This window comes from Pseudomonas sp. ASL4, from assembly GCF_056680395.1.
Genome location: NZ_CM155280.1, coordinates 6,433,185 through 6,490,215, shown reverse-complemented (window position 1 = coordinate 6,490,215; position 57,031 = coordinate 6,433,185). Strand labels below are relative to the sequence as shown.

The 57,031-nt window shown below is 55.5% G+C and carries 47 protein-coding genes and 6 pseudogenes (1 of these 53 running past the window's edge); 32 read left to right on the top strand and 21 right to left on the bottom strand.

Translation table 11 applies throughout. The annotated features are described in order from the left end of the window. Positions 1-1,169: 1,169 nt before the first annotated feature. Positions 1,170-1,781 (bottom strand): annotated as a pseudogene (locus tag AC1MEW_RS29755) (transposase); the annotation flags it as partial. Between the two features lie 308 nt (positions 1,782-2,089). Between AC1MEW_RS29755 and AC1MEW_RS29750 the strand changes: the two are divergent. Then, positions 2,090-2,374 (top strand): annotated as a pseudogene (locus AC1MEW_RS29750) (DUF4113 domain-containing protein); the annotation flags it as partial. Positions 2,375-2,533: 159 nt separating this feature from the next. Here the strand turns inward: AC1MEW_RS29750 and AC1MEW_RS29745 are convergent. Further along, the gene (locus AC1MEW_RS29745) at positions 2,534-4,627 is read right to left on the bottom strand and encodes a hypothetical protein (RefSeq protein ID WP_480424587.1); all 2,094 of its coding nucleotides are present in this window, start codon (positions 4,625-4,627) and stop codon (positions 2,534-2,536) included. A 266-nt stretch (positions 4,628-4,893) separates the two neighbouring features. On the opposite strand from AC1MEW_RS29745, the gene AC1MEW_RS29740 reads away from it, so the two are divergent. From AC1MEW_RS29740 to AC1MEW_RS29700, 9 genes and pseudogenes are all read left to right on the top strand, one after another. Then, positions 4,894-5,262: a histone-like nucleoid-structuring protein, MvaT/MvaU family gene (locus AC1MEW_RS29740; protein ID WP_480424586.1), complete on the top strand. Its 369-nt coding sequence runs from the start codon at positions 4,894-4,896 to the stop codon at positions 5,260-5,262. A 475-nt stretch (positions 5,263-5,737) separates the two neighbouring features. Beyond that, positions 5,738-6,097 carry an XRE family transcriptional regulator gene (locus AC1MEW_RS29735; protein ID WP_480424584.1) on the top strand — a complete coding sequence of 120 codons (360 nt, stop codon included), beginning with the start codon at positions 5,738-5,740 and terminating at the stop codon, positions 6,095-6,097. Between the two features lie 333 nt (positions 6,098-6,430). Then, positions 6,431-7,756: a metallophosphoesterase gene (locus AC1MEW_RS29730; RefSeq protein ID WP_480424583.1), complete on the top strand. Its 1,326-nt coding sequence runs from the start codon at positions 6,431-6,433 to the stop codon at positions 7,754-7,756. Beyond that, positions 7,753-8,781 carry a GTPase-associated system all-helical protein GASH gene (locus AC1MEW_RS29725; RefSeq protein ID WP_480424581.1) on the top strand — a complete coding sequence of 343 codons (1,029 nt, stop codon included), beginning with the start codon at positions 7,753-7,755 and terminating at the stop codon, positions 8,779-8,781. The genes AC1MEW_RS29730 and AC1MEW_RS29725 overlap by 4 nt, the downstream gene beginning before the upstream one ends. Beyond that, on the top strand, positions 8,721-9,848 hold the full coding sequence (locus tag AC1MEW_RS29720; RefSeq protein ID WP_480424578.1) for a TRAFAC clade GTPase domain-containing protein: 1,128 nt from the start codon (positions 8,721-8,723) through the stop codon (positions 9,846-9,848). The genes AC1MEW_RS29725 and AC1MEW_RS29720 overlap by 61 nt, the downstream gene beginning before the upstream one ends. Beyond that, complete coding sequence (locus AC1MEW_RS29715; RefSeq protein WP_480424576.1) at positions 9,830-10,768, top strand: TRAFAC clade GTPase domain-containing protein; 939 nt, start codon at positions 9,830-9,832, stop codon at positions 10,766-10,768. The genes AC1MEW_RS29720 and AC1MEW_RS29715 overlap by 19 nt, the downstream gene beginning before the upstream one ends. 1 nt (position 10,769) lies before the next feature. Next, positions 10,770-11,018: pseudogene (locus tag AC1MEW_RS29710) on the top strand (GAP1-N1 domain-containing protein); the annotation flags it as partial. Between the two features lie 27 nt (positions 11,019-11,045). Continuing rightward, positions 11,046-13,391, top strand: coding sequence for a hypothetical protein (locus AC1MEW_RS29705; RefSeq protein WP_480427398.1), 2,346 nt, complete (start codon positions 11,046-11,048; stop codon positions 13,389-13,391). Positions 13,392-13,492: 101 nt separating this feature from the next. Then, positions 13,493-14,131, top strand: a complete 639-nt coding sequence (locus AC1MEW_RS29700; protein ID WP_480424575.1) for a hypothetical protein — start codon at positions 13,493-13,495, stop codon at positions 14,129-14,131. A 308-nt stretch (positions 14,132-14,439) separates the two neighbouring features. On the opposite strand, the gene AC1MEW_RS29695 is transcribed toward AC1MEW_RS29700, so the two are convergent. The 6 genes and pseudogenes from AC1MEW_RS29695 to AC1MEW_RS29670 all read right to left on the bottom strand — a co-directional run bounded on the left by AC1MEW_RS29695 (position 14,440) and on the right by AC1MEW_RS29670 (position 20,544). Next, positions 14,440-15,207, bottom strand: coding sequence for an HNH endonuclease family protein (locus AC1MEW_RS29695; RefSeq protein ID WP_480424573.1), 768 nt, complete (start codon positions 15,205-15,207; stop codon positions 14,440-14,442). Further along, positions 15,204-17,636, bottom strand: coding sequence for an AAA family ATPase (locus AC1MEW_RS29690; protein WP_480424572.1), 2,433 nt, complete (start codon positions 17,634-17,636; stop codon positions 15,204-15,206). Before AC1MEW_RS29690 ends, AC1MEW_RS29695 begins: the two co-directional genes overlap by 4 nt. A 471-nt stretch (positions 17,637-18,107) precedes the next feature. Then, positions 18,108-18,296, bottom strand: coding sequence for an AbrB/MazE/SpoVT family DNA-binding domain-containing protein (locus AC1MEW_RS29685; protein ID WP_480424570.1), 189 nt, complete (start codon positions 18,294-18,296; stop codon positions 18,108-18,110). 742 nt (positions 18,297-19,038) lie between these two features. Beyond that, entirely contained in the window at positions 19,039-19,410 is a 372-nt protein-coding gene (locus tag AC1MEW_RS29680) for a YajD family HNH nuclease (RefSeq protein ID WP_480424569.1), read from the bottom strand. Positions 19,411-19,571: 161 nt separating this feature from the next. Then, positions 19,572-19,808 (bottom strand): annotated as a pseudogene (locus AC1MEW_RS29675) (YajD family HNH nuclease); the annotation flags it as partial. A 49-nt stretch (positions 19,809-19,857) separates the two neighbouring features. Continuing rightward, the gene (locus tag AC1MEW_RS29670) at positions 19,858-20,544 is read right to left on the bottom strand and encodes a spermidine synthase (protein ID WP_027925870.1); all 687 of its coding nucleotides are present in this window, start codon (positions 20,542-20,544) and stop codon (positions 19,858-19,860) included. 88 nt (positions 20,545-20,632) lie between these two features. On the opposite strand from AC1MEW_RS29670, the gene AC1MEW_RS29665 reads away from it, so the two are divergent. Then, the gene (locus AC1MEW_RS29665; RefSeq protein WP_480424567.1) at positions 20,633-20,920 is read left to right on the top strand and encodes a hypothetical protein; all 288 of its coding nucleotides are present in this window, start codon (positions 20,633-20,635) and stop codon (positions 20,918-20,920) included. Positions 20,921-20,986: 66 nt separating this feature from the next. On the opposite strand, the gene AC1MEW_RS29660 is transcribed toward AC1MEW_RS29665, so the two are convergent. Then, positions 20,987-21,460 (bottom strand): cyclic nucleotide-binding domain-containing protein, encoded by a 474-nt coding sequence (locus AC1MEW_RS29660; RefSeq protein WP_201201537.1) that lies wholly within the window; start codon positions 21,458-21,460, stop codon positions 20,987-20,989. Between the two features lie 307 nt (positions 21,461-21,767). Further along, positions 21,768-23,822: a S9 family peptidase gene (locus AC1MEW_RS29655; protein WP_480424565.1), complete on the bottom strand. Its 2,055-nt coding sequence runs from the start codon at positions 23,820-23,822 to the stop codon at positions 21,768-21,770. 316 nt (positions 23,823-24,138) lie between these two features. On the opposite strand from AC1MEW_RS29655, the gene AC1MEW_RS29650 reads away from it, so the two are divergent. From AC1MEW_RS29650 to AC1MEW_RS29640, 3 genes are read left to right on the top strand one after another with little or no spacing between them, the layout of a single operon-like run. After that, on the top strand, positions 24,139-24,636 hold the full coding sequence (locus tag AC1MEW_RS29650; RefSeq protein WP_201195182.1) for an MFS transporter: 498 nt from the start codon (positions 24,139-24,141) through the stop codon (positions 24,634-24,636). A 32-nt stretch (positions 24,637-24,668) separates the two neighbouring features. Beyond that, positions 24,669-25,445, top strand: coding sequence for a class II glutamine amidotransferase (locus AC1MEW_RS29645; RefSeq protein WP_054049027.1), 777 nt, complete (start codon positions 24,669-24,671; stop codon positions 25,443-25,445). Positions 25,446-25,457: 12 nt separating this feature from the next. Then, positions 25,458-26,000 carry a DUF2937 family protein gene (locus AC1MEW_RS29640; RefSeq protein ID WP_201201541.1) on the top strand — a complete coding sequence of 181 codons (543 nt, stop codon included), beginning with the start codon at positions 25,458-25,460 and terminating at the stop codon, positions 25,998-26,000. 261 nt (positions 26,001-26,261) lie between these two features. Here AC1MEW_RS29640 and AC1MEW_RS29635 read toward each other — a convergent pair whose 3' ends face one another. Continuing rightward, on the bottom strand, positions 26,262-27,176 hold the full coding sequence (locus AC1MEW_RS29635; protein ID WP_201255741.1) for a LysR family transcriptional regulator: 915 nt from the start codon (positions 27,174-27,176) through the stop codon (positions 26,262-26,264). A gap of 147 nt (positions 27,177-27,323) precedes the next feature. Between AC1MEW_RS29635 and AC1MEW_RS29630 the strand changes: the two genes are divergently transcribed. The 4 genes from AC1MEW_RS29630 (at position 27,324) to AC1MEW_RS29615 (ending at position 31,065) form a co-directional block, all read left to right on the top strand. Then, a complete protein-coding gene (locus AC1MEW_RS29630; protein WP_201201545.1) occupies positions 27,324-28,610 on the top strand; it encodes an MFS transporter in 1,287 nt (428 codons plus the stop codon). A 78-nt stretch (positions 28,611-28,688) separates the two neighbouring features. Beyond that, positions 28,689-29,441 carry a 5-oxoprolinase subunit PxpA gene (locus AC1MEW_RS29625; RefSeq protein ID WP_201201547.1) on the top strand — a complete coding sequence of 251 codons (753 nt, stop codon included), beginning with the start codon at positions 28,689-28,691 and terminating at the stop codon, positions 29,439-29,441. Beyond that, complete coding sequence (locus tag AC1MEW_RS29620) at positions 29,438-30,142, top strand: 5-oxoprolinase subunit B family protein (protein WP_201201549.1); 705 nt, start codon at positions 29,438-29,440, stop codon at positions 30,140-30,142. The genes AC1MEW_RS29625 and AC1MEW_RS29620 overlap by 4 nt, the downstream gene beginning before the upstream one ends. Then, entirely contained in the window at positions 30,139-31,065 is a 927-nt protein-coding gene (locus AC1MEW_RS29615) for a 5-oxoprolinase subunit C family protein (protein ID WP_201255740.1), read from the top strand. The genes AC1MEW_RS29620 and AC1MEW_RS29615 overlap by 4 nt, the downstream gene beginning before the upstream one ends. 97 nt (positions 31,066-31,162) lie before the next feature. On the opposite strand, the gene AC1MEW_RS29610 is transcribed toward AC1MEW_RS29615, so the two are convergent. Next, positions 31,163-32,341 carry a vWA domain-containing protein gene (locus tag AC1MEW_RS29610; protein ID WP_201255739.1) on the bottom strand — a complete coding sequence of 393 codons (1,179 nt, stop codon included), beginning with the start codon at positions 32,339-32,341 and terminating at the stop codon, positions 31,163-31,165. Between the two features lie 36 nt (positions 32,342-32,377). Beyond that, on the bottom strand, positions 32,378-33,223 hold the full coding sequence (locus AC1MEW_RS29605) for an AAA family ATPase (RefSeq protein WP_201201554.1): 846 nt from the start codon (positions 33,221-33,223) through the stop codon (positions 32,378-32,380). A 203-nt stretch (positions 33,224-33,426) separates the two neighbouring features. On the opposite strand from AC1MEW_RS29605, the gene AC1MEW_RS29600 reads away from it, so the two are divergent. Beyond that, positions 33,427-33,657: a DUF4160 domain-containing protein gene (locus AC1MEW_RS29600; RefSeq protein ID WP_133839255.1), complete on the top strand. Its 231-nt coding sequence runs from the start codon at positions 33,427-33,429 to the stop codon at positions 33,655-33,657. Beyond that, a complete protein-coding gene (locus AC1MEW_RS29595; RefSeq protein ID WP_201201555.1) occupies positions 33,645-34,145 on the top strand; it encodes a DUF2442 domain-containing protein in 501 nt (166 codons plus the stop codon). The genes AC1MEW_RS29600 and AC1MEW_RS29595 overlap by 13 nt, the downstream gene beginning before the upstream one ends. Before the next feature lie 2 nt (positions 34,146-34,147). Here AC1MEW_RS29595 and AC1MEW_RS29590 read toward each other — a convergent pair whose 3' ends face one another. Continuing rightward, positions 34,148-35,224 carry a DUF748 domain-containing protein gene (locus AC1MEW_RS29590; protein ID WP_201201557.1) on the bottom strand — a complete coding sequence of 359 codons (1,077 nt, stop codon included), beginning with the start codon at positions 35,222-35,224 and terminating at the stop codon, positions 34,148-34,150. A 127-nt stretch (positions 35,225-35,351) separates the two neighbouring features. On the opposite strand from AC1MEW_RS29590, the gene cysK reads away from it, so the two are divergent. After that, entirely contained in the window at positions 35,352-36,326 is a 975-nt protein-coding gene (gene cysK, locus AC1MEW_RS29585) for a cysteine synthase A (RefSeq protein ID WP_201201558.1), read from the top strand. 318 nt (positions 36,327-36,644) lie between these two features. Continuing rightward, positions 36,645-37,583 (top strand): aspartyl/asparaginyl beta-hydroxylase domain-containing protein, encoded by a 939-nt coding sequence (locus tag AC1MEW_RS29580; RefSeq protein ID WP_201255738.1) that lies wholly within the window; start codon positions 36,645-36,647, stop codon positions 37,581-37,583. Positions 37,584-37,831: 248 nt separating this feature from the next. On the opposite strand, the gene AC1MEW_RS29575 is transcribed toward AC1MEW_RS29580, so the two are convergent. Next, positions 37,832-38,377: a hypothetical protein gene (locus AC1MEW_RS29575; protein WP_480424562.1), complete on the bottom strand. Its 546-nt coding sequence runs from the start codon at positions 38,375-38,377 to the stop codon at positions 37,832-37,834. A 181-nt stretch (positions 38,378-38,558) separates the two neighbouring features. Between AC1MEW_RS29575 and AC1MEW_RS29570 the strand changes: the two genes are divergently transcribed. The 3 genes and pseudogenes from AC1MEW_RS29570 to AC1MEW_RS29560 all read left to right on the top strand — a co-directional run bounded on the left by AC1MEW_RS29570 (position 38,559) and on the right by AC1MEW_RS29560 (position 40,504). Next, on the top strand, positions 38,559-38,723 hold the full coding sequence (locus tag AC1MEW_RS29570; RefSeq protein ID WP_201201562.1) for a hypothetical protein: 165 nt from the start codon (positions 38,559-38,561) through the stop codon (positions 38,721-38,723). A gap of 113 nt (positions 38,724-38,836) precedes the next feature. Continuing rightward, positions 38,837-39,700, top strand: a complete 864-nt coding sequence (locus AC1MEW_RS29565) for a DMT family transporter (protein WP_480424561.1) — start codon at positions 38,837-38,839, stop codon at positions 39,698-39,700. Positions 39,701-40,202: 502 nt separating this feature from the next. Beyond that, a pseudogene (locus AC1MEW_RS29560) lies at positions 40,203-40,504 on the top strand (hypothetical protein). Between the two features lie 178 nt (positions 40,505-40,682). On the opposite strand, the gene AC1MEW_RS29555 reads toward AC1MEW_RS29560, so the two are convergent. Continuing rightward, positions 40,683-41,591, bottom strand: coding sequence for a DMT family transporter (locus AC1MEW_RS29555; protein WP_201255735.1), 909 nt, complete (start codon positions 41,589-41,591; stop codon positions 40,683-40,685). Between the two features lie 286 nt (positions 41,592-41,877). On the opposite strand from AC1MEW_RS29555, the gene aceK reads away from it, so the two are divergent. The 4 genes from aceK (at position 41,878) to AC1MEW_RS29535 (ending at position 50,713) form a co-directional block, all read left to right on the top strand. Continuing rightward, a complete protein-coding gene (gene aceK / locus AC1MEW_RS29550) occupies positions 41,878-43,599 on the top strand; it encodes a bifunctional isocitrate dehydrogenase kinase/phosphatase (protein ID WP_201201567.1) in 1,722 nt (573 codons plus the stop codon). 234 nt (positions 43,600-43,833) lie between these two features. Further along, on the top strand, positions 43,834-47,745 hold the full coding sequence (gene hrpA / locus AC1MEW_RS29545; RefSeq protein ID WP_480424560.1) for an ATP-dependent RNA helicase HrpA: 3,912 nt from the start codon (positions 43,834-43,836) through the stop codon (positions 47,743-47,745). 379 nt (positions 47,746-48,124) lie between these two features. Continuing rightward, positions 48,125-49,246: a beta-ketoacyl-ACP synthase III gene (locus AC1MEW_RS29540; RefSeq protein ID WP_201201572.1), complete on the top strand. Its 1,122-nt coding sequence runs from the start codon at positions 48,125-48,127 to the stop codon at positions 49,244-49,246. A gap of 342 nt (positions 49,247-49,588) precedes the next feature. Further along, entirely contained in the window at positions 49,589-50,713 is a 1,125-nt protein-coding gene (locus AC1MEW_RS29535) for a GNAT family N-acetyltransferase (RefSeq protein WP_201201578.1), read from the top strand. 21 nt (positions 50,714-50,734) lie between these two features. Here the strand turns inward: AC1MEW_RS29535 and AC1MEW_RS29530 are convergent. From AC1MEW_RS29530 to AC1MEW_RS29510, 5 genes and pseudogenes are all read right to left on the bottom strand, one after another. After that, positions 50,735-50,866: pseudogene (locus AC1MEW_RS29530) on the bottom strand (aquaporin); the annotation flags it as partial. Positions 50,867-51,084: 218 nt separating this feature from the next. After that, complete coding sequence (locus tag AC1MEW_RS29525) at positions 51,085-52,917, bottom strand: ABC transporter ATP-binding protein (RefSeq protein WP_480424558.1); 1,833 nt, start codon at positions 52,915-52,917, stop codon at positions 51,085-51,087. Between the two features lie 85 nt (positions 52,918-53,002). After that, positions 53,003-53,560 (bottom strand): peptidylprolyl isomerase, encoded by a 558-nt coding sequence (locus tag AC1MEW_RS29520; RefSeq protein ID WP_201201583.1) that lies wholly within the window; start codon positions 53,558-53,560, stop codon positions 53,003-53,005. A 3-nt stretch (positions 53,561-53,563) separates the two neighbouring features. Then, positions 53,564-54,367, bottom strand: coding sequence for an alpha/beta fold hydrolase (locus AC1MEW_RS29515; protein ID WP_480424556.1), 804 nt, complete (start codon positions 54,365-54,367; stop codon positions 53,564-53,566). Between the two features lie 14 nt (positions 54,368-54,381). Then, the gene (locus AC1MEW_RS29510; protein WP_201195155.1) at positions 54,382-55,305 is read right to left on the bottom strand and encodes a PA3225 family LysR-type transcriptional regulator; all 924 of its coding nucleotides are present in this window, start codon (positions 55,303-55,305) and stop codon (positions 54,382-54,384) included. A 49-nt stretch (positions 55,306-55,354) separates the two neighbouring features. Between AC1MEW_RS29510 and AC1MEW_RS29505 the strand changes: the two genes are divergently transcribed. From AC1MEW_RS29505 to AC1MEW_RS29495, 3 genes are all read left to right on the top strand, one after another. Continuing rightward, positions 55,355-55,684 carry a 3-phosphoglycerate kinase gene (locus AC1MEW_RS29505; RefSeq protein WP_480424554.1) on the top strand — a complete coding sequence of 110 codons (330 nt, stop codon included), beginning with the start codon at positions 55,355-55,357 and terminating at the stop codon, positions 55,682-55,684. A gap of 150 nt (positions 55,685-55,834) precedes the next feature. Then, a complete protein-coding gene (locus AC1MEW_RS29500; protein ID WP_201201588.1) occupies positions 55,835-56,434 on the top strand; it encodes an FMN-dependent NADH-azoreductase in 600 nt (199 codons plus the stop codon). Between the two features lie 345 nt (positions 56,435-56,779). Further along, positions 56,780-57,031: the 5' end (the start) of a carboxylate/amino acid/amine transporter gene (locus AC1MEW_RS29495; protein WP_201255733.1), read on the top strand. The gene runs 627 nt beyond the window's last position; only the first 252 of its 879 coding nucleotides appear in the window; the start codon lies at positions 56,780-56,782; its stop codon lies beyond the right edge, outside the window.

The window sequence follows — 57,031 nt, the reverse complement described above, 5'->3', positions numbered from 1 at the left end:
ATTCAATAAAACACCGTAAGAGAGTGGGCAGAGTAATACTTTCGGGTTTTTAAAATGAGCTGGAGGTGATATCGGAAACTTAAAGTGTTGATTGAACTTGTCAGAGTCGAAAATATAATGAAAATAAGAAAAACTAATGCCCTGCGATTTCTTCGCGCTTTTTTAATTATTCATTCGGCTGCGTGGTATAGATTTTTTATGCGATTATGAAAACTTTTTGCAAGAGTGCTGGATATTATTCTGTGGTAGCCTAAGATGAGTGTTATACCTGCTGGACAAATAAAATTCGATAAATTAAAACTATGGTCGACGGGCGACAGGATAGATGCCCAAGAATGTTAAAGGGAGTTAATCATGCTGCTAGCGTACTTTAAATACTTTCTTCTTCCACTGTCACCTCTGTTGATTTTAAGCATTTTTTTAACTTCAAAAATCCCTAATCATTACAATTATTTAAATCCCTATCAATATGCGCCAATAAAATCAGAAAGTTCACTAAAAAACACAAAAATACAGGGAGAAATAAAAAAAGATCTTCCTCCAATTTAATGTGCATCAAAAAAAACGCCTGCAGTGCCAGTCTGATTACTAGTGGTCCAAAGGGGGCAGTAATTAACTGCTTCCGGGTGTGCGACTCAAGTTGAATGCAAATGTATGGTCAGCCAGGTTGTAATTGTAGGGGCCGTGGCAATGAAAATGCGCGGTCATTGCCATGCAATAACGCATTTACCAGTCGCTAACTCGTTTTGATGCAGTGGTCGCGGTGGAAAGCTCGTCTGGATTTGCACGCCGCCCCGATGCGCGCTGACGTTTTTTTCCTTCCATGCGAATGATCTGTAAAGGGCTCGGCAAAACTTCCTCCAGCAAAGAGCTCAAACGCTCAAGCTCATTGATTGAGCGAAGGGCAGTTATCAGGTTTGTGAGGGTAAAGTTCTCAAACCTGATCGCCGTTTAGCGGGAGCAACGGCCGATTCGCAGTACGCGAGGTGAAACGAGCGAGGATCTTTTACTCAAGGCCATCGCTCCTGAGCGTAGTCGGTGGGGCTTTTGATGTGTGTGCGGCGGGTCGCGGGTCGCAGAAGCGAATGGAACCTACTTTTTCTTTCCTGCAATGGCTAGAATCCTAGACGTAATAGCCATACATACTAGTTACTGCCTAGGAAAATAGGCTGCGTCTCGATGTCCTTGAGTTTCTGCATCTGCTTTTTCAGTGTTTCTATCTTTTCTTTCAGCCGTTCTGCTTTGGCCTCGGCGACTTCGGGCGTTGCCCGATCCGCCGAATCCATCGCCGCCAGATATCGATCAATGCTCTGTTCGATCTGCTGCATGCGTGCCTTCACTTTGCCCTGAGTGAAGTTGCGGTCGCGATTATTGACGGCTTTGAATTTGCTGCCGTCGATGGCGATGATCGACTGAGAGAAGAGATTGAGGTTGCGACAAAGAACTACGAACTGGCGGCATACGCTGCGAAAGGCTTTGCCGTTGTTCTTGCGAAAGTCGGCAATGGTTTTGAAGTCCGGAGCCAAACGCCCCGTTAGCCACATCAACTCGACGTTGCGCTCGGCCTCACGCTCAAGCCGGCGGCTGGACTGAATCCGATTGAGATAGCCGTAGATATAGATCTTCAGCAATATCGCTGGATGGTAAGCCGGACGCCCTGTTGCGGCAGGATCGACGCCCTCAAAACCAAGTGCGCCCAGGTCGAGTTCATCGACGAAAACATCGACCACGCGCACTGGATTTTCTTCGGCTACGTAATCGTCCAGACACTCCGGCAGCAAGGTGACTTGCGTCCGAGCTTCACCTTAAATAAATCGCTTCATGATCGCCCCCGCTACGATCTCGACGATCAGAAGATTAGACAATTGCGGGTGTTTTCACACAGCCTGGACCCATAGCGGTCATCACCTTACTCGCCACTGGTATGGATGAGTAAGCCTATGAAAACCACGAAAGGTGCGAACAGCACCAAGCCGCCGACGGCGACTGCCCAGCCCCAGGCAAAACCGCTTTCTCCCTTGAAACAGCCGCCACTCAGCAAGCCAAGCACGTAAACGCCAATCCTATGAGCCAACAGGTTGATTAAGATGTTGATCGAGTGTTCCTGCCAGGGTTCAAGTACAGCAAAGCAGAGGTGCTCCTGCTCAACCTTTGCCAGAAAGGGGAGTACACCGATGACCTTTTTTCGATTTCACAGCCGGTCGCTACAGAGAAAGTCATGGGCGTGCTGGATTCCATCAATGAACGGTGGGGTAGGGGAACACTACGCTTGGCGAGTGTGCCAACCAATCCCGATTGGGGGATGCGTCGGGAGATGATGAGTCAGAGTTTCACCACTCGGGTAGATCAGCTATGGACTGTTTTTTGTAAATAGTTTTCCTTTTACTTGGACTCCAAGAAACTCCATTAGGTAGTTTTCCTCAAAAAAACCTCACCCTTGTCTTAGGATCTTCACTAAAAAGGGCCTGTCAAAGATACGAGGGCCCTTTTTTCACGGAAACAACGATATAAGAATTCAGCTTTAAAATTAGACCTAAAGATTTTCAACGAATGTGTCACATTCGTCTATAACGTACTGAGGTACAAGCTGAAATTGAGAGGGGTTAAGCTGGTATATGTAGTTGTTCTCAATGTGGAACGCTTCATTGATAAATTTGCGAATTACGTCGGATTCAATATCCTTGGCTTTGCCATCGAAAAGCATTCTGTAAAGGTGAAGCTTTTCATAGTTGTTTTTTGAATCGAAATACAGTTTTTTCAGTTCGCTGTCATTTTGTACTAGCTGAATAAGTCTGTTGTATTCGAAGCTCTCGACGAATTTACAAATGTGCTGAGTGCCTTCTTCTAATTCGCTGTCTGTTAGCTCAACAAAGCCACCATCTGGATCTTTTTTAGATGGCTTGGATCTTTTATGGAAAAGGCTGGAAAGAATGTCAAAGCTGAATTGCTTGTTTTCCGTGATTTCGTAGTAACGGCGCAGATAAACAAGGCGGTTTATTTCATGGCAGTCTGTTCGCGAATTGGTCATGGCAATTTCGATGAATGTCTGAATGTCTGCCTTTTCAATTATGTTTTCGCTTAATTGGCCTAGGTTGTTTTCGAGGAAATAAACAGCTGGTTTTATGAAGCGGTCTGGGTGATGAAGCATCATGTCTACGACAGGTTCAAAATCGTGAGTGAGGAAAAGAACTGTCTTTCCTCTGAATGAATTTTCTTTGCGAAATAGAGCGTCAACTATGGCGTATTTCTTGTTTTTATCAAAAGATGAAATGGGGTCGTCGAGAATGATCAGTTCGGCTTCGCTTTTTAGGCAGTCATACATAAATAAAACTAACGAAAATGCATTACGCTCTCCATAGCTAAGGTGAGAGCGTACATTAGCAATCTCCCCAACTACTGAGTTGTGTATCAATTTTAGTTTGTAGCTTTCGCCATCCTCTACGAGCATAACTGAATAGCTGTACCCGGCATTTCGCAAAAATTCATTGATCCCAATGCCGTTGTTTTTTACGAGTTTTTCTATAAGTTTTTTCTGTTTTACTACACTTCCTTGGAGTTTTCCTGCTTTCTCTAGCAGTGCATCAATCCCTTTATTGACTATTTCAATTTTTTCAGCTGTGCTTTCTGAATTTAGATGGACGTACAGCTCAAGTTGAATTTTATGATTGTTGAGCTCTTCAATTATAACGTCAACATTTTTAAGTGATGAGAATCCTAGGTTTTTAGCTTTTGTCAAGCTGTTAGATAGGCGATCAATTTGATCCCATACTTCACGAATAAACGCAGCTTGGTCATCCGTGTACCCTTCAATATTCTTTATGAAGCTATCGATGCTGTTACGGGTTTCGGTTGAGAAATATTTGTTGAGCTTTGAGAAGGTGGCAATGGTTTTTGCTAAACTTTCAATGGATTTTGAATCGTACGACTCTGTTACCTTTGTTATTACTTCCAGCGTGTCTTTTACATCGTGTGTGCAATACGGGCAATCTGATGAAATGTCTAGAAAAGGCTTGCCTTCTTGTTGCCACTTTATCCACTTGTAATTCTGCTCGTGTTGAATCAAGGTCGTAAATTTCTCCAGGCCGGCCGGAATGGATTCTACCTTGTTACCGTTTTTTAGCGCTTTAGCCACATTGCTCGAAGCATGGAATCCATTTTTTACGGGCTTTCCAAACGCGCTGGAAAGCTCTAGTAAATCTGTAATTAGTGTTTCAATTTCTGGATCTGCCCCTAGCATATTTTTCATTTCGCTAGTTAGATTTTTTATTTCTTCCATTCCAGCATCATAATCCTTGTCTCTGACAAAGATGTCGAAGCTGCCCTTCACAAGTTCATCAGCTTGGAAGACGAAATCATTAATATATGACTCGTCAAAAATTCTAAGTTTAATAATTTCTTCAGCTCCTTCTATCTTAGGAACTAGTTCTGGGTTTTCTGAGTTTTTAAAGGCCGTGAGTTCGGATAATTTGCTTGTGCCTGCTAGTCTGTCATGTATAGAAAGCGACAGTGCTTTCGCTATGGTGCTTTTCCCTGTTCCGTTGGTTGCATACTTTATATTAAGCTTGCCTAGAGAAATATGAAGGGTGCCAGTATCTATGTTGTTGCAATTCGAAATTTTGATGTCCATATACCGTTCCACAGCACTGAGGTGAGCCTGAATAGTAGCTCATAATATTGTTTGTGCTGGAAAGGCGCTCTATGTCGGTAAACAAAAAATTTGTATCGACCGACTTTTATGTCGCATACCTTCGCGATCCTGTTGGAGACAAGATCTCGTTTTCTTTCGGGATGAACACCAGTGACTCTTTATGGTTTAGGGCAAACGCTGACCCCCCAAATTCAAAATGTAGTTTTTGGTGTATTGTTAGGTGACTAATTACATAGAGATCTACCATGTCCAAACTCGCTGAATTCCGCCAGCTCGAAAAACATCTAGCCGAACAGCTCCAGGCTCTCGAAGCCCTGAAAGGTGATGCTGGCCTAAAGAAAGAAATCGAATTCGAATCGAAGCTGCGCGCTTTGCTCGCCGAGTACGGTTACAGCCTACAGAACGTAATCAACCTGCTTGATCCATCAGCTAGCCGCCGTCGCGTTCCCGTAGCCGAATCCAAAACTGGCAGCCGCAAGCCACGCCAGGTGAAAGTCTACAAAAACCCGCATACCGGCGAAGTCGTCGAAACCAAGGGTGGCAATCACAAAACCCTTAAAGAGTGGAAAGCAAAATTCGGCTCGGACACCGTTGAGTCTTGGCTGACCAAATAGGTTTGGTTTGAGTACAAAAAAGGGCCTTGGGGGGCCATTTTTGCTGGCGGTTAACCCATGACCATAGTTAGGCATATGGATGGCACTGATTAATCTGCTCGAGTGTTCGTCACTAATTTCTAGGGATGGAAGCGGACATGTTTAGAGAGGAGGGGGCTGCGCAGCTAGCGTGATGATACGCGCATGTTGCCGCTGACCGACATCAAGCCCGGCGAGATTTCGGAGGTTTCGCGCTGCTATCCGATTTCGCTTGCCGTGATTCGCCGCGTCCTCCGATGAAACAGCGAGAGTCAGCTTTTGCGCCGTCGATTCTTGACAAGTGAGTGCCGGGGGCGGGGTGTGTTTGGCAATGCAGGTCATGCGGGAGGCTGCGGTCTGCGGTTGCAGCAGCGAGGGAGATTGTTCACTCTGTACTGTCTAGAATTACTGACGTAAAGTGCAAAAAATCCAGTTAATATCTAGGAAAGCAGACGCTATGCGACTTCGTGTTCATACGGATCAAGTCCTCGCAGCCACCGTCGGGGCGCGGCTGCAAACGCTGCGGTTGAAGAAGAACATTAGTCTCGAAACGGTGGCGGAGAATGCGGCAATCAGTCGTCAGACGCTGTACCTTTTGCTCAATCAAGGCAAAGGTACCTTGATCAACCTGATCGCCGTTTTGCGCGCCATCGGTGAGTTGGAGCGCCTGAGTTCACTGTTGGAAGAGGTGCGGCCCAGTCCACTACAAATCATTCAAATGGAAGGCAAAAAACGGCGGCGCGCTTCCGGTCGACGGGGCCTCCCCAACGAGGGCGAGGCCGCACGCACTAACAAAGGCAAAAGCATTGATTGGTGACTGAGGCATGAGGCGGCAGTACTGGGACAATCTCACTGCCATCCTGACTCAATTGATGCAGCGACAGCAACGGCACCGCCTGTTGCAAATCAGTATTGTGTTATGCACGCGTAACGTTTTGGCGGGGCCGCGTTAGACGCCGCGGCAGTCTCTGGCCAAAAAACGGAAGAGACGGCATGCGCTCATCCGTCCTAGGGCATTGTGTGCTTATGCCATTGTCGCCTCCGGACGCGATAGCACTGTGATATTATTTTTTGCTTGATAGGATTTGTCACCAAGCCGTTATGCGCCTTTCGCATGCCATCTTGATCAACGTTCAGTGGAGGAACGGCATTGCCAGCTATTTTCATTCATCTGTCAGACATTCACTTTGGTCAGGAAAAAGATGGCGGCTGGGTAAAGACAAATACCGACGCCAAAGACCGTCTTATGGACGATGTCCAAGCAGAGTTGTTGGCTCGGGGGGCGAATGCGACTGGTATTATCGTAACGGGCGATATTGCTTATTCTGCTCAACCCGAGGAATACAAAGCTGCTGGTCAATGGCTGGATGAGCTAGCAACACGTACTGGTTGTGATCGACTCAGTACGCAACTGGTACCCGGTAACCATGACATTGATCGTGGGGCGATTACCAATTCGGTCGGATGGAAAATCGAGTCAGTACGTAATGACGGTGACTCGATGCTGGATATGCTGCTAGATGACGATACTGAGCGTGAAACTTTGTTCACACGTTTTGCGGCATACCGAGATTTTTCCACAGGGTATGGATGCGACCTGGATACCTTCGGTAAATACTCGGCAGACTACTCGGTTGAACTGGCTCCTGGCAGATCGTTACGTTTCGTGCGTTTGAATTCGGCGCTGATCTGCTCAAAAAAAGATGTGCCCGGGAGCTTGATACTCGGTGCTCGGCAACGAGTGATTCCAATCGTGCCTGGTGAAGAAGTAGTTGTGCTGATGCACCATCCACTGCATTGGTTTATGGACACAACTGTAGCCAAAAAATACATTCAAAGTCGTGCTCGTGTCGTAATCTCAGGTCACGAACACTACCCTTCTATAGACGTTTCTAGCGTTGAGGATGGCTGCGACCTCATGTTGCTGGCCGCGGGCGCGACTGCTCCCGATCATGTCGGCGAAAAGTACACCTACAAGTACAACATTTTGGAGTTCGACTGGGATGAAGCCTCGAACTCACTCGCCGTCAGCATCAATCCGAGGACATGGGACGACGAACACAAACGCTTTCATAAGGATTCTGAATTCCTTACAGATACGCAGGAACGACACGTACTAGCATCCCCCAATTTTAGGCAGGCACCCCAGCCATCTGCTACCTCGACGATGGCGACCTCAGAGGTCGCTAAATTATCCGCGGTAGTAAACCCCATTTCAGGCCAAGGGAAAGCTGAGATCGATATTAGCGTTAGAGATAGATCAATTCGCCTTAGATTTTTCCGAGACCTTACCGAGTCTCAGCGTTTGAAGATTTTAATCGATTTAGGGGGACTGCCTCCCGAAGCAGCAAAGAAGCTCGACCATGCCCTAGAGCAGACTTTTTTTGATCGAATCCTAAGTAAAGCGCTCGGCGACGAGTTAGCCGCCGCAATCGAACAGGCCCTATCGGACGCCAAGACAGAGGGAAGCAAATGAGTTTGATGGCTAAGCATTCGCGTATTTTCTGGCCAGACCCCAAGGATGATGAGGTCCGACGATTAAACCAGGCAGTTGTGAACGTTCAGAAATGGATGCATGGATTGACACCTGCTTGGTCAGCAATTGAGCTGGCGGCAAGGATAGCGAGGGCGCTCGAAATTGGGGCCGTGGATGAACATCTCTCGATAGCCGTAGAAAAGGCCATCGTAGAGAGCGGAAGCGAAGCTTTCGTACGCAATGGCAATGACTTGCAGATAACAGTCGTGGCAGTGGTGGCGGCCATGGATCTGGTCCGCAACGCTTCCATTGAAAAGGGAGGCTGGGGCGCTATTGACGCTTTTGCCGCTGCAGCGTGGTCCGCGCTTTCATTTCAAAAACCCGTCGAAAAAGAGTCTCTGGAGATGCTTCGTGTCGAGCTCTGTGAGGCCGTTCACGCGCGGACGAGAGACGTGGCGGAGTTATCGCGAGTAAGAGCCGAGGTCCCTGAGGTCGGCCTACTTACAATTCCAGACACAGTGCCGACACAAGCGCGTGCCAAGACTGCGTTCAAGACGGCAGTCGAGCCACTTGTGAAGGCTCTTCGTGAAAATGCTGAGCTTGACCGTGAGGAAATAGACTTCCTCTGGTGGCGGCTGGCAGACTGGAGTGAAAGTCTTAATCAACCTTTCGGTGGTCTCCCGACAATTACGCAAGCGGTTGCTGCAGGCATAGAATGCGCGGCGAAGCTAAAACGTGTTCCATCGTCCGGGCACCGCAATGTTGTTTTGCGTGGAGTGCCAAACGATGTTCACTCCGATCTAGCACAAGTACTCGCAGCGATTGGTTCCAACGCGCAAGCCTTGATCACCTACATCGATCAAACATGCGTCAATGGCGCAAAGCAGGTTTTCCCGCTTTTAAATGCGATTGTCAATGCAGAGGTTGAACCCTCTGGCGCAGACAAAACCAGAACTGTAAGGGAATGGGGCGCGCGCGCATTGCTAGAAGCGGGCGTTATACATCTATGCGGTCCGAGGGGTTAATCCAGATGAGTACATGCTCCTTTGATGAGTGCACGTTCAGTGTCACTGGGCGGTGTATTCAAGACCGTCCAGTATCGGAATGCCCTCACATCGAAGGAAATACTCTTGAAGAGGGCGACGCTCCTGAAGCGCTAACGCTTGAAACTGCATGGTCGGACGACTCAAGGAGTTTGCCCGAGGTAAATCCGCACTCTGCGGGGCAGGCAGTGTTAGAGCGCTTAGGTGAGACGCCACGCCTGCCCCCGAGCATGACTCTTGGAACTGAGGACGCGCAGAAATTGATGTGTAGTGAATACACAACGATGGTGGGCATAGTTGGCTTGCCAGCCTCAGGGAAGACAGCTTGCTTGGTGAGTGCGTACCTCCTGTTGTCGAAAGGACAGTTCAAAGGTTACTCATACGCTGACAGCAAGACACTGATGGCGTTTGAACAGATCGCCCGCGGGAGTCGCCAGTGGACAAACGGAGAGCCGCCAAGCCAGCTAACCGTTCGAACTGAGCTGGTTGATGATCGACAAGCTGGATTTCTTCACTTCAAGCTCCGACGAGATATCGACGGCCGTCTTTTCAATCTTTTGCTTCCCGACCTACCTGGTGAGTGGTGTAGATCCCTTATCGATAAAGCCGATTCCGGCCGGTTTGACTTCATAAAATCCGCAACAATTATTTGGCTGATGGTCGACGGGCGCGAATTTGCAGACGTTGAGACTCGAAATTACGCTCGGTACCGCACCGAGCTTCTGATTGAGCGTCTAGCCAAAGTCCTCTCCACGCCTACTCCGCGTATCATCCTTGTACCAAGCTGGAGGGATATCGGTGAATTCCCCGTCGACGTTTTTGAACAAATTCAACGTACGGGTTTTGAGTTCGATATCGAAATCACACTAGCGCCTATCGCATCCTTCTCATCAAACCCAGCAGTAGATCCCGGGGAGGGCGTGTGCGATCTTTTCAACACGTCACTCAACCACGACCGCGTAAGCCCAGAATTTTGGCCAGATGACCAAGGGGGTAAGCTTCGCAACCTGTCAGCTTATAGGAGCGAAAATTGGTCTCAAGATCAGTAGTTCTCATCGGAGGCCCGGACTCCGGAAAGACGAATTACCTCGCTCGTTTATGGCCGTCTTTTCACAAAAAGAAAGGCGAATTACGCGCCGAACGCATGCCTGATGATATTTCCTATGTAGATGGCGCGGCTGAGCATCTAATGAAGGGAAAGTTCGCACCGCGATCAGATAGGAATCTGGAGGTCGGACGTGTAGATTTCTCAATAGACGTGAGAGCGGGCAGAGGCACAGGCGAGCTCACCACGTTGATGGTGCCCGACATTTCTGGAGAACTCTGGACGAGGGCCGTTGCCACCTCAGAAATATCAACAGAATGGCTGTCACTGCTGGAAACTGCAGAGGGTGCTGTCCTTTTTCTACGCCACGGCTCGAATCAAACCGTCCAACCGCTGGATTGGGTCAATGCCCGATCAGTACTCGACCTGTACACAGCAGAAGAGCCTGCGCCAACCACTGCTGAAGACGATACTTTACCAAACGGGACTAACGACGCTGCCGCCAATGTTGAGAGTGAAGAGCAATCGGAGCCAGGCATTCCTACACAAGTACTGCTCTGTGAATTGCTGCGATATTTGGACCTTCTGCTTGCCAATAGAGACAATGGCGGCGCTCCGCGGGTTGCGGTGGTCATAGCTGCTTGGGATCGGGTGGCAGTGGATATGCGAATCGCCGGACCTCGTAGATACCTGGAGCATGAATTTCCATTGTTTGCCGGACGATTGGCCTGTGAAAGCCGCCTAGATATCAAGGTGTTTGGTTTGTCCATTATCGGTGGAGATCTGGATGACGATTCCGCCTTCCGAGAAGAATTTCTCAAAACTGATGTCTCGGACCAAGGTTATGTGGTGCTCCAGAACAATGACAATTGCGAAAAAATTGCTGATGTCACGCTACCCATCGCCTGGGCTGTAGGGGGCTAGGTTGAAGCCTCTTGATGAGCAACTTCATGGATATAGGCAAGGGCATGAGTTGTTGTCCAGCACCGTCCGTTTGGATAGCAGCGATCAGCAGCTAATCGATCGTCTATCAGATATCGCGGGACCTCTAGGGCCCAACGAGCGCTTTGCCCCCTATATCACATGTTATCCGCTCACGGGCGGGTCGCACTATGTCGTCGCTCGAACATGGCAAGATGTCGATGCCCCCCGTGCAGGCTGTGTCCGGACACGCAGCATCCTGGTACCCATGCAGACATGGATGGAGCTAGAAGATGTAGCATCAATCGTCGCAATCGCTACGGAGGCAGGCGCATCTGAGCCTGCTAAGAAACGTACACTAAAAGCAGACAGTCCAATCAAATTGCCACCCATGGACCCGCATCAAGGTACAGAAATTATTGAAGCTCTTTTTCTCGAGGAACGGGCTCCAATCGTGGTGTTTGATGCTGAACGTCCGGAACTGCTAACACTACGAATTTTAACAGCTCTATGGCCGGGATTTAGACGGCACTTTGCTGTTTCAACTTTCTGTCGTTCCCCTCGAACCATTGGGCGCCGAAATTTCGATCTTGTATTCGCCCCCAAAGACGCACGTTCGCGTTTCAGTGACTGGCCAGGTAGACGTGTTGACGGACGCAAACGAGAGGTCGCCCGTCATCCGTGGTCAACTTCCATCGTGGAGCGAGTTCTCGTTTCCCCATTGCCATCATTAAAAATGCTGGATGCACTCGGCGAGATGTCCTCAGACGGAGTAGGTACTGAGACAGCATTAAGAGTGTCCCTTTTATGGGAAGACTTGCAGCGAAAAGTCTATACCTCGCCTAACGCCGTACTCGGTCTACTCGATATAGCCAGTACGCGATCCGTTCGCAATGCCAATGTGATTCGCGATTTAGAACCTGCACTTATCAACTCGGCGAACATGGCAGTTTCAAAAATGCCTGCGGCGGATGCTTGGTATTTTCTCAGTGCGTTGGTTTCAAAGCTCGATACTTTGAAGCCGCCCCCTACAATTGCCAAATCAATTAAATTGGCTGCAGCCGATCTTGCATCCAAAGATCCCGGTGAAGCCGTACGTTATGTGTCCAAACTATTGAGTCAACCCTTTCCATCCGAACCTATTTTAGGGGGGGCTGGTGATGGTTTAGCAAAGTCCTTTTCGCCCCATGTTGCAGAAAAGCTTTCGGAGTTGAAAGCATCGGATCTGTTTAAGCTCACTACAGAAAGCTTTGATCTTATGAAAAAAGCGGTAGCTGAGGATTCCAAGCTACCGGATATGTTGGCATCTGCAATTTCACAATATACTCACCGCATCAGCCTACAACTACGCCAGCTGCTGATGCCGCTTTTGACTGAAGACATTCATGCAGAGCTTGCACGAGTGGTTTTAAAAGATGTAGGCAAGTCTGATCTGGAAAATCATCTGACTCACCTTTATAGGACTAATGGGCTATCATCGGCACAAATGCGCGATGTGTTAGTAGAGTGTGTTAACGCTCTCGGAATAAGAGAATCCGTAAGGGAGATCGTTTCAGGTATGGTGCCAAGCAGCCATATTGATTCGTTAATGAAAGAGCTTATTGGGTGCGAACGTAGCGACCTTACCTGGATCCTTGGTAGCCGCGAACTTGATGAAAGACAGCGTACCGATTACTTGTGCTCATTACTCGTCTCAGTCATCCCGACTTACTTTGACAGGTTGCATATATCTTTTGCCGAAATTCAGACCTTTTTCAGCATATTAAATCTTAAGGAAAAGACACACGCGAAGCTTCTTTCGTCCATAATTCGTGATGTAGATTTACCACGAGACGAAAGACTTAAGTTAATGTTTGCACTTTTGCCGTCACTCAGTGACCACGATGCGGTTGATTTTGCACTCAAAGCGATTGACATCGGTCTGCAAGCGGGAGAGGGCGAAATCACTTCGAAAAAACTGATTTTGTTGCTCAATAAAGCAGGAAATAGCCTTGATGGCAACCGGGTGTTCAAGTTGGGTCTGCACACGGTACTTTCTTCCAAAGTAGCTACGCGCAATATGGAAGCGTTAATCCAATGTAAAGTAGAGGCTCGTCGACGTCTTTTGGATGCGGTTGAAGAGTTAGCGATCCAACTAACGAAGCGACCTTTCATGGATCTATCTCAAGGCGCCGCCGAAGGTGCTGCGCTGCTGCTCTGGGAGTCACGAAACTCCTACAACAAGGGCCCAGTTAAGGCTGCGGCACACCTTCTTCCATTTTTACTTGAACAAACACAAGCTACAGTCTCACCTCTGATATCTGCCGTGTTCCCTATTGTTTATGGGGAGCTTGCGCAAGAAAGCCCTCCCGATTTTTTTTCAACAATATTTTCATTTGTTGATTGGGATAAGTGCAAGTTAGCAAGGCGTAGTTTGGCGCATACATTTATGCGGTCAAAATGGAGTATTGTAGATATTGCGATTGCAGCCGCTAGGGCCGGAGACACTAGGCTGATCCTTGAGCAGGTAGCCAAAGAGCCAGGTGGGGCAAAAATCCTTCGATCTCTAGATTCTGAAATTGAAAGTATTCCGCCCCAACATAGAATGGCAGTTAAATATGCCCTGGCTCAGATAGCCGGATTTTGAAAGAATCAGCTAGCCGTATTCGCTGCAGTGTTCTCCAAAAACACTTAACGGCCACGCAAAAAAGACGCGAAGGCTATCGAATTTAAATTTGAGGAGTTATCATGGCGGTAAGTTTTGGTATTGCAAAAATTATCAGCGAACATCCAAGTTACAATTATGGGCTCGCGCTGCCATTTGTTATTTCTTTTTATCTGTTGAATTCAACTAATACTTACATGGTCCCATTTTTTCATTATGATATGGGTGTTGAAATGTCTGCAGTATTGAAAATTTTTTTTGTGATGGGGTACTATGCTTTATTTGTGCTCTTTTTACTGTTCTCAAGCACTCTTTCTTTATATGTGAAAAACTCAAAATTTCATTTGGGCTGGCCGCTATTGACGGCAGTAGCGTCTCTGCTAACTTTAGTATTTAAAGATGGGAACCCTTTATTTGGCTTGCTGTTTGGGTTTGCTGCCATAATTTATTTGGCAGTCTCGAAGTTTGATGACGGAAATCTTTCTGTTATTTTAATTCAAGGGGTTTTTGGGTTTTTTTCGATATTTTGTTTTGTTGCAGGAATACTTTGGCTCAATGAGTCGTTTATTTTTATCGACATGGTCTCCGGTTTGTTTGGATTCGAAAATATTGCTAAAGACTCAGTCAAGGTAGGAGCGTTCATGCTAATCGTTCTTGGATATTCTGTTTTTTATTCGGTTTTCAAAGTTGGTGAACTATCGAACGGTGCGACAAGCGCCTAGCAAACCTCTAAAATTGTTGGTTTAATCCGGCGGACAGGTTACCCGGTTCCCGCATTCGGATTAATCTCGGGCATTTGTTCGGGTAGGTTGACTGAAGCCGGTAGAGCTTTTGTGTCCGGGGGAAACCCGATACGCTTGTCAACCGTCCCTTAGACGATTTGCTGGGCTTCATCAGTGCTGTCCTGCAAACCCCTTGGTAGCCCAAGCAATTGCCGGATGGTGCTCGATTCGCGCTGAAAGATACTCACTGCCTTATCCTTTTAGCTTTTTTTGGAAATTAGTTACCTGAGTATGCTGTCTTTGATTAACTACATTTTGATCATGCGAGTAATTGAAGTATTAAGTTCGCTTTGAAAATCGCGCAATTTCTGTGCTTTCGCACCATCAAAGCGGTCACCATGCTCGTTGAGCGTAGCAAGACAAGAGCTCAAAGTACTGTTGTTCGCGATTAGCATCTCCTTGGCAGCTATATGGCATAGCAGTGATTTACAGAGCGCGTGCCCTTGAGCTGTGGTTCCTCGGAACAGCACTACAGTTACGCCGTTTGACTCAATTCGGATGAATCGGACATGCTGATCATAGTCATGGAATCGAGGGTGAAACCACTTATCAATATTTATAAGTTCAGGATACTTCCGGCGCGTCGGGTCCACTCCTCCCCAAATATCATCGCTCTTCTGAGAATTGCAGTCGTTGCATGCAACTGCCAAATTCCAGAAATGAAAAGAGAACTGCCGAAAGTGGGCTTGGGGGAGTACGTGTTCGATCGGACGCGCGTAGGCCGTGTTGACAAGCCACCTTCGGCAGTAGCAACACCGATTAGCTTGAAGCTGTACAAGCTGGTCGCGTAGAGCTGCCTTAAGCTCAGTACCTGTCACTTGATCTTTTGCTTTTGTTAATAAATCAAGTAGCGCCCATCCATCGAATTTTCCTTGTCTGCTTTGCTGAAATAAATTTTGGATGATAAAACGAGCTTTTTCACGATACTTCTGAGTTCGATGGGGGCGCGCCAAATAGCGGGAAAGTTCTTGACGTAGCCGTTTACGAATGGCTTGATGGACTTCAGAGGTTGTCATGATGTAAGTATCTCATGAACAGCTGCCAAAGCCTTATCCACGAGCACTATGTCGTGTTGAGCCATCGGGGAGGGACCCTCAAGTAATCGCTGCTTGAGCAATTGCAATTCTTTTAATGGGCCTTGGTCATTCTTGTTCAAAGATCCATCCTCATCGGAATCAGCAATGACGCGAGAAATGATTTCCGCGCAACGCTCCTGTACGTGGTGCGTGTAAGGAGTATAGGTATTAAACCCCTCAAACAGGCTTGCCTCAACGGAGCGTCGCTGAGTTGGATCTAGCTCGTGCAGCCGTCTGTCCAACATCACGAAGCAATGATCATTTTTATTGTCGGCGGACGCGATAACTACAGGCGAGTGAGTTGCCACGACAAAGGAGCAATTTAGGCCGCGAGAAAACTCACGAAGTACTAAGGGAAGCTGTCTTTGCCAAGCGACGTGGAGACTTATCTCAGGTTCGTCAAGCAGGACCGTTGTGTTGGGCTGAACGCCCGCAATAATCTTGATCATCATCGTCAAAATCTGCTGTTCCCCTGAGCTAAGAGAATCAAAAACAACAATTTCGGGAGATTCACGACGCATGAGGGCGAACTTATATGCACCATCTGGCAGCGCTTGCCAGCGATCGAGCTCACGACGTTCCAGCTCTGAGGTCGATGATGCGGTCAATGGATAGACGTCCGCGAGTAATCTATCCCAATGGTCCGAAGTTGACCGCATACCTACAGGCACCAAAAAATGCCGTGGGCGAAACCCTAAAGTCTCTAACGCCACGTCGAAACACCGCAGCCGTTCAGGATTGCGGTAAATGTGTTTAACCATATCCCCTAGTTGGCCGTTGGTACGTCGTGCATTGGGACCGCTTTGAAACGTGCGAGCGCCAGCATAAGTGAATAGTGACTTGAGGGGGTCGGAGCCAGGCGAACGTTGAAACCGATCGGTATTACCGAATGCAACTCCTAAACTGGTATGCCCCTCCATAGCCAGAGCCATTGCCACATCACGCATTGCTAAACTTTTGCCTGCACCATTATTACCTATTAGATAGACCGCGCGGCTCTGACGGTCCTGACGCAAAGATTTTAAGATTGGTTCAATCTCAACTTCCGGCTGCCATGTCCGATTACTACTTTTTCCGACATAACTTTCTGCCCGGAGGGAGTACTCAAGATTGACCATCTGATCCGCACGGGCAATGCGGTAGAATCCAGGGACTTCAGAGTTACCTGACTGAAATGCTTCCTCAACAAACTTTATCAGTCGACGCGGTGCTAAAGTGTTTTCTAAGCGTGCCTTATCTACTTCGCCCCCCTTAACCCAGGCGCGCAAAAGCTCTCCTATGAGCGACGCACTGGGAAGTACCTCGAAATCCTTTAGACCAGAACAAAACTGTCGGGTATCAATCTGTAGCACAGATTCATCGTTAGTTCTGCGCTCATGGCCGAATACCAGAAGAACTAAATTAGCAGTGCCTTTTGTAGTTGGGCTATGAAAATCGACTACTGCACGTAAACCGTAGAACCTTAATAGCCGTTCACGGGCATATGCGTTGCGCTTCAAACTACGGCACTCCCTTGCTTTAACCACTACGAGCTGTGGCCCTTGGGTGTCTTGACGTAAACGTACTAGTGCATTGAGAACCTCGCTCTCCGCATAAGGAGCAGGTAAATCAATGACAGAAAATCGTACGAGATCTACAGTCGTATCAACAACGTTAAGGTAGTGTGTATTCTGAACTAGACGTCTATTCCCATGTAAATGGTTGTAAACAGCCATCCGCAAGCTCCGAATGACAAGCAGTTGGCTGCGAAGATCTCGGGGGAGGCTAGATTCTCCATCTTGATAGAGATTTAGATTGTCATCCCTGAAGCCTGCTGCTATCAATACCTCAGACGGGCCTGGCTGCCACTCGGAAACACCTCCATAAAGATCTGCTAGTGGAGCTGCAAGATGGGCAATTAGCTCATGGTGTCGACGCTGGGAGGGTACTAGTCTGGTAAATAACCGATAATAGAGCATGTCGACAACACACGTTTTCCCCGAGTTGTCCAAATTGCTCAACTCGTGTATCAGAATCTGGACAATTTGACTAATTACCTTAGATGAGTCAGAGGAAGGTTGCCACCGGTTGTTGGGGCTGAGGTCTAAAACTATTAATAGGGCGCGCAAAACTCGCTCATAGTGCGCCTCTATGCTTTCCGTGTCACCAGCTTTGCACATTTGTAAGAATGAGTCTGCTGTGCTTTCAAATTCTTCGGAGCGGCGATTGTAGGAAGAATGGTTGTCGGGATGATTTTCTTTTACGATTAACGTCATCAGCACGATATAGGCTATGCTCTCAATCTCACTAGCCTGAACGCCTCGTATCTTTGAAATTCGAGTTATCTCTCTACCAATTCGGTCTGCCCGCAATTCTCCTTCAGAAATCATTCATTCCCTCTCAATGTAATACTTGCAAAGTTTAATTGCCTGCTTAAAAATCTCGATGAGTATTTTACATGTTTTGGCCTCTATTGCTATATGTAGCGAAAGCCATTGAAGTCCTGGGCTGCTACATTTTTACTGACAGTAACCGTAGCAGTTTGCTGGGATGAGGGTTCGCTGGATTTCATATGTCATTCAGCGAGTTTGTCACTCCCGCCTTCTGCGAACGATACGGCCGGCAGGGCGAAAATCATCGATTGAACGGCGTATCTGCATTGGGTGGCTGTCTATTTATTGTGCATCGTTTATAGAAATGCGTTCAACAGTGTGCGGTTTGTGTGATATGAAATATTAGAAGGACTGGTGCGGATTTTCTGCGAATGTTAAAAGTCTTTCGGAGTAATACTGAATAGTTCAAGCCTCTCTCGTAGAGCGGCCACCTTCGCCGCCAGGGCATTAAGTGTGGCAGCAATGGTTTCAGGCGGAGGTGATTGTATTGGACTTGGGCGTCAGGACTATCGCGCCATCGATGATCTCGACGGTTAGCTCATCCCCAAGGCTTAAACCGAATTTTGCAAGGAGGTCTGGCGGGAGATCAACGATAATGTCGCCACTGCCGTCGGTGGTGTTGTGGCATTTGACGATCCACTGCTCGCTTTCGCTCATCGATCGAACCTCGTTCCGTCTTTAGAGGTGCCCGTTGTAACAGGTGGCTGCATGTCGGAAGGCGGCCATCCAGCACATGCACTCCCGTTCAACGGTTGCATTTAAACCGCTTATGCAAAAAAGCCCTTTGCCCTAGGGCCCAGGTGGCTTTTCACATTTTTTGCACTAGTTCGGTGCGCTCAGTTCAGCCTAAGTGAAAAAAGTCCAGCCTTGGCTGAAAAATAAGGTGAAAAATAAGGAAAAATAAGGAAAGCCTCACCATCTGATACTCAATAACCTACGTCTCAAAGAAGTTCTTCTCTTTCTCAATCCATGATTTTGCTCATACATGGAAACGGGTTAGTCATCCTCGGATAAGTTCAGCGTGGCCAAGCCCAATGCTACGACTTGTTAAATCGGTGCAAAGGTCTGGTCACCTTCGCCGAAATTAAACAATCAGTTGGATATGGGGACAGTTTCGTTCCAAAATCTAATGACTTCATTTTATTTTCTAATGAGCACTGAAGTGTCCGGTTTTGTAGGGGCAAGTCCAGCAGGCATTTTCCAGCAAGGCTTCAGCAAGCATAAGTCTCTTTCTTGGTCTGCAGCCTAGGGGGACTGACGAAAGAATGGTTACTGATGTTTAATCTTTCAGAGTTTTTGATTTGGAGTTGATAGAAAAAAACTCTGCGTCAATGTATAGCCATAATTTACACATCAGTCGCCTGGCGATGTAAATATTATGGCTTATTGTGCAGATATATTATTTCTCCTGTTTTTTGAGAAGATCGGCAAGTGCGGAAAATGGGTTGTGGGTCGCTACTGATATTTTAGGTGAGCTAACCGAGGAGTCTGAGAAGTATTGTTGGTCGGTATAGCGAGAATGCTCATTGTCATGACAGAAAAGACAAAGGAGTTCCCAGTTTGAACCGTCCTGCGGATTATTGTCGTGGTTGTGGTCTCGGTGGTGCACGGTGAGCTCGCTCAGACGCTTTCCGGAAAATTCACGGGCACAGCGGCCACACACGTGTGGGTACATTTTCAGGGCTTTATCGCGGTAGCCCATTTCCTTGTCACGTTTGGCATCTGCCAGAATGCGATCCAGCTTTGATGTATCTGCAGAAGATGTATTCATCTCATTCTTTTCCTATTCGTAAATTTTCGGCGCGGCGACCACATCCCGAAGTGCCATGCTTTGGTCCACTAATTTAAGCCCGTTTGTCGGATGCCGATATCATAAGGTATGCGTCGGCGCTACGCCCGTAAGGCGGCAGTGGGATACCACTTTGCTGGCAGATACGGACTCAACAGTTCCCAGTTCGAGCCGTCCTGCGGGTTGTTGTCGTGGTTGTGGTCGCGGTGGTGCACGGTCAGTTCGCTCAGGCGCTTGCCGGCGAACTCACGGGCGCAGCGGCCGCACACGTGCGGGTACATCTTCAGGGCCTTGTCGCGGTAACCCATTTCCTTGTCGCGCTGGTTGTCGGCGAGGATACGGTCCAGCTTCGAGGTGTTGGTCGGGGTGGACGAACTCATGGGTTCACCTTTGTAAAAAGACTAATGACGGTTATGCAGTGAGTTTAGCTCAGCCCTTGAGCTTCTCGGCAATCCAGATGGTGTGGCGCGTGCCTTTGTTGCCGTGGGCGAAGACTTGCACTTCCTCGGCCTTGAAACCGGCCTTCTTCAACTTGTCGGAAAACTGCTTGTCGGCACTGGCCGACCAGACGGCCAGCACGCCTTTGGGGCGCAGGGCTTTGGCGCAGGCGCTCAGGCCACCGGCGGAGTAGAGCCAGCTGTTGGCGCGCTGGGTCAGGCCTTCGGGGCCGTTGTCGACGTCGAGCATGATCGCATCGAAACCCTGCGGTTCGGCTTGCAGCACCTTGGCGACGTCTTCCATGCGGATCACGGTGCGCGGGTCGAGCAGCGGGTTGCCGGCCTTTTCGCCCAGCGGCCCACGATTCCACTCGACCACGCCCGGTACCAGTTCGGCGACCACCACCTCAGCGGTCTTGCCCAAATGCTTGAGGGCCGAGGCGAGAGTGAAGCCCATGCCCAGGCCACCGATCAAAACGCGTGAGTTCGGGCGGCCGGCAACCTTGCGGCACGGGATCTCGGCCAGGGCGTCTTCGGAGCCGTGCATGCGGGTGTTCATCAACTGCCCGCCGTCGCCACCCTGGATCTTGATGACGAAATCTTCACCGTATTCGAACAGGCACAGGGCACCGCCGTTTTCAGGGATAGGGGCGGTGTCGAGCAGAACGAAACGTTTCATGGGAGGCTCTTGAGGAAAATTGGCATAAGGCAAACGGACGCAGTTGGGAGTAGCCTGCAAGCAGACAACAAGGCCAACGGAGCCATTGATGAAGCGCACTATTCTAACGGTCATTGCCTTGGCCGCGCTCTCGATTACTGCAGTGCAGGCCCAGGAGCAGCAAACCATCCCCACCAGTCCCGCGCCGATGCCCGGATCACCCGGTACTGCGACACCCACGCCGTACCCGCAGATCACCCCCACCAACGTACCCCGTACCGGTTCGGGCAGCGGCAGCCAGCCGTTGGAGCCGATCGAAATGCCGAGCCCACCCAAGGACCAGACCTTGCCGGGCCTTGAGCAGAACAGCACCAAAATCAAATCGCCGGGTGGGTAGTGTCCTGTCTCACAAATACGTTCCTCTTTTGACGAGTGGCTGTTGTCGTCAGGCGAGGAGCGACACTTACACTTGCTGTGACAGCAGTTGCCCATCCGCCATGCGCAGGCGTTTGGAAAGGGAGACGGCGAGGGCGCGGATGATTTTCGCCGCGATCTTTGGCGCATCGTTGAGCATTTTTTCCAGCGAGTCCTTGCCCAGGTTGAGCAACTGACAATTGCTCGCTGCGACGCAACTGGCCGAGCGCCGCTCGCCATCGAGCACGGCCATCTCGCCGAACGCCCGACCGCTGCGCAGGGTGGCCATGATCACCGTTTGCCCGTCGCCGTTGGTCTTTTGCACCGACACCTGGCCGGTGTGGATGATGCACATGAAACTGCCGGCATCGCCCTCGTGGAAGATCTCTTTGCCCTGGGCGATGGTGCTGATGCTGAAATAGCCGGAAGCGGCGGCGAAGTCGGCTGGCAGCAGTTGATCGAACAGGCCGCAGTCCATCAGCCAGTCGCGAATTTCGTTGTTCAGTAAGGTCGGTTCTGACATGTCGTCACGGTCTTTTTCTTGTGGTGTGTTGCGGGTTCGGGCTTGGGCTCGCTGCAAACCCCTTGTGGTAGCGGACTTTGTGGCGAGGGGGCTTGTCGGAACGCCGCATCGTCCCGTTCGGCTGCGAAGCAGTCGTAAAACCAGCGCATGCGGTGTGTCTGATGCATTGCGGTTGCAGGTTTTGGGGCCGCTTCGCGACCCAACGGGGACAAGCCCCCTCGCCACAAAAGCCCGGTTCCCACAAGGGGATGTGTGTGGCAAAGGCCCGGCGTTCTGGTCTTAAGACCGGAACCCCGGGCCAAGTTCCTCAGGCGATGCCCAAAACCTTGAAAACAAATGCGTATTCGAGGGCTACGTCACGTAATCCCTGATATCGACCGCTCATTCCACCATGCCCGGCGCCCAGTTCGGTCTTGAGCAGCAGGGGATTGTTGTCGGTTTTGGTCGCGCGCAATTTCGCCACCCACTTGGCCGCTTCCCAATACTGCACGCGACTGTCGTTGTAGCCGGCGATCACCAGGGTCGCCGGATACGCCTGGGCGGTGACGTTTTCGTACGGGGCGTAGGCCTTGATCCGATCATAGACGTCTGGCTCTTCCGGATTGCCCCATTCGTCGTATTCGGTGACGGTCAGTGGTAAATCCGGGTCGAGCATGGTGTTCAGTACGTCGACGAACGGCACCTCGGCAATCGCCGCCGCAAACAACTCCGGACGCTGATTGAGTACCGCGCCGATCAGCAATCCACCGGCACTGCCACCGCTGATCGCCAACTGCTGTGGCGTGGTGAAACCGTTGGCGATCAAATGCTCGGCGCAGGCGATGAAGTCGCTGAAGGTGTTGTGCTTGTGTTCCTGCTTGCCGGCGCGGTACCAGGCTTCGCCCAGCTCACCGCCGCCACGCACGTGAGCGATGGCAAACGCCACGCCGCGATCCAGCAGACTCAAACGGGCATGGGAAAACCACGGGTCGAGGCTTTCGCCGTAAGCGCCGTACCCATAGAGATACAGCGGTGTCGGTTTACCGAGCGCTTCGCGTTTGACTACAAGGCTGATCGGCACTTGCGTGCCGTCCGGCGCGGTGGCCCACAGGCGTTGGCTGACGTAGGCGTCGGCGTCGAACGGGCCGAGCACCGGAGTTTCCTTCAGGACTTTCTGCTCGCCAGTGGCCAAGTCCAACTGACGAACCTGCGCCGGACGGTTCAACGCCTCGTAACGCAGACGAATCTTGTCGCTGACGAATTCCAGGCTGTTCTGCACATGCAGGCTGTAGGCTGCGTCCGGCAATTGCACGCGATAAGGCGCCAAGCCTTGCGGGCGAACCTCGATGATCGGCAAGCCACCCTCGCGCAGGCTCAGGGTCACGGCTTCGACGTTCAGGCTCAGGCCTTCGAGCATCACGCTGTCGCTGTGGGGAATCAGGTTCTGCCAGTCCGCCTCGGTCGGCGCGACGCCGGTATCGAGGGCGGTGTACAGGGCGAAGTTGATGCCGTCGCGGTTGGTGCGAATAAACCAGGTCCATTGGCCATCGAGCGCGCCGTGGTCGACGTCGTATTCGTGGTCCTCAACCCGTGGCGCCAGGCAGGTAAAAGCCTGCTGCGGCTGGAACGCATCGAGCACCCAGACTTCACTGGTGGTCTTGCTGCCCAGGGACAGCAGCAATTGCTGTTCAGAACTGGAACGGTAGCAATGCAGGAAAAATCGGCCGTCCGGCTCATGAAACACTTCTTCGGCGGCCGTGCCGTCCAGTCGATAGCGCATCAGCTTGTGCGGGCGATGGGTGTCATCCAGTTCGCCGAAAAACAGCGTCAGGCTGTCGTTGGCCCAGGTCATGCTGCCGTCGCAGTCCTCGAATTCCAGTTCGCTGACCTTGCCGTTGGATAACTCCTTCACGAACAGCGTGTAAATCTCATCGCCGGTGGCGTCGAGGCTGTAGGCCAGACGCTGGTGGTCCGGGCTGATGCTGAACGAGCCGAGGGAGAAGAAGCCGCCATTGGCCAGTACGTTCGGGTCCAGCAGCAATTGTTCCTGGTTTTCATCGATGAGCAGGCTGTCATCGGCCGGGCGCGGGCAGCGGTAATGGCGGGCGTATTCGTCGCCGGCCGTGGTGCGGGTGTAATACAGGTACGGCCCCCACGGCGAAGGCAGGGACAGGTCGGTTTCGAGAATCCGGCCCTTGATCTCTTCGAACAGGGTTTCGCGCAGCCCGGCCTGATCAGCGGTTTGCGATTCTTGATAGCTGTTTTCAGCCTTCAGGTAATCGAGCACCGCGTCGGTGTCGCGCTCCTGGAGCCAGGCATACGGGTCAGAACCTTCAGCCTTGCGGGCAATCGGGGCGCTGGTGACGTTGACGGATAAGGGCATGAAGGGCTCTCGGACAATGTACGGAATAGGGGCTTCGCAGACGGTAGGCAATCTTGACGCCGTTGCTGAACCTGTGGGAGCGAGCCTGTGGCGAGGGGGCTTGCCCCCGTTGGGTCGCGAAGCGGCCCTAAAACCAGACACCGCAATCTTTATTCAAGAACGCGGTGCTTGGTTTACGACTGCTTCGCAGCCGAACGGGGGCAAGCCCCCTCGCCACAAGCTCGCTCCCACGGGTTCCATGTCTGACCGACTGGCATTGGGACAAGCCTGACGGGCGAAAAGTCGTTACTATAAGCGCCTCTTTGCCTGCCTTGCCATGGACACCATGACCGAGAACGACTATCTGATCGCTTGGGGCCTCTACGCCTTTGCCGCTTTAGGCTGCCTGTTGGTGTGGATGCGCTTGACCCGCTGGATGTGGCGCTACCTGCGCGAGCCACTGCGGCTGCTCGTGGCGGTGTTGCTGTTCAGCCCGACCATCATCGACCCGGTGAAGGAAAAAGTCGCCCCGGCCATCGCCATTACCGCCCTGGACCTGGCGTTCAAGGTGGGCAACAACGCCTGGCGGGCAATTTCCGATCTGTTCATGTACGGCATGATCGCGTTTGGCCTGTACCTGATTTTCGTACTGATCCGCTGGCCGATCGAGCGCGCGTCCAACGCCCGCAAAGAACAGGCTGCTGCGGCGAAGGCGGCGATCAAGGCTGAGGAACGCGATAACGATCAACCGTTCGGCGTTGCCGGCGATGATCGCTACGGCCGTCCACCGGTCCCGAACAACCCCCAGCGTTCGCGCATCGAACCGCGTTTGTAACCTTGCCCCTGCATTGAAGCGAGAGTCCGAGCATGTGTGAGTTATTGGGCATGAGCGCCAATGTCCCGACCGATATCGTGTTCAGCTTCACCGGGCTGATGCAGCGCGGCGGGCGTACCGGGCCGCACCGTGACGGCTGGGGCATCGCTTTCTATGAAGGCCGCGGCCTGCGCTTGTTCCAGGACCCGGCGGCAAGCTGCGAGTCCGAAGTAGCGAACCTGGTGCAGCGCTACCCGATCAAGAGCGAAGTGGTGATCGGGCACATCCGCCAGGCCAACGTCGGCAAGGTCTGCCTGTCCAACACCCACCCGTTTGTGCGCGAGTTGTGGGGGCGTAACTGGTGTTTCGCTCACAACGGCCAGCTCGCGGACTTTGAGCCAATCAAGAGTTTTTACCGCCCCGTCGGTGATACCGACAGCGAAGCGGCGTTCTGCGACTTGCTCAACCGGGTGCGGGCAGCGTTCCCTGAACCGGTCGAGATCGAAGAACTGCTGCCAGACCTGGTGGCCGCCTGCGCCGAGTACCGCAGCAAAGGCGTGTTCAACTGCCTGCTCAGCGACGGCGACTGGCTGTTCTGCTATTGCTCGACCAAACTGGCGCAGATCACCCGCCGCGCCCCGTTCGGCCCGGCGCGCCTGAAGGATGTCGATGTGATCGTCGACTTCCAGGCCGAAACCACGCCTAACGACGTGGTCACGGTGATCGCCACCGAACCGTTGACCGAAAACGAAACCTGGACCCGCTACGAACCGGGCCAATGGAGCCTCTGGCGACGCGGTGAATGCGTCAGCCAGGGCAAGACCGAATAAGGACTCACCTCAATGTTGCTCAGTTATCTACGGCTGGTGTTGTTTGCGGCGGGCCTGTTGATCGGTGTCCAGGTGCCGGGCTTCATCAGCGACTACGCGAAACGGGTCGAAGCGCATCTGATTGAAGCGCAGACCGGTTTGAGTGGTTTCCAGGGCACCGCCAATCAGTTCTTCAAGGGCGATATGCAGGCCTTGGTCGCCCACTACCGCGAAAGCGAAGACCCGATCTTTCGCAGCGATGCCGACAGCTTGAGCACCTTGCTCACCCGGCAGTTGGCCCTGGATAAACAGTTCCAGGCCATGCAAGGTCCGTGGTACATCCGCGTCCTGCAAGTGGCGCTGGCCGCCGACCCGGATATTCGCAAGGAAACCTGGAACGGCTACAGCTACCAGATCCTGCTGACCCCGGAAGCGATGATCTGGGGCATGAGTGGCGCGTTGCTGTTGTCATTCGGCATTGAATGCCTGTTCCGGTTGATCGACTGGGTGGTGCTCGGCGGCAAACGCCTGCGCCAGAGCCGGCCGATTGAAGATCGGGATGTGCGTGGGTTGTAAGAACAAAAAGATCAAAAGATCGCAGCCTCCGGCAGCTCCTACTCCAATCTCTGTAGGAGCTGCCGAAGGCTGCGATCTTTTGATTTTAGCCAGCCGAAGTTTGCCGAGAACAGGGCTTTTGTGGCGAGGGAGCTTGCTCCCGCTGGGCTGCGAAGCAGCCCCAAAACCAGTCACCCTGGTGTTTCAGATAAACCGCGTTTGTCGGGTTATACGACGGCTTCGCAGCCGAGCGGGAGCAAGCTCCCTCGCCACAGGGTGTGGTTAGTCAGCAAGAATGATGTAACCCTCACCCACCTTGCGCGCATACCCCTCCAGCACCAGCTGACACAACGCCACAATCTCCTCGACCCATTCCACCCCGACCCGCCACGACACCACCACCTGCAAATTCGGTGGCCGTTGATCGATAGCCAGCAAGGTCAACTCCCCGCGCGCCAGTTCCTCGGCCACCAACACCGGCGGCAGCGCGCCAATCCCGAAGCCGTCGCGCAACAACCGGGTAATCGCCGACACCGAATTCACGCAGTTCAATCGTGGCGCCATCACGCCGTTGGCCTGCATCAACGCCAAAATATCCTGATGCGGATGCGAGTTTTTCGAGTAGGTAATGATCCGCTCCCGCGCCAGATCCGCCACGCCTGAATACTCACGGTTGTAGATGGAGTTACTGGCGACGATCCAGCCCATCGGGTGGCTGGCCAGTTCCAGGCTGCGCACGCTTTCCTGACGTAACAGGTCGGTTTGCAGGATCAGATCGAGAAAGCCTTTTTGCAGCTGATCGCAGAGGTTGAGCGAGGTATCGGCCACCAGCTCGATTTCCACCAGCGGATAGTGATCCATCATCTGCGCCACCAACGGGCTCAGCCAGGTGTGAATCACCGTGTCCATCACACCGATCCGAATCCTTCCGACCTTGCTCGAACGGGTCTCGATCGACTGCTTTAGCGCCTGCATGGTGTCCATCATCTGCTCGGCGTATTCGAGCACTTTCAAACCTTCCGGCGTCAGGCTTACACCCCGGGAATCGCGCAGGAACAGCTTCACCCCCAGCTCACTTTCGAGCACGGCGATGCGGCTGGAAATCGACGCCTGGGTGGTGAAGAGCTTGTCCGCAGTCAGGCGAAAACTCTTGAGTCGGGCGACCCAGACAAAGGTCTCTAGGAACTTCAGGTTCATGTAATCAACTTTTTCTTATGTCTGGAGCGGGTTTTTATTAGTTGGACGCCGCAGGGCCGGGCGCCCAAAAATCGGCGCATCCGGTTCCCACGATAGGCGTCGTCGGGGCTTCGAACAATACCAATAAAATTTGCACGGAGATTTGCCATGAGTGCGCCCGACACCCTCGACCTCCCCAAGGCCACGACTCGCCCGGGACCGTTCGACTGGTATCGCAACATCAACAAACAGGAGCGCCGGACCTTCTGGAGCTGCAAGATCGGCTATGGCCTGGACGGCATGGACACCCAGATGCTCAGCTTCGTGGTGCCGACCCTGATTGCCATGTGGGGCATCACCACCGGGCAGGCCGGACTCATTCACACCAGCACCCTGATCGCTTCGGCCATCGGCGGCTGGGTGGCGGGGATTCTCTCCGACCGCATCGGCCGCGTGCGCACGTTGCAGCTGACCGTGCTGTGGTTCGCCTTCTTCACCTTCCTCTGCGGCTTCGCCCAGAACTACGAACAACTGCTGATCAGCCGCACCTTGATGGGTTTCGGTTTCGGTGGTGAATGGACCGCCGGGGCTGTGCTGATGGGCGAAGTGATTCGCGCCAAGGACCGTGGCAAAGCCGTGGGCATGGTGCAATCGGGCTGGGCGTTGGGCTGGGGATTGACGGCGATTCTGTATGCGCTGCTGTTCTCGGTGTTGCCGCCGGAAGACGCTTGGCGCGCACTGTTTATCCTTGGCATCGTCCCGGCGATTTTTGTGATTTTCGTCCGTCGACTGGTCAAGGACCCGGAGATTTACCGCGAAGCCAAAGCCAAGCAAGAACCAAGCAACCCGGCAAAATTCTACGAGATCTTCGCTCCCGGCATCCTCTTCACCACGATTCGCGCTTCGGTGCTGACCACTGGCGCACTGGGCGGTTACTACGCGATTACCTCTTGGTTGCCAACTTTTCTGAAGAACGAACGGGGGTTGAGCGTACTCGGCACGGGCGGTTATCTGGCGATGGTGATCGTCGGTTCCTACGTCGGTTATGTCATCAGCGCGTATTTGACTGACATCCTCGGCCGCAAGAAGAACTTCATTCTGTTCGCCGTCGGCTCGTTCACCATCGTGTTGCTCTACACCCAATTACACGTCAGCAACGGCGTGATGCTGTGGCTGGGCTTCCCGCTGGGCTTCTTTGCCTCGGGGATTTTCAGTGGCATGGGCGCGTTTTTGACCGAGTTGTTTCCCACGCGAATTCGCGGCTCGGGCCAGGGTTTTTGCTACAACATCGGTCGTGCGTTGGCGGCGTTGTTTCCGCTGTTGATCGGTTTGCTCAGCCAGACGGTGCCGTTAAGCGTTGGCATCGGGGCGTTTGCGGCGGTGTCCTACGGCGTGGTGATCCTCGCAGCCTTGAGCCTGCCGGAAACTCGTGGCAAGCAACTCGACGCCCAATAGCTTAATAATCAGCAACTGATAATCTGCCGGGCATCTGCCCGACAGTAAAAAAAGAATATGCCTACAGGAGTGTTCACCGTGAGCCGCCTGCTATTGAACTGCGACATCGGCGAGAGTTTCGGCAACTGGACCATGGGTCTGGACGCCGAGGTCATGCCCTTCATTGATTGTGCCAACATCGCCTGCGGCTTCCATGCCGGCGACCCGAGCATCATGCGCAAGACCGTCAGCCTGGCCCTGAGCCGCGGCGTGAAGATTGGAGCGCACCCGGCCTATCAGGACCTGGTCGGGTTCGGTCGACGTTCCATGGCCTACACCGCCCAGGAACTTCAGGACATCCTGCATTACCAGATCGGCGCCCTCGACGGCATCTGTCGGGCTCAGGGCGGGCGGGTGAGTTACGTCAAACCCCACGGCGCGATGTACAACGACATGATGGCCAATCCGGCGCAATTGCGTGCGGTGATCCAGGCTGTGGCCGCCTACGATCGCACGTTGCCGTTGATGCTGATGGCCACCCGCGACAACAGTGCCGCGCAACAATTGGGCGACGAATACGGCGTGACGCTGTGGTTCGAAGCCTTCGCCGACCGCGCCTACGACAGCGCCGGCATGTTGGTTTCGCGACAATTGCCGGGCGCGGTGCATCACGATCCCGAGAAAATCATTGAGCAGGCGCTAATCATTGCCCGTGGCGCCAACCTCACGGCCAGCGATGGCAGCGCTTTGCACTTGCAGGCCAACACCTTGTGCGTCCACGGCGACAACGCCAGTTCTGTGGCCGCCGTGCAGCGTATTCGTGAGGCCTTGAATCAGCAGAGTGCGTCATGAAACCACGGGTTGAAGTAGTCGCGCTGGACTGCCTGATGGTGCGCCTGTTCGATGAAATCGCCGAAGCGAACATGCCGTGGATGCTCGCGGCCAGCGAAGGGCTGCGCGCAGCGTTTGCCGGGCATTTGATCGACCTTGTGCCGTCCTACACGACGTTGATGGTGCATTACGACCTGACTGCATTGAGCCCGGTTCAGGCGCGGGAATTGATCGCGCAAGCGTTGATCGATCTATCGCCCAATGCCAGTACCAGCGGCAAATGCCATGTGCTGCCGGTCTGGTATGACTTGAGCGTCGGCCCCGAATTGAGCCTGTTGTCCCAACGCAGCGGGTTGGCGGTGGACGACGTAATCCGCCGCCACAGCGATCGCGAATATCAGGTGTTCGCGCTGGGCTTCGCACCAGGTTTCGCCTTCATGGGTTTAGTAGAGGAAATCCTCGCCGCGCCGCGTCTGAACACCCCGCGTAAGAAAGTCGCAGCGGGTAGCGTGGGAATTGCCGAGCGGCAAACCGCCGCTTATCCGGTGGTGTCGCCCGGAGGCTGGAACCTGATCGGCCGTACCCCGGCCAAACTGTTCGACCGCGAACGTGACGGCTATAGCCTGATGCAACCCGGCGACACGGTGCGGTTCGAAGCCGTCAGTCATGCCGAGTTCATCAACCTGGGCGGTGACGATACGCCACTGGAGGCCCAGGCATGAGCCGTCTGAGGATTGAAGCGAGTACGCCGCTGTGCCTGTTGCAGGACGCTGGCCGTTTTGGCGTGCGGCACTTGGGTGTGACCCAGGGCGGCGGGCTGGACTGGCGCTCGATGTCATGGGCGAATTGGCTGTTGGGCAACGGGTTGGATGCGCCTGTGGTGGAAATCACCCTTGGCGGGTTCAGCGTGCTGGCCGAGGAAGATTGTGTGCTGGCGCTGGCGGGCGCGGATCTGGGCGCGCAGGTGAATGGCGAGGCGTTGGCGCCGTGGCGCAGTTTTCGGCTGCACAAAGGTCAGCGCTTGCAGTTCACCCAGCCGCTGCTCGGAGCGCGGGCTTATCTGGCAGCACCGGGTGGTTTCGACGCGCCGAAGGTGTTGGGCAGCAGCGCGACGGTGATCCGTGAGGAACTCGGCGGGCTGGATGGCATGGGCCGGCCTTTGGCCAAAGAAGCACAGCTGAGCTATTCGGGCAGTGACTTGATCTTGCTGCGGGAGCTGCCGCGCGAACACATCCCTGATTTCAAACTCGATGCACCGCTGGACCTGGTGCTCGGCGCGCAGATCGGCGCGTTCAGCGGGCAAAGCCTGTTTGATGCGTTCAACAGCACTTGGACCCTCGACAGTCGTGCCGACCGCATGGGCATTCGCCTGCTGGGCACGCCGTTGCAGTACCAGGGCAAACCGATGATTTCCGAAGGCATCCCGCTGGGCGCAGTGCAGGTGCCACCGGACGGACAGCCGATTGTGTTGCTCAATGATCGACAGACCATTGGCGGCTATCCGAGATTAGGCGCATTGACGCCGTTGGCCCTGGCGCGGCTGGCGCAGTGTTTGCCCGGGGCGAAGGTACGGTTGCGGCCGGTGGTGCAGGACGTGGCGCATCGGGAGCAGGTCGGGTATTTGCGTCAGTTTGTGAATCGCTAAAAGCTTCGCGGGCAAGCCTCGCTCCTACAGGTTTCGGTGTTAACCCTGTAGGAACGAGGCTTGCCCGCGATGGTGTCATCCCGGACAACAATCATCTCTACTTGGACAAAAACCGCATCCCTTCCTCCAACCCGCGCAAGGTCAGCGGATACATCTGGTCTTCGATCAAATCGCGCACGATGTTGGTCGACGAGGTGTAGCCCCAAGTGTCTTTCGGGTACGGGTTGATCCAGATGAGCTTCTTGTACTTCGCCATGAAGCGCTGCATCCACACATAACCCGCCTCTTCGTTCCAGTGCTCCACGCTGCCGCCAGCCTGGGTGATTTCATAGGGCGCCATGGCGGCGTCGCCGATGAAGATCACTTTGTAATCGGCGCCGTATTTGTGCAGCAGATCCTGAGTCGAGAAACGCTCGGAGGTGCGGCGCATGTTGTTCTTCCACACCGACTCATAAAGGAAGTTGTGGAAGTAGAAGTACTCCAGGTGCTTGAACTCGGTCTTGCAGGCCGAGAACAGCTCTTCGCAAATCTTCACGTGGGCGTCCATCGAGCCGCCGATGTCGAACAGCAGCAACAGCTTGACGGTGTTGCGCCGCTCCGGCCGCATCTGAATGTTCAGCAGCCCGGCATCGCGGGCGGTGTGGTCGATGGTGCCGTCGATGTCCAGTTCTTCGGCCGCACCCTGACGGGCAAATTTGCGCAGCCGGCGCAGGGCAACCTTGATGTTGCGCGTGCCCAGTTCCACCGAGTCGTCGAGGTTCTTGTACTCGCGCTGATCCCAGACCTTGACCGCTTTGCCCTGACGCTTGCCGGCATCGCCGACCCGAATACCTTCCGGGTTAAAGCCGCCGGAGCCGAACGGGCTGGTGCCGCCGGTGCCGATCCATTTGTTGCCGCCGGCATGGCGTTCTTTCTGTTCTTCGAGGCGTTTCTTAAACTCTTCGATCAACTTGTCGAGGCCGCCGAGGGACTGGATCTGCGCCCGTTCTTCATCGCTCAGGGAACGCTCGAATTCCTTGCGCAGCCAGTCTTCCGGAATCAATGCCTGAAGGTGGTCGTCGAGTTTTTCCAGGCCATTGAAGTAGGCGCCGAAAGCCCGGTCGAATTTGTCGAAATGCTTTTCGTCCTTCACCAGAATCGTCCGGGACAAGTAATAAAACTCGTCCATGTCGGCGAAGACCACGCGTTGTTTCAGCGCGTTGATCAGGTCCAGCAGCTCGCGCACCGAGACCGGCACCTTGGCGGCGCGCATTTCATTGAACAGGTTGAGCAGCATGGCGATCGCCTCCGCTTTTGTTAAAAAAAGCGATACTTAGCGAGAGCCGCGACGGCTCATGAACGCCAGGCGCTCAAGCAATTGCACGTCCTGTTCGTTCTTCACCAGCGCACCGGCCAGCGGCGGGATAGCCTTGGTCGGATCACGTTCGCGCAGCACTGCTTCGCCGATGTTGTCGGCCATCAGCAGTTTGAGCCAGTCCACCAGTTCGGAGGTCGACGGCTTCTTCTTCAGGCCCGGCACTTTGCGCACGTCGAAGAACACGTCCAGCGCTTCGCTGACCAGGTCTTTCTTGATGTTCGGGTAGTGCACATCGACGATCCGCTGCATCGTCACGCGGTCCGGGAAGGCGATGTAGTGGAAGAAGCAGCGGCGCAGGAATGCGTCCGGCAGCTCTTTCTCGTTGTTGGAGGTAATGATGATGATCGGGCGAATCTTGGCCTTGATCGTCTCGTCGATCTCGTAAACGTAGAACTCCATCTTGTCGAGTTCTTGCAGCAGGTCGTTCGGGAACTCGATGTCAGCCTTGTCAATTTCGTCGATCAGCAGGATCACCCGTTCTTCGGACTCGAAGGCTTCCCACAGCTTGCCCTTTTTCAGGTAGTTGCGAACGTCGTGGACCTTTTCGGTGCCCAGTTGCGAGTCACGCAGACGGCTGACCGCGTCGTACTCGTACAGGCCCTGATGCGCCTTGGTTGTGGACTTGATGTGCCAGGTAATCAACTTGGCGCCAAAGGACTCGGCCAGTTGCTCGGCGAGCATGGTCTTGCCGGTGCCCGGCTCGCCCTTGACCAGCAGCGGACGCTCCAGGGTGATAGCGGCGTTGACCGCCAGCTTCAGGTCATCGGTGGCGACGTAGGCCTGGGTGCCTTCGAACTTCATCTGCTAATCCTCGAACGGTAACGCCGACCTGAACGGGGCAGGGCGGGGCGCAATAAGTGTAGTCCCCCGACTATAACGCGCTGCCCGGTCGACTGTGAACGCAGACGGGTTATTCAGTCTCTGAATGGGGCGTCACATCTTGACTCAGTCTCGGCGCAAGGCCAGCATTCAGGTATCGCCGATTTGGCGATAGCCTTCGCGGCATGTCTACTAAATACCGATTTCGCGATAAGTACCGCATTCAGTTGCGCGAGAAGGATCATCCACCGCCCCACGTTCACCTGACCGGTGGCGGGTTGGACGTGATGCTCAGCCTGGAAACCGTCGAAGTCATGGCAGGAAGGGCGCCGCCGTTGATTATCAGGGAAGCATTGGAATGGGTGGGAGCCCATCAGGTGCAATTGTTGGAGGACTGGAAACGATGTTACCCATGAAGCGCCCACGGCTGAACGCTGTCAGGGCTTTGCCGGATTATCGTCTGGCGCTGACGTTTATTGACGGTCAACAGCTGACACTGGATTTGAGTGCGGATTTGCACGCTTATCCGGGGTTGCAGCCGTTGCTTGCGGATCATGTCTTTGAAGGCGCATCCCTCGGCGATGATGGCTGGACGGTGGAGTGGCCCGAGCCGGATATTCAGATTGGTGCAGACTCTTTGTACCTTGATGCTCTTGCGCAAAACGCTACCGACGAAAACACCCGGATCTTCATCAACTGGCGCGCCCGCACCGGGTTGCCGTTGAATCAGGCCGCTGAAGCACTGGGCGTCAGTGCCCGCAGTATCAGCCGCTACAGCAGCGGACGCGAAGCGGTACCCAGGTCATTAGCCCTGGCCTGTCTGGGCTGGGATTCCTTGCAGCAATGTTCAGCATTGGAGGCGGCCGAGGAAACGGGTCGCTACACCGTCACGCGTAAACCCTAACCCTAACCCGCATCCGGCTTGGGCTGTTCATACCGGGCATTGAACGCCTGGATGAAACCATTGCGCAAAATCTGCAAAAACGCCTGGAACGCGCTGATATCTTGCTGGTGTACGTTGCCGCTGAGTTCGACCTTGGTCGCGAACTGGTTCTTGCGCTGGTTCTTCAGCACAGTTTCGGTGCCACCGACGATGGCTTCCCAGACCGAGCGAAAAAAGCTTTTGTTCTTGTTCTCGACATCTTGTTGCCAATTGAACACTTCGACGTCGCGCAGCAGTGGCTTGATGTAGCCCTTGAGCTGGCCCTTATTGGCTTCGGCTTCGATCACCACGTCGCCATGGCCGGCGTTGAAGTCGAATTTGCCGTAGGCCGAGGCGAAGTCGTTCATGCGTTTGAGCTCGATGTTCTTGACTCGCAGTCGAAATTCGAAGTCTTCGAAGTTGCTCAGCGGATCGAAGGTGGCGGTGGCTTCCAGCGGGGCCTGGCCCAACAGCAGCGCCTTGCCCTCGAAACGGGCGTCGCGCTTGCCTTTGGTGTCGACGACGTTGGTCAGGTTATAAATGCTGGCGTTGACCTGGGTGGCGTTCATGTTTACCGGCGGGGTAGAGCTAAAGTTTCGAAAACTGATTTTCCCGTCGTTGATCCGCACTTCGTTCAGGGTGATAGGCAGCAGTTTGCTCAGTTGAGCGCGCCAGTCCGTGCCGCGACCGGTCTGGGAGTTCTGTTTATTAGTGCCACCGTCGACGAAGTTCAGCTCGGGTTTGATGAACTGCACCTTGGCCACCACGGCATGGTCGTACCAGAGCGAATGCCAACTGACAGCGAGGTCGATCAGCGGTGCATTGACGAACGGCACCGGGACTTTGCCATCGACCTTGACGATCTTCAGTCCGTTGATTTTGTAGGCGCCGCGCCACAGGGCCAGGTCCACGTCAGTGATCTGGCCACGGTAGTCGCCCATGTCGGCCAGTTTGTCGTTGAGGTAATCGCGCACCATGTAGGGCAGGGCGATGTGCACGGCAATCAGCAGCACAACGAGGCCAGCGAGGGTCCACAGAGGCCAACTGTATCGACGCTTCATGGTGGCAATTCCTTGGCAGTATAAAGTCATTGACTGCTACCGCCAGCGGACGTTCGACCTGACTGGACGACCACGGGCAACAGGCATACCTTGGACGGCTTATCCAACGCTGCATAAGGACCCAGCCATGAGCCGTATTTTCGCTGACAACGCCCATTCCATCGGCAATACGCCGCTGGTGCAGATCAATCGCATCGCGCCGCGCGGCGTGACCATCCTGGCTAAGATCGAGGGGCGCAACCCCGGTTATTCGGTCAAATGCCGGATTGGCGCGAACATGATCTGGGACGCCGAAAGCACCGGCAAACTCAAGCCTGGCATGACCATTGTGGAGCCGACTTCCGGCAATACCGGCATCGGCCTGGCGTTTGTTGCTGCTGCCCGTGGTTACAAGTTGATGCTGACCATGCCAGCGTCCATGAGTATTGAACGCCGCAAGGTACTCAAGGCGCTCGGGGCCGAACTGGTGCTGACCGAGCCGGCCAAGGGCATGAAGGGCGCAATCGAAAAGGCTGCGGAAATTCTCGCCAGCGACCCGGCCAAGTACTTCATGCCATCGCAGTTCGATAACCCGGCCAACCCGGCCATCCACGAAAAAACCACCGGCCCGGAAATCTGGAACGATACCGACGGCGCGGTCGATGTGCTGGTGGCAGGCGTCGGAACGGGCGGAACCATTACCGGTATTTCGCGGTATATCAAGAATACCCAGGGCAAACCGATTATCTCGGTGGCGGTGGAGCCGGTTTCGTCGCCGGTGATTACCCAGGCGATGGCCGGCGAAGAGATCAAGCCGAGCCCGCACAAGATTCAGGGCATTGGCGCCGGTTTTGTGCCGAAGAACCTCGATTTGTCGATCGTCGATCGGGTCGAACTGGTCACCGACGATGAATCCAAGGCCATGGCCCTGCGCCTGATGCAGGAGGAAGGGATTTTGTGTGGCATCTCTTGCGGTGCAGCCATGGCGGTTGCGGTGCGTCTGGCCGAAACCCCGGAAATGCAGGGCAAGACCATCGTGGTGATCCTGCCTGACTCCGGCGAACGTTATCTGTCGAGCATGTTGTTCAGTGATCTGTTTACCGAGGCGGAGAACCAGCAGTAAGGATTGGGCCTATTGTGGCGAGGGAGCTTGCTCCCGCTGGGGCGCGTAGTGGCCCTTATCCCAAGAAGGGACTGCTGCGCAGTCCAGCGGGAGCAAGCTCCCTCGCCAAAAAGTGCACTCTGACTTCAAAGCGTCAAGGTTGACTCAGGTCAGCCGAGGTTCAGGAACCTTATGTTAATAAGTGCTTTGTTGCGCAATCCTTAACACTGAATGTTCAGTCAGGCGGGTTTTTCCCCGGGCCGGTAGTGGTTATCATGGCCGGCTGCCACGTCGGGTAAATGGCGTTGCGCACAGTTGCCTATTCTCAAGGAGTCGTTAATGACCTTTTCCTTTGCCGCGAAGGCGTTGCTGTTGCTGTTGTTCCTCGGCAGCACGCTGTATGTGCATTTGCGCGGCAAGGCGCGATTGCCGGTCCTGCGTCAGTTCGTCAACCACTCGGCGCTGTTTGCCCCGTATAACGCGTTGATGTACCTGTTCTCCGGCGTTCCGTCCAAACCCTACCTCGATCGCAGCAAGTTCCCGGAACTTGATGTGCTTCGCGATAACTGGGAAGTCATTCGCGACGAAGCGATGCACCTGTTCGACGAGGGCTACATTCGCGCCGCCGAAAAGAACAACGACGCTGGTTTCGGCTCGTTCTTCAAGAAGGGCTGGAAGCGTTTCTACCTCAAATGGTACGACAAGCCATTGCCATCGGCCGAAGCCCTGTGCCCGAAAACCGTGGCGCTGGTCAGCAGCATTCCCAATGTCAAAGGCGCAATGTTCGCCTTGTTGCCGGGCGGCAGCCACCTCAACCCGCACCGCGACCCGTTCGCCGGTTCCCTGCGTTATCACCTGGGGCTGTCGACACCGAACTCCGACGATTGCCGCATCTTCGTTGACGGTCAGGTCTATGCCTGGCGTGATGGCGAAGACGTGATGTTCGACGAGACCTACGTGCACTGGGTCAAGAACGAAACCGAAAAGACTCGGGTCATCCTGTTCTGCGACATCGAACGGCCGCTAAGCAACCGCATCATGACCCGCATCAACCGCTGGGTCAGTGGCCTGCTGGGCCGCGCCACCGCTCCTCAGAATCTTGATGACGAACGCGTTGGTGGGATCAACCGGGCTTACGCGTGGAGCAAGAACTCCAGTGACAAGTTCAGCGGGGTGGTCAAAAAATGGAAGCGTCGCCATCCGAAGGCTTATCGCGTACTGCGGCCGGTGCTGGCAGTGGTGGTGCTGACGTTGTTGGGGTATTGGTTGTTTGGGTGATACCAGACACAAAATGAAAAAACCGCTCATTGGAGCGGTTTTTTTTCGCCGGCGCTATGGGCGCCCGGCGAGCAGGCTAGGTTCGCCTTCGATGCCCTCAACGAGTATCTGCAAAAAACGACGTTGATTTGCTGATAGCTCCGCAGCGATTGGCTTGTTTTCTGTTTCGGATGACCGTTTCTTCGTGGGGGATTTTTTAATCACTTTTCGCATATTCCCTCCGGTTTTGATCATTAATTGAGCAGTTTTCACAATACTAGACTCTCCACGGCAATGACAAGACGGCCTTCAGAATCAAATGCAAAGCCGAGTCGTTTATAAATAGAAATCGCACCTTCCAGCGGCTCCTGAACCTCAATGTACTTGCTGCCTAGGATTTGGGCGTACCGGTCAATCGCCATCATTGCCAATGTCGCAATACGGCCCTTTAAGGGAAGGGCTTCCCTCTGTCGCCCTTCCAATCTCACGATACGGATTCGTTGCCGACTGTTGTTCGGATTCGCGAAGAAAAGTCCGCAGAGTTCATCGTCGAACCAGATGGCAATATCCAGAGACAAAGGCTCCTTCGCTTTCCATCCTATGACCTCATCCCATGAAAAGTTTGGATATTCCCAACGCTCGCAAGCATTCAGTGCCTGTGCATTGATGGCTTCGAACCGCACCTGTGATAGATCAATGCTCGTTGGGCCTGCCAGTTCCAGTTCATGTTGCAACTGGGCAGCGCTGGTAGCAGCAAGATTTCTGGCCCTCGACTTATACAACTGATACCGAATGTGCGTCCGTTCCCTTGGCATGTGATCTCGTGCATTCCCTATCTCCCATCGATGGGCTTTTCTGTCCCTCTGAAGGGTAGGGTGCTCAATCAGGCCTGTCGTTACTGGCCCTTTCTCCAAGTCATTGCAATCTGTGTCGCGGGCTGGTTATAGTCGGTGCTCGCCTGCTCTCCCGAGCACGGCCTTCATAAAAGATCAGCCCATGCCTGCTTCCCTCATCAACGCGGTAGTCGATTCAGCGGTCAACGCTGGTGTCGTGCCGTGCGGGATTCAGCAGCCTGCGCAGATCAGCCATTACCCCCCTCCTGTCAGTAGCACGCCGGTGTGCGCAGTCGTATCACCGCCAGGCGTTGGCATTTCGGGCTGATCAGCTTTTCCTGCTGTTCCATGCCCGTCTGAAAAGTGTCCGTCTGAAAAAACTACTGAACTTCAGCTTCGGCTGAGTTGGCTTTTTATTTGCCTGATGACAGGTGGTATTTCATGTTTGTCCTTTCGAAAAAATCCGCGCTCGCGGCGGCGTCCACGAGCCTGTTCGTTCTGCTGTGGAGCAGCGGGGCGATCTTCTCCAAATGGGGCCTGGCCCACGCCTCACCCTTTGCCTTCCTGCTGATCCGCTTCACCATCGCCCTGTGCGGGTTGCTGCTGCTGGCACCGTTGCTCAAGCTGAAACTGCCCAAGGGCGGCAAGCCGATGTTGTACGCGATGGCCACCGGCGTGGTGTTGCTGGGGGCTTATCAGATTTTCTATCTGCTGGCCTTGGACCTTAAAGTCACACCCGGCGTGATGGCGACGATCATGGGCGTGCAGCCGATCCTGACCGTGGTGATCATGGAACGTCAGCGCTCAATCAGTCGGATGTTCGGTCTGGCGCTGGGTTTGGCCGGGTTGATCATGGTGGTTTATCAAGGCATCGGTCTGGCCGGGATGTCGTTGGCCGGGATGCTCTTTGGATTGCTGGCGCTGGCGAGCATGACCTTCGGCTCGATCATGCAAAAACGTATCACTGAAAACCCGCTCGGCACGCTGCCGGTGCAGTACCTGGCCGGGCTGTTGCTGTGCGGGATTTTCGTGCCGTTCCAGCCGTTCCACTTCGAACACAGCGCAGGGTTTGTCGTGCCGGTGTTGTGGATGGGATTGGTGGTGTCGGTGCTGGCGACGTTGCTGCTGTATCGGCTGATTGCGCGGGGCAATCTGGTGAATGTCACCAGCCTGTTTTACCTGGTGCCGGCAGTGACGGCGGTGATGGATTACCTGATTTTTGGTAATCGGCTGGCAATGTTGAGCGTGCTGGGGATGTTGCTGATCATTGTCGGATTGGTGTTTGTGTTCCGGCAGTCTCGCTGATTGTGGCGAGGGGGCTTGTCGGAATGCCGCACCACCCCGTTGGGTTGAGAAGCGGCCCCAGAACCTGCTGCCGTGTTTATTCAGGTGCACCGCATCTGCCGATTGGCGACTGCTTCGCAGCCGAACGGGGGTAAACCCCCTCGCCACAGGGATTTTGTATGGGCGGGAATTAGTGGTCCTACAGCGGGGTGGGCGATCCTGCAGCGGCGCACAACTTTCCAAGACGTTTCCTACGACGTACCCTGTTGCCGCGTTTCGGTATCGACCCCTATAGTTTGGGCTCGCGGAAAACACCGCGAACTGACCTTGGCCGGTCGATCACACCAAACGCACCAGCGTCATTGTTCAGACATTTTCATGTCTGGATGTCGTGTGATGGCAGCTGTGCGCGGGACACCTTCGGGTGTGCCGGGGTTGGGTGTGCCGGTCGGCCAACCCGCACACAGCTGCCACCTTTTTCGCTTGGCCGCGAACGGTGGTAGCTCTATTTGGAGTTACACCCATGCACGACCAAATCATGCCGCGCTACCTTCCCATCGACACCTACGACGCCGACAACCCAGTGCTCTACATCAACACCCACCGAGAACTCAGCGAAATGGCCGCCTGCGCCATGCACCGCTTCACCGTGGTCCGCGATCTGACCGACACCTTGTCCAGCCTCAACCTCACCGGTATTTCCGACTGCGACCTGACCGCGTCACCCGGGCGGTGCACCTGCTGACGCGCGAAGGTTGCGCCATTCTCAATGTGATCCAGGCGCGGGCGTTGCAGCGCGAAGAAGGGTTTAAAGCGGCGGTGTAGCGGCTGACGCCTTCGCGAGCAGGCTCGCTCCCACAGTGATTGTGTGAACACCCGAGATCAAACTGTGGGAGCGGGCTTGCTCGCGAAGAGGCCGTGTCAGTCGACATTAATGCTGCATGACACACCGCTTTCGCGAGCAAGCCCGCTCCCACAGGATATTCATCTGGCTCAGGATTGATTACCGCTCCGCCAATTCCACAACCTTCACCACCGCCGGTTTCAACACCAGCCACAACGCCGCGGCAATCAACACCCCGCCATAGATGTGCGCCATCGACAACGGCTCATCCAGCAACAGCGCGCCCCACAGCACGCCGAACGGCGGGATCATGAAGGTTACTGTCATCGACTTCACCGGCCCGATCGAACTCAGCAACCGGAAGTACACGATGTACGCAAACGCGGTACACACCAGCCCCAACCCCAGCAGCGACAGCCAGACATTCCAGCCGCCCCAGCTCGCCGGTGGATTGCTGATCACGCTGTAGCCGAACAACGGCAACAGGAACAACGTGGCACCCAGCATGCTGCCCAGCGCGGACAAACGACTGTCGAGACCGCCGGCCTGATCGAGCCAGCGGCGGGCGAGGAACCCGGCGAAGCCGTAGCAGGTCGTCGCCAGCAAGCAGGCGAGGGCGCCCATCAGCAGTTGCATATCGAACGCCACCGGGCCGGCACGGGTCAGGACGCCAACACCAAACAGCCCGAGGAACACTCCGCCAAGCTTGGCCGCAGTCAGTTTTTCATGGAAGAACAACCCGCCGATCAGCACGCCCATCAACGGCGTAGTGGCGTTGAAGATTGCCGAGTAGCCGGCCGGCAGCACTTGCGCGGCCACGGAATACAGGGTCGCCGGAATCCCGGAGTTGATCACCCCGAGCAGCATCACCGTCTTGAGTTTGCCTTTGAAATCCCAGCTGATGCGCATCAGCCCGAGGATCACCAGCAAACCGGCCGCTGCAATCGACACCCGGAAAAACGCCGTGGGAATAGTGCCAATCACCGGGGCGATGATGCGCATGAACAGGAAGCTCGCGCCCCAGATTGCCGCCAGCGACAGTAAACGAACAATATCGACAGGGCTCACGGTGCACTCCTTCCTTTATGGGGACGGAAGTGTTGCCGAGAGCCCTGACGATGGCAACCGTAAATCGGGCATTTAATTGATGAGGCGAGTGAGATTGGCGGTGTGCAGGAGAATCGGTCAAGCGGCGCCGACGTGACCGGCTGGACTGTTTACTGACCTGATGGTCGATTAAAAAACTGTCGCAAAGGCCCGCTCGACTATCGACATCAATGGCAAAAATTACGCTTCTCCTGCACCGGGTTCACTGGCTAAGCTCAGGCTTCCAGAATTCCGCAGAGGTCTCACCATGCCGCAGCATTGGCCAGCCGCCGATATCGCTCGAATGATCCTCGATGGCTTTGACGACTACCGCGAGCATTTTCGCCAGATCACTGACGGCGCCCGGGCCCGCTTCGAGCAGGCCCAGTGGCAGGAGACGCAATCGGCGTCGGCGGCGCGGATCAATCTGTACGAAGATAAAGTCGGCGAGACGGTGGAGCGCCTGCGGGCGTCCTTCGAGACCGACACGTTGATGGACGTCAGCAGTTGGCCGCTGGTCAAAAGCGCCTACATCACGCTGATCGACCTGCGGTTCGACGATGAACTGTCCGAGACCTGGTACAACTCGATCTTCTGCGGGCTGTTCAGCCACGACCTCATTAGCGACGGCTGCATGTTCATCCACACCACCCGGCCGAGCCTGCGCCGGGCCAGGGCTGCGCAAACCCGCACCTACAAGCCTCAGGGGCACTTGTCGGAAATGTTGGCGAGCATCTTTGCCGACTACCGTTTCAGCGAGGATTACGCCGACCTGGCCGGCGACCTGCGCCGGCTCGAAGCGCAACTGCGCGAGAACCTGCCGGACTGGGTCTGCAAAGACCCGGAACTGTCCGTCGAACTGTTCTCCTCGGTGCTTTACCGCAACAAGGGCGCGTACCTGGTGGGGCGCATCTACACCCAGGACGAACAATGGCCGCTGGTGATTCCATTGCTGCACCGCGAAGGTCGCGGCATTCAGATCGATGCGCTGATCACCGATGAAGCGGACGTGTCGATCATCTTCTCGTTCACCCGCTCGTACTTTATGGTCGATGTGCCGGTGCCGGCGGAGTTCATCGGTTTCCTCAAACGCATCCTGCCGGGCAAGCACATCGCCGAGCTGTACACCTCGATCGGCTTCTACAAGCACGGCAAGTCCGAGTTCTACCGGGCGCTGATCAATCACCTGGCCAACACCGACGACCAGTTCATCATGGCCCCCGGTGTGCGCGGCATGGTCATGAGCGTGTTCACCCTGCCGGGTTTCAATACCGTATTCAAAATCATCAAAGACCGTTTCTCGCCGTCGAAAAACGTCGACCGGGCCACGGTGATCGAGAAGTACCGGCTGGTGAAAAGCGTCGACCGTGTCGGGCGCATGGCCGATACCCAGGAATTCGCCGACTTCCGTTTTCCGCTGAGCAAGTTCGAGCCGGCGTGCCTTGAAGAACTGCTCGATGTGGCGCCGTCCACGGTGTCGGTCGAAGACGATACCGTGCTGATTCGCCACTGCTGGACCGAACGGCGGATGACGCCGCTGAACCTCTACCTGGAAAACGCCAACGAGGCGCAGGTCCGCGAAGCGCTGGAAGATTACGGCCTGGCGATCAAGCAACTGGCGGCGGCGAACATCTTCCCTGGCGACATGCTGCTGAAGAACTTCGGCGTCACCCGGCACGGACGCGTGGTGTTTTATGACTACGACGAGATTTGCTTCCTGACTGAAGCCAACTTCCGCCACATCCCGCAACCGCGCACACCGGAAGATGAAATGGCCTCCGAGCCGTGGTATTCGATCGGGCCGCTGGATGTGTTTCCCGAGGAGTTTCCACCGTTTTTGTTTGCCGATTCGGGGCAGCGGCGGTTGTTTGATCAGTTGCATGGCGAGTTGTACAACGCCGATTACTGGAAGAGCCTGCAAGAGGCGATTCGGGCAGGCAAAGTGATCGACGTTTTCCCGTATCGGCGCAAAGGCTTCGATAACGAATAACTCACTCAAGCGAACACCCTGTGGCGAGGGGGCTTGCCCCCGTTCGGCTGCGAAGCAGTCGTAATCAGGTCATCGCGATATATCTGAAACGCTGCGGTGGATGGTTTTAGGGTCGCTTCGCAACCCAACGGGGACAAGCCCCCTCGCCACAAAAGCGCTTCACAGTCGTGTTCAGTGCTCCAAATCTGCGACAATCGCCCCCCTTGCGCCACTAGACGACTTATTGCGTACCTGATGACTGACGAATCGCCTTCCATCGACAAACTGCTGAAAAACCTCGATCACGCCATGCTCGCCGACCGCCACCGGCTGCGGCGGCAGTTGCTTGAGCTGCGCAAGAAACCTGACGAAGCCAAGTTGGCCCAGTGGGTGACGCGCATGCAGGCGTCCTGTGATCAGGTGTTGGCGCGGCGCGCCAGCCTGCCGGTGATTCGTTATGACGACAGCCTGCCGATCGCCGCCAAGCGCGACGAAATCAAGGCAGCGCTGCTCAAGCATCAGGTGCTGATCATTGCCGGCGAAACCGGTTCGGGTAAAACCACCCAGTTGCCGAAAATTTGCCTGGAAATCGGTCGCGGCCAACATGGCCTGATCGGCCACACCCAGCCACGTCGAATTGCTGCGCGCAGTGTGGCGAGCCGGGTGGCTGAAGAGTTGTCGACGCCGTTGGGCGCGCTGGTCGGTTATCAGGTGCGGTTCGAGGACCAGAGCGATTCCAACACCCTGATCAAACTGATGACCGACGGCATCCTGCTGGCGGAAACCCAGAACGACCGCTACCTCGAACGCTACGACACGATCATCGTCGACGAAGCCCACGAACGCAGCCTGAACATCGACTTCCTGCTCGGCTACCTGAAAACCCTGCTGCCGCGTCGCCCGGACCTGAAAGTCATCATCACCTCGGCGACCATCGACCTGGAGCGCTTCTCCAAGCATTTCGATGACGCGCCAATCGTTGAAGTCTCGGGCCGGACCTTCCCGGTGGAAACCTGGTATCGCCCGCTGACCCTTGAGCAGGACGAGGAGGGCAACCGCGTAGAAGACGACTTGACGGTGGACCAGGCGATCCTCGCCACCCTCGACGAAATTGCCGCGTTCGAACGCAGCGAAGGCAAGAGCCCAGGCGACGTGCTGGTGTTCCTGCCCGGCGAGCGCGAGATTCGCGACGCGGCGGACATGCTGCGCAAGGCTCAGCTCAAGCACACCGAAATCCTGCCGCTCTACGCACGTTTGTCGCCGGCCGAGCAGCAGCGGATTTTCCAGTCGCACCCAGGGCGCCGGGTGGTCCTGGCGACCAACGTTGCGGAAACCTCGCTGACCGTGCCGGGCATTCGTTACGTGATCGACAGCGGCACCGCGCGCATCAGCCGTTACAGCTACCGCGCCAAGGTCCAGCGCCTGCCCATCGAAGCGATTTCCCAAGCCAGTGCCAACCAGCGTAAAGGTCGTTGCGGGCGAGTCGAGCCGGGCATTTGCATTCGCCTTTTCAGCGAAGAAGATTTCATTGGCCGCCCGGAATTTACCGATCCGGAGATTCTGCGGACCAACCTCGCGGCGGTCATATTGCAGATGTTGCATCTGCGCCTCGGCGAGATCACCGACTTCCCGTTTATCGAGCCGCCGGATGGCAAGGCCATCAGCGACGGTTTCAACCTGCTGCAAGAGTTGTCGGCAGTCGACCGCAACAGTCAGTTGACCCCGCTTGGGCGCAATCTGGCGCGCTTGCCGGTGGACCCACGCATGGGCCGCATGCTGCTGGAAGCGGCCAGGCTCGGCAGCTTGCAGGAAGTGCTGATCGTCGCCAGTGCGATGTCGATTCAAGACCCGCGCGAACGTCCGCCGGAACGTCAGCAAGCCGCTGACCAGGCGCACGCGCAATGGAAAGACGTGGACTCGGACTTCGCCGGGCTGGTCAATTTGTGGCGTGGTTTTGAAGAGCAGCGCCAGGCGCTGACGGCGAGTCCGCTGCGCAACTGGTGCCGCAGGAATTTCCTGAATTACCTGCGCCTGCGCGAATGGCGCGACTCGCACCGTCAGTTGAGCCTGATCTGCCGCGACATGCAGTTGACCATCAACAAAGAGCCGGCCGATTACCCGAAACTGCACAAAGCCGTGCTGTCCGGGTTGCTCAGCCAGATCGGCCAGAAAACCGAAGACGGTGATTACCTCGGCGCCCGTCAGCGGCGCTTCTGGATTCACCCCTCGTCAGGTCTGGGCAAGAAGCGTCCGCAATGGCTGATGGCCGCCGAACTGGTGGAAACCACCAAGCTTTATGCGCGGATGGTTGCCAAGATCGACGCCGACTGGATCGAGCCGCTGGCCGGGCACCTGATCAAGAAAAACCACTTCGAACCGCATTGGGAGAAGAAGCGCGGCCAGGTCGTGGCGTTTGAGCAGATCACCTTGTTCGGGCTGATCATCGTCGGGCGCCGGCCGGTGCATTACGGGCCGATTGATCCCGTCGTGTCTCGCGAGTTTTTCATTCGTGAAGGCTTGGTGCGCGGTGAGATTCAGTCCAAGGCCAAGTGCCTGACAGCGAATGCGCAGTTGCTGGAACAGCTCGACGAACTGGAGGCCAAGGCCCGTCGTCGCGACATCCTGGCCGATGAAGAAACCCTGTTCGCCTTCTACGACGCGCGACTGCCGGCGGAGATTCACCAGACCGCGACCTTCGACAGTTGGTACAAGGTCAACAGCCAAAAAGACCCGCAACTGCTGATCATGCGCGAAGAAGACGTGCTGGCCCGCGAGGCCAGTGAAGTCACCGCCTTGCATTATCCGGACACCTTGCACATCGGTGATCTGGAGTTGGCGCTGAGCTACCACTTCGAACCGAATCACCCGCGCGACGGCGTGACCCTGCGCGTTCCGGCGCCGCTGTTGCCGATGCTGCCGCCGGAACGCCTGGAATGGCTGGTGCCGGGCGTGATCGAGGCCAAGTGCATCGCGTTGGTCCGCAACCTGCCCAAAGCCCTGCGCAAGAACTTTGTGCCAGTGCCGGACTTCGTCAAAGCCGCGTTGCAGCGCATGACCTTCGCCGAGGGCTCGCTGCCTCAGGCGCTGGGCCGCGAACTGCTGCGCATGACGGGGGCGCGGGTCAGCGATGAAGCCTGGGCGGAAGCTTCGCAACAGGTCGACAGCCACCTGCGGATGAACCTGGAAATCGTCGATGGCCAAGGCAAGTTCCTTGGCGAGGGGCGTGATCTGGCCGAGTTGACCGCACGCTTCGCTGAAGCGAGCCAGGCTGCATTGGCCGTTCCGCAAACCGCGAAAAACCAGCAACCGGTGGAGCCGAAAGTCTTTGCGGCCGTCGCCGAGAAAACCCAGCAGAAGATCGCCGGGCTGTCGATGACGGTGTATCCGGCGCTGGTGGAGGAGGCGGGCACGGTCAAGGAAGGACGTTTCTCGACCCCGGCCGAAGCCGAGTTCCAGCATCGCCGCGCGTTGCAGCGCTTGCTGATGCAGCAACTGGCCGAGCCGGCGAAGTTCCTGCGCGGCAAGTTGCCGGGGTTGACTGAGCTGGGGCTGATGTACCGGGAGCTGGGGCGCATCGATGCCTTGGTGGAGGACATCCTGTTGGCCAGCCTCGACAGCTGCATTCTCGACGGCGAAGATCCGTTGCCCCGCGATGGCGCCGGTTTGGCGTCGTTGGCCGAGCGCAAGCGCGGTGGCTGGACTGAGCACGCCGAACGTCTGGCGAAGCTGACGCTGGAGATTCTCAAGCTCTGGCACGGGCTGCAAAAACGCTTCAAGGGCAAGATCGATCTGGCGCAGGCCGTAGCCCTGAATGACATCAAGCAGCAGCTCAGTCATCTGGTGTATCCAGGTTTTGTCCGGGAAACCCCGATGCAGTGGCTCAAGGAACTGCCGCGTTATTTGAAAGCGGTCGAGCAGCGCTTCGAGAAAATCGGCGCGCAAGTGCAGCGGGATCGGGTCTGGAGCGGCGAATTGTCCGGCCTGTGGACGCAGTATCAGACTCGCGCCAACAAACACGCCCAGGAAGGCAAGCGCGATCCGCAGCTGGAGTTGTATCGTTGGTGGCTGGAGGAATACAGGGTTTCCCTGTTCGCCCAGCAATTGGGAACCAAGGTGCCGATTTCGGATAAGCGTCTGAACAAACAGTGGACGCAAGTAGAGCCATAAACTCCTGCGGGAGCCGGCTTTTGTGGCGAGGGGTTTACCCCCGTTGGGTGGCGAAGCCGCCCCAAAACCTGCAACCGCGGTGCATCAGTTGCACCGAGTGCGCCGGTTTTACGACTGCTTCGCAGCCGGACGGGGGTAAACCCCCTCGCCACATAAGCCCTGACAGCTATGCCGTTGCGCTTGCAAAAGGGGCTAAACCCCAGCGTTTATGGCAAACTTCGCGCCTATAAACGCCGGCCCCGCAGTTTTGAGCCTTCACAGGCACACGCGGATCGGAATAAAGCGTTGCCAGGTTTGCTTCCCTGGACGGGAAAAGACCCTTTGTGTGTTGGTACGTCGGTGCCAACGCTTTCTGCCTGAACAGATTAGAGAAACGACCATGCATAATGTCGTCATCAGCGGCACCGGCCTGTACACCCCGGCCAACAGCATCTCCAACGAAGAGCTGGTGCAGTCTTTCAACGCTTACGTCGCGCAATTCAACGCCGACAACGCCGATGCCATCGCGCGCGGCGAGATCGAAGCGTTGACCGAGTCCAGTGCAGCGTTTATCGAAAAAGCGTCCGGCATCAAAAGCCGCTTTGTCATGGACAAGGACGGCATCCTGGACCCGCAACGCATGGCACCACGCCTGCCCGAGCGTTCCAACGACGAATGGTCGGTGCTCTGCCAGATGGCCATCGGCGCTGCCGAGCAAGCCTTGCAACGCGCCGGCAAGACCGCCGCGGACATCGACGGCGTGATCGTCGCCTGTTCCAACCTGCAACGCGCCTACCCGGCCATCGCCATCGAAGTCCAGGAAGCCCTGGGCATTCAAGGTTTCGGTTTCGACATGAACGTCGCGTGCTCCTCGGCGACCTTCGGCATCCAGGCCGCTACCAACAGCGTGCAACTGGGCCAGGCCCGGGCGATTCTGATGGTCAACCCGGAAGTCTGCACCGGCCACCTGAACTTCCGCGACCGTGACAGCCACTTCATCTTCGGCGACGCCGCCACCGCGGTGATCATCGAACGTGCCGACCTGGCGACCTCCCCGTACCAGTTCGACATTGTCAGCACCAAACTGCTGACCAAGTTCTCCAACAACATCCGCAACAACTTTGGCTTCCTCAACCGCGCGGCGGAAGAGGGCGTTGGCGCCCGGGACAAACTGTTCGTGCAGGAAGGCCGCAAGGTATTCCGCGATGTGTGCCCGATGGTTGCCGAGCTGATCGCCACGCACCTGGACGAGAACAAGCTGAATGTCGGTGACGTGAAGCGCTTCTGGCTGCACCAGGCCAACCTCAGCATGAACCACTTGATCGTCAAGAAACTGCTGGGCCGCGAAGCCAGCGAAGAAGAAGCACCGGTGATCCTCGACACCTACGCCAACACCAGCTCCGCCGGTTCCGTGATTGCGTTTCACAAGAACCAGGATGATCTGGCCAGCGGTTCACTGGCGGTGCTTAGCTCGTTTGGTGCCGGGTATTCGATTGGTAGTGTGATTCTGCGCAAGCGCTGAGTTAACGCTTAAAAAGATCGCAGCCTGCGGCATCTCCTACAGGGTCGGGTTTCAACGCAATATTGCGGTTGAGCCCGGTCGGCGTAGGAGCTGCCGCAGGCTGCGATCTTTTTTGTGGGCAGCGCTTTTGTGGCGAGGGAGCTTGCTCCCGCTCGGCTGCGAAGCAGTCGCACAGTCAGCGAGTGCGGTCTGTCAGGAGGAATGCGGTGGCCGGGTAGACCCCGACACTCCAAAAACAGGCACCCATTGATCCAGAGCGTTGTGGGCGGATGAAGGGTGTGGAAAGTATGGTGATAAGCGATACTCGCCAAGCTGTCACGCAAAGCAACAGTGAGAATGTCGATGCCGCTGCAACGTCTGGAAAGTCTGTCCGAAATCGCGCCGCAAACGTGGGACGCGCTGGTACCTGAAAATCAGCCGTTTCTGCGTCACGCTTTCCTCTGCGCCCTGGAAGACAGTGGCAGCGTCGGCCCGCATTCAGGCTGGCAGCCTGAGCATTTACTGCACATCGAAGGCGACCGCCTGATCGCTGCATTGCCCAGTTATCGCAAATGGCATTCCTATGGCGAGTACGTGTTCGACCACGCTTGGGCCGATGCCTGTGCGCGTGCCGGTATCGAGTATTACCCCAAGCTGTTGACCGCCGTGCCGTTCAGCCCGGTCAGCGGGCCGCGTTTGCTGGCGGCCAATGTCGAGGATGGCTTTGAGTTGCTGAAAAGCCTGCCGGGGTATCTGGAAATCGAAGAACTCTCCAGCGCGCACATCAACTTCACCGATCCATTTACTGACGCAGCATTGGCCGAACAACCCGGCTGGTTGCAGCGCATCGGCTGTCAGTATCACTGGCAGAACCGCGGTTATCGGGACTTCCAGGATTTTCTCGACGCGCTCAGTTCGCGCAAGCGCAAACAGATGCGCAAGGAACGCGAGCAAGTGGCCGGGCAGGGCATTGAGTTCGAATGGCTTGAGGGTGCGCAACTGACCCAGGCGCAGTGGGATTTCGTCTACGCCTGCTATGCCAATACCTACGCGGTGCGTCGACAAACGCCGTACCTGACGCGGGAGTTCTTCAGCCTGTTGGCCGAGCGCATGCCGGAGTCGATTCGCGTGGTGCTGGCCAAACAAGGCTCACGGCCGGTGGCCATGGCGTTCAGCCTGGTGGGTGGCGACAGTTTCTACGGCCGTTACTGGGGTTGCCTGGCGGAGTACGACCGTTTGCATTTCGAAACCTGTTTCTATCAGGGCATGGATTACGCCATTGCCAATGGTTTCCAGCGTTTTGACGCCGGGGCGCAGGGTGAGCACAAGTTGATTCGTGGGTTCGAACCGGTGATCACCCATTCCTGGCATTACCTGCGTCATCCCGGTTTGAAAGCAGCCGTCAAAGACTTTTTGCAGCAAGAACGTGTCGGGGTCCTGGCGTATGCCGAGGAAGCGAGGACCGCCTTGCCTTATCGGCAAGCCTGATCCTCGCCACGGGCCTCAGGTGCCTTCCTTGCCGCTGGCGATGTAGTAGAGCAATGTCGCCGCGATGATCCCGCCAATCACTTGGGCGACGATGTAGGCGGGCAGTTCACGGGTGGGGAATCGACCACCGACGAACAACCCGACCGAGACGGCTCATCTCCAGAACCTTGGCTGAGTACGGCAGGGTTTTTGCGGAAATCCAGCAGGCCATAAAAAACCGCCAAGGCCCGTGGTTAGCGGGTTGTGGCGGTTTTTTTGGTTTTTTGGAAAGGGCGGCTGGCACCAGGATCGCAGCCTTCGGCAGCTCCTGCATTGGATCGGCGTACACCTGTAGGAGCTGCCGAAGGCTGCGATCTTTTGATCTTCAGGTCTCAATCAATCCCGACAAACCCACCCGTCTGGTGCTGCCACAACCGCGCATACAACCCGCCATGGGCCAGCAGTTCAGCGTGGGTGCCGGTTTCGGCGATCTTGCCGTTTTCCAGCACTACCAGCCGATCCATCCGGGCGATGGTCGAGAGGCGGTGGGCGATGGCGATCACGGTTTTGCCCTGCATCAGGGTTTCCAGGCTTTCCTGGATCGCTGCTTCGACTTCCGAGTCCAGCGCCGAGGTGGCCTCGTCCATGATCAGGATCGGCGCGTCCTTGAGCAACACCCGGGCGATAGCGATCCGCTGACGCTGGCCGCCGGAAAGTTTCACCCCACGCTCACCGACATGCGCATCGAAGCCGGTGCGGCCTTCGGCGTCCGAGAGCAACGGGATGAACTCGTCAGCCCGGGCCTTGTGCGCCACTTCCCAGAGTTCGGCGTCGGTGGCGTCGGGCCTGCCGTAAAGCAGGTTGTCGCGAATCGAGCGGTGCAGCAGCGAGGTGTCCTGGGTGATCATGCCGATGCGTTCGCGCAGGCTTTCCTGGCCGACCTCGGCGATGTTCTGGCCATCGATGAGGATTCGCCCGCCCTGCACGTCATAGAGGCGTAGCAACAGGTTCACCAGGGTCGATTTACCGGCACCGGACGGCCCGATCAAGCCGATTTTCTCACCGGGTTTGATCGTCAGGTTAAGGCCGCCGATGATCCCGCTCTTCTTGCCGTAGTGGAAATCCACCTGCTCGAAACGCACTTCGCCACTCGCCACGGCCAGCGGTTTGGCCTGCTCGCGGTCGGTGACGCTGACCGGTTGGGCGATGGTCCGCAAACCGTCCTGGACCATGCCGATGTTTTCGAAGATGCCGGTGACTACCCACATGATCCAGCCGGACATGTTGACGATGCGGATCACCAGGCCTGTGGCCAGGGCAATCGCGCCGACCGAGATCAGTGACTGAGACCACAACCACAGGGCCAGGCCGGTGGTGGCGACGATCAGCAGGCCGTTCATGCTGGTGATGGCCACGTCCATGCTGGTGACCACACGGCCGGCCAACTGGGCTTTTTCGGTTTGCTCCTTGATGGCCTCCTTGGCGTACTGCTGTTCAAAATTGGTGTGGGCGAACAGCTTCAGGGTGGTGATGTTGGTGTAGCCGTCGACGATCCGCCCCATGAGTTTTGAGCGCGCATCGGAAGACTGCACCGAGCGATCCTTGACCCGTGGCACGAAGTAATAAAGTGCACCAATGAAGCCTGCGATCCAAGTGATCAGCGGGATCATCAGGCGCCAGTCGGCTTCGGCAAACAGCACCAGCGCGCTGATGGCGTAGATCAGCACATGCCACAAGGCGTCCACGGCTTGCACGGCGGAGTCGCGCAGGGCGTTGCCGGTTTGCATGATGCGCTGGGCGATGCGCCCGGCGAAGTCGTTCTGGAAGAAATTCAGGCTCTGTTTGAGCACGTAGCGGTGGTTCTGCCAGAGAATCAGGCTGGTCATGCCCGGCGTCAGGGTTTGATGCACCAGCAGGTCGTGCAGGCCGAAGAAAATCGGGCGCAGGATCAAGGTGACCACCACCATCCAGGTCAGTTCGAGCGCGTGGTCCTGGAAGAAGTTGGGGTTCGGCGTGCCTTGGGCCAGGTCGATGATGCGGCTCAGGTAGTTGAACAGCGCCACTTCGATCAACGAGGCGAACAGGCCGACGACCAGCAGGGCGGCGAAACTCGGCCAGACCTGCTTCAAGTAATAGGTGTAGAAGGGGAGAACCCGATCCGGCGGAGCCGCCGTCGGTGCATCGCGGAAGATGTCGATCAGTCTTTCAAAACGGCGATAAAGCATTGGTTCTCCGCCCGCGCTGGGGCTCTCCTTTGAACAGTGTGAGCGGTGCCGCAAAGCGACAGCCGCTCAAAACATCCAATGAAGCTTAGTTGATGACTTTGGCCGACTTGATGAACACTGGATCGGCCGGCACATCTTTCATGCCGCTTTTGGTGGTGGTTGGCGAGTTGACGATGACGTCCACCACATCCATGCCTTTGACCACTTTGCCGAATACGGCATAGCCGTCGCCGCTGTCGAGGAAGTCGTTGTCTTTGACGTTGACGAAGAATTGGCTGGTGGCCGAATCCGGATCGGAAGTGCGGGCCATGGACAGCGTGCCACGGACGTTATGCAAACCGTTCTTGGACTCGTTCTTGATCGGCGCCTTGGTGTCTTTTTGCGTCATCTGTTGAGTAAAACCGCCGCCCTGAACCATGAAGCCCGGGATCACGCGGTGGAAAATCGTGTTGTTGTAGAAGCCGCTGTTGACGTAATCCAGAAAGTTCTTGGTACTGATCGGCGCCTTGACCGGGTCCAGTTCGATTTCGATGGTGCCGTTGGTGGTGACCAACTCAACGTGTGGCGCCTTGGCAGGCGTTGCAGCCATCAGGTTGGCGGCAAACAGTACGGAGCCGGCGACGAGGGCGATTTTTTTCAACATGGGTCAGTGATCCTGAGTAGTGGTGTCGACTGCGGTGAGAAACTCGAGCAGGGTTTGGTTAAAACGTTCGGGTTGATCCAGCGGGGTGGCGTGGCGCGAATCGGCGATCACCACCAGCCGCGCATCGGGCAGCAGTTTTACATAGGTTTCTTTCAGCGCTACCGGCGTGTAGTCACGGTCGGCGCTGACGATCAGGGTTGGACAGGTCACATTGGAAAGTCGTTCCTGAACCCCCCAGCCAACGATGGCATCGAAGCTGGCGAGATAAGCATGTTTGTCGTTTTTTGCCCAGCGCTCGGCCATTTTTTGTCGCAAATCGGCCTGTTCCGGTTTGGGGAACAGCTTGCTACCCAAGGCCTTGCCGATGGTGCCGAGGCTAAGCGCGCGCATCAGGCTCCAGCGTTTGAACCACTGCCAGTAATCGTCGCGGCTGCGCAGTTTGACCTCGGGTGCGCTGTTGACGATGCACAGGCTCTTGAGCAGTTGCGGCTGATCCGTGGCCAGTTGAAAACCGATCATGCCGCCCATGGACAGGCCCACGTAATGGGTCGGCCCGAGGTTCAGGTGTTGCATCAGTGCGATCAGGTCGGCGCTGAAGCCGGCGATGCTATAGCGCTCGCGAGGTTTGTCCGAGCGACCGTGGCCGCGCACATCCGGGACGATCACCCGGTAGTGGGCGGATAACGCCGGGATCTGCATTTCCCAGTCCAGAGTGCTGGAACCCAGCCCGTGGACCAATAGCAGCGCAGTGCCATGGCCGTATTCCTCATAGTGCAGGTTGCAACCTTCATGTTCGAAATAGGCCATGCAAAAACTCCGTGTCAGGCTTGTTCTGGGGCGGCGAAGGGCGCATCCAGCGGCGCGGTGTCGAAGGTGCGCAGCAATTCTATGAGGATCTGCGTCGCCGGGCCCAAGGGTTTGTCCTTGTTCGAGTACAGATAAAAGCTCGGGTTGCGGCTGCCGCCCTGGTCCAACGGTAGCAGCTTGAGCGTACCTTCCTTCAATTCCCGTTCGATCATGTGCCGAGGCAACCAGGCAAAACCCAGCCCGCTGCCGACGAACGTGGCGGCCGTGGCCAGGCTGCCGACGGTCCAGCGCTGTTCGGCACCGAGCCAGCCAACGTCCCGTGGCTGCTGGCGGCCGGAGTCGCGGATGACCACTTGCATCTGGGTTTCCAGGTCCTGGAAGTTGATTTCGCGGTTTAGGCGATGCAGCGGGTGTTCGGGGTGAGCGACGGCGACAAATTCCACGTCACTCAATTCGGCGCCCAGGTAACCGGGAATGCTGAGACCGGTGATGGCCAGGTCGGCCACGCCTTCGAGCAGGACTTCTTCCACACCCGACAATACTTCTTCACGCAAGCGCACCCGGCAGCCACGGCTTTGCGGCATGAACGCGGTCAAGGCGCGGACGAGGCGGGCGCTCGGGTAAGCGGCATCGACCACCAGCCGCACTTCCGCTTCCCAGCCTTGCTCCATGTGGTGGGCCAGGTCTTCCAGTTGGCTGGCCTGTTTCACCAATTGCCGCGAACGGCGCAGCAACACGCCGCCGGCTTCGGTGAGCACTGCTTTACGGCCGTCGATACGTAAAAGCGGCACACCGAGCTGGTCCTGCATGCGTGCCACGGTGTAGCTCACCGAGGATTGCGAGCGGTGCAGCGCTTCGGCGGCCTGGGCGAAACCGCCGTGGTCGACCACGGCCTGCAACGTTCGCCATTGATCAAGGGTCACGCGGGGCGCTTTCATGATGAGCTCCTCTTGTCCTAAGCTGGCAGTCCTTATTGGAGACTGCCGAATGAAAAAATTCTGTTGTGTGGTATCGGGTTGTGCGCTGCTGGTGATGCTGCCGCTGACTGCGTTTGCCTATCCGATCGATGTTCAGAAAACGCTCAATGGCTTGAGCATCGACTACAACTCCTATGACACGGATAGCGACATGGCCTCCATTCAGGTGAACAACTTCGGCACCACCGACGCAATCTGTAAGGTGGTTTTCAACAATGGCCCGGAAGCGCCGCGAACCCGCAATATCGATGTGCCTGCCGGCAAGCACACCAACGCTACCGCCAAGTTCACCCGGACCATTATCAAGATGCGAATCGATCTGACCTGCACCCAAAAATGACGTCCTGCGGAGCAGGCCCACTGGGCATGCTCCGCTTATAAACGAATTTATCGATGCTTTATAGCAGTTATTTGCGCTTTTTCATCGATATGACTCTGTTTAATCTCCACTCCATCGACTTACAGTATTCTCAGATGGAGGCTACATCCCATGTCCCGCGTTCTGATCATCGAAAGCAGCGCCCGTCAGCAAGACTCGGTTTCCCGTCAGTTGACCCAGACCTTCATCAGCCAATGGAAAGCTACACACCCGGCCGATCAGATCACCGTTCGTGACCTGGCCGTTAATCCAGTGCCGCATCTGGACATCAACTTGCTGGGCGGCTGGATGAAACCTGCCGAACAACGCAACGACATCGAACAGGCGTCCCTGGATCGCTCCAACCAGTTGACCGACGAATTGCTGGCCGCCGACGTGCTGGTCATGGCTGCGCCGATGTACAACTTTGCGATCCCGAGCACCCTTAAAGCCTGGCTCGACCACGTGCTGCGTGCCGGCGTGACCTTCAAGTACACCGACACCGGCCCGCAAGGTCTGCTCACCGGCAAACGTGCCTACGTGCTGACTGCTCGCGGCGGGATCTACGCTGGCGGCCCGGCGGATCACCAGGAACCGTACCTGCGTCAGGTCATGGGCTTCATCGGTATCCACGACGTGACCTTCATTCACGCCGAAGGCATGAACCTGGGCGGCGACTTCCAGGAGAAGGGCCTGAACCAGGCCAACGCCAAGCTTTCCCAGGTCGCCTGATCCGTTAATCGCCAGATAATCGCTGGATGGTCTAGTGACCTGGCGCAACCCTTCAAGCCTGTACGCGCATCGACCTCCCTTTGCACTTGTTGCTCCTGAGTGTGTAGCCCGATTGAACGCTTTAGCGAGATCGGGCTTTTTTTTGTCTGGGATTTGATGAGTTGGCACACGACCCCTGTGGGAGCGGGCTTGCTCGCGAAAACGGTGTGTCATTCACCATTGATGTTGACTGACACGGCCCCTTCGCGAGCAAGCCCGCTCCCACAGTGGATTTGTGTGTGGTCTGACGATTCGCGGTGAAGAGTAAAACCCGCTATCGTCGCCGCCATTCAAAACGAGGCGAGCATGGGCTATCTACTTTTTGTCACGCTGATCCAGGCGTTTTCCTTCAGCTTGATCGGCGAATACCTGGCCGGTCATGTCGACAGCTACTTTGCGGTGCTGGTGCGCGTGTTGCTGGCCGGGCTGGTGTTTATTCCGCTGACGCGCTGGCGTTCGGTCGAGCCTGCCTTCATGCGCGGCATGTTGCTGATCGGCGCGTTGCAGTTCGGCGTGACCTACGTCTGCCTGTACCTGAGCTTTCGGGTGCTGACGGTG

What these genes read in the sequence shown, in the direction of transcription:
- AC1MEW_RS29505 (WP_480424554.1), top strand. Translation starts at nt 55,355, where the DNA reads ATGAAAAAATTCTGTTGTGTGGTATCGGGTTGTGCGCTGCTGGTGATG.
- cysK (WP_201201558.1), top strand. Translation starts at nt 35,352, where the DNA reads ATGAGCCGTATTTTCGCTGACAACGCCCATTCCATCGGCAATACGCCG.
- AC1MEW_RS29660 (WP_201201537.1), bottom strand. Translation starts at nt 21,460, where the DNA reads ATGTCAGAACCGACCTTACTGAACAACGAAATTCGCGACTGGCTGATG.
- AC1MEW_RS29590 (WP_201201557.1), bottom strand. Translation starts at nt 35,224, where the DNA reads ATGAAGCGTCGATACAGTTGGCCTCTGTGGACCCTCGCTGGCCTCGTT.
- AC1MEW_RS29720 (WP_480424578.1), top strand. Translation starts at nt 8,721, where the DNA reads ATGGGGCGCGCGCGCATTGCTAGAAGCGGGCGTTATACATCTATGCGG.
- AC1MEW_RS29735 (WP_480424584.1), top strand. Translation starts at nt 5,738, where the DNA reads ATGCGACTTCGTGTTCATACGGATCAAGTCCTCGCAGCCACCGTCGGG.
- AC1MEW_RS29700 (WP_480424575.1), top strand. Translation starts at nt 13,493, where the DNA reads ATGGCGGTAAGTTTTGGTATTGCAAAAATTATCAGCGAACATCCAAGT.
- AC1MEW_RS29655 (WP_480424565.1), bottom strand. Translation starts at nt 23,822, where the DNA reads ATGCCCTTATCCGTCAACGTCACCAGCGCCCCGATTGCCCGCAAGGCT.
- AC1MEW_RS29680 (WP_480424569.1), bottom strand. Translation starts at nt 19,410, where the DNA reads ATGAATACATCTTCTGCAGATACATCAAAGCTGGATCGCATTCTGGCA.
- AC1MEW_RS29510 (WP_201195155.1), bottom strand. Translation starts at nt 55,305, where the DNA reads ATGAAAGCGCCCCGCGTGACCCTTGATCAATGGCGAACGTTGCAGGCC.
- AC1MEW_RS29580 (WP_201255738.1), top strand. Translation starts at nt 36,645, where the DNA reads ATGACCTTTTCCTTTGCCGCGAAGGCGTTGCTGTTGCTGTTGTTCCTC.
- AC1MEW_RS29705 (WP_480427398.1), top strand. Translation starts at nt 11,046, where the DNA reads ATGGAGCTAGAAGATGTAGCATCAATCGTCGCAATCGCTACGGAGGCA.
- AC1MEW_RS29695 (WP_480424573.1), bottom strand. Translation starts at nt 15,207, where the DNA reads ATGACAACCTCTGAAGTCCATCAAGCCATTCGTAAACGGCTACGTCAA.
- AC1MEW_RS29500 (WP_201201588.1), top strand. Translation starts at nt 55,835, where the DNA reads ATGTCCCGCGTTCTGATCATCGAAAGCAGCGCCCGTCAGCAAGACTCG.
- AC1MEW_RS29665 (WP_480424567.1), top strand. Translation starts at nt 20,633, where the DNA reads ATGAAGCGCACTATTCTAACGGTCATTGCCTTGGCCGCGCTCTCGATT.
- hrpA (WP_480424560.1), top strand. Translation starts at nt 43,834, where the DNA reads ATGACTGACGAATCGCCTTCCATCGACAAACTGCTGAAAAACCTCGAT.
- AC1MEW_RS29725 (WP_480424581.1), top strand. Translation starts at nt 7,753, where the DNA reads ATGAGTTTGATGGCTAAGCATTCGCGTATTTTCTGGCCAGACCCCAAG.
- AC1MEW_RS29515 (WP_480424556.1), bottom strand. Translation starts at nt 54,367, where the DNA reads ATGGCCTATTTCGAACATGAAGGTTGCAACCTGCACTATGAGGAATAC.
- AC1MEW_RS29525 (WP_480424558.1), bottom strand. Translation starts at nt 52,917, where the DNA reads ATGCTTTATCGCCGTTTTGAAAGACTGATCGACATCTTCCGCGATGCA.
- aceK (WP_201201567.1), top strand. Translation starts at nt 41,878, where the DNA reads ATGCCGCAGCATTGGCCAGCCGCCGATATCGCTCGAATGATCCTCGAT.
- AC1MEW_RS29630 (WP_201201545.1), top strand. Translation starts at nt 27,324, where the DNA reads ATGAGTGCGCCCGACACCCTCGACCTCCCCAAGGCCACGACTCGCCCG.
- AC1MEW_RS29540 (WP_201201572.1), top strand. Translation starts at nt 48,125, where the DNA reads ATGCATAATGTCGTCATCAGCGGCACCGGCCTGTACACCCCGGCCAAC.
- AC1MEW_RS29745 (WP_480424587.1), bottom strand. Translation starts at nt 4,627, where the DNA reads ATGGACATCAAAATTTCGAATTGCAACAACATAGATACTGGCACCCTT.
- AC1MEW_RS29690 (WP_480424572.1), bottom strand. Translation starts at nt 17,636, where the DNA reads ATGATTTCTGAAGGAGAATTGCGGGCAGACCGAATTGGTAGAGAGATA.
- AC1MEW_RS29635 (WP_201255741.1), bottom strand. Translation starts at nt 27,176, where the DNA reads ATGAACCTGAAGTTCCTAGAGACCTTTGTCTGGGTCGCCCGACTCAAG.
- AC1MEW_RS29670 (WP_027925870.1), bottom strand. Translation starts at nt 20,544, where the DNA reads ATGAAACGTTTCGTTCTGCTCGACACCGCCCCTATCCCTGAAAACGGC.
- AC1MEW_RS29610 (WP_201255739.1), bottom strand. Translation starts at nt 32,341, where the DNA reads ATGCTGCTCAACCTGTTCAATGAAATGCGCGCCGCCAAGGTGCCGGTC.
- AC1MEW_RS29575 (WP_480424562.1), bottom strand. Translation starts at nt 38,377, where the DNA reads ATGCCAAGGGAACGGACGCACATTCGGTATCAGTTGTATAAGTCGAGG.
- AC1MEW_RS29595 (WP_201201555.1), top strand. Translation starts at nt 33,645, where the DNA reads ATGTTACCCATGAAGCGCCCACGGCTGAACGCTGTCAGGGCTTTGCCG.
- AC1MEW_RS29605 (WP_201201554.1), bottom strand. Translation starts at nt 33,223, where the DNA reads ATGAAGTTCGAAGGCACCCAGGCCTACGTCGCCACCGATGACCTGAAG.
- AC1MEW_RS29600 (WP_133839255.1), top strand. Translation starts at nt 33,427, where the DNA reads ATGTCTACTAAATACCGATTTCGCGATAAGTACCGCATTCAGTTGCGC.
- AC1MEW_RS29740 (WP_480424586.1), top strand. Translation starts at nt 4,894, where the DNA reads ATGTCCAAACTCGCTGAATTCCGCCAGCTCGAAAAACATCTAGCCGAA.
- AC1MEW_RS29520 (WP_201201583.1), bottom strand. Translation starts at nt 53,560, where the DNA reads ATGTTGAAAAAAATCGCCCTCGTCGCCGGCTCCGTACTGTTTGCCGCC.
- AC1MEW_RS29650 (WP_201195182.1), top strand. Translation starts at nt 24,139, where the DNA reads ATGGACACCATGACCGAGAACGACTATCTGATCGCTTGGGGCCTCTAC.
- AC1MEW_RS29535 (WP_201201578.1), top strand. Translation starts at nt 49,589, where the DNA reads ATGCCGCTGCAACGTCTGGAAAGTCTGTCCGAAATCGCGCCGCAAACG.
- AC1MEW_RS29615 (WP_201255740.1), top strand. Translation starts at nt 30,139, where the DNA reads ATGAGCCGTCTGAGGATTGAAGCGAGTACGCCGCTGTGCCTGTTGCAG.
- AC1MEW_RS29645 (WP_054049027.1), top strand. Translation starts at nt 24,669, where the DNA reads ATGTGTGAGTTATTGGGCATGAGCGCCAATGTCCCGACCGATATCGTG.
- AC1MEW_RS29685 (WP_480424570.1), bottom strand. Translation starts at nt 18,296, where the DNA reads ATGAGCGAAAGCGAGCAGTGGATCGTCAAATGCCACAACACCACCGAC.
- AC1MEW_RS29640 (WP_201201541.1), top strand. Translation starts at nt 25,458, where the DNA reads ATGTTGCTCAGTTATCTACGGCTGGTGTTGTTTGCGGCGGGCCTGTTG.
- AC1MEW_RS29565 (WP_480424561.1), top strand. Translation starts at nt 38,837, where the DNA reads ATGTTTGTCCTTTCGAAAAAATCCGCGCTCGCGGCGGCGTCCACGAGC.
- AC1MEW_RS29570 (WP_201201562.1), top strand. Translation starts at nt 38,559, where the DNA reads ATGCCTGCTTCCCTCATCAACGCGGTAGTCGATTCAGCGGTCAACGCT.
- AC1MEW_RS29620 (WP_201201549.1), top strand. Translation starts at nt 29,438, where the DNA reads ATGAAACCACGGGTTGAAGTAGTCGCGCTGGACTGCCTGATGGTGCGC.